The 57,671-nt window shown below is 73.2% G+C and carries 45 protein-coding genes (1 of these 45 running past the window's edge); 18 read left to right on the top strand and 27 right to left on the bottom strand.

The annotated features are described in order from the left end of the window. Window positions 1-1,504 (top strand): PQQ-binding-like beta-propeller repeat protein (locus C3486_RS18935; protein ID WP_181138603.1); only part of this gene is annotated, 1,504 nt, incomplete at its 5' end. Window positions 1,505-1,600: 96 nt separating this feature from the next. Here C3486_RS18935 and C3486_RS38570 read toward each other — a convergent pair. Next, window positions 1,601-2,524: a hypothetical protein gene (locus C3486_RS38570; RefSeq protein WP_308461255.1), complete on the bottom strand. Its 924-nt coding sequence runs from the start codon at window positions 2,522-2,524 to the stop codon at window positions 1,601-1,603. Between the two features lie 91 nt (window positions 2,525-2,615). On the opposite strand from C3486_RS38570, the gene C3486_RS18945 reads away from it, so the two are divergent. Further along, entirely contained in the window at window positions 2,616-3,131 is a 516-nt protein-coding gene (locus C3486_RS18945; RefSeq protein WP_103833914.1) for a hypothetical protein, read from the top strand. A 73-nt stretch (window positions 3,132-3,204) separates the two neighbouring features. Here C3486_RS18945 and C3486_RS18950 read toward each other — a convergent pair whose 3' ends face one another. The 3 genes from C3486_RS18950 to C3486_RS18960 all read right to left on the bottom strand — a co-directional run bounded on the left by C3486_RS18950 (window position 3,205) and on the right by C3486_RS18960 (window position 5,693). Then, window positions 3,205-3,981, bottom strand: coding sequence for an enoyl-CoA hydratase/isomerase family protein (locus tag C3486_RS18950; RefSeq protein ID WP_103833915.1), 777 nt, complete (start codon window positions 3,979-3,981; stop codon window positions 3,205-3,207). Beyond that, the gene (locus C3486_RS18955; protein ID WP_103833954.1) at window positions 3,978-4,457 is read right to left on the bottom strand and encodes a Zn-ribbon domain-containing OB-fold protein; all 480 of its coding nucleotides are present in this window, start codon (window positions 4,455-4,457) and stop codon (window positions 3,978-3,980) included. The genes C3486_RS18950 and C3486_RS18955 overlap by 4 nt, the downstream gene beginning before the upstream one ends. 84 nt (window positions 4,458-4,541) lie before the next feature. Beyond that, window positions 4,542-5,693, bottom strand: a complete 1,152-nt coding sequence (locus C3486_RS18960) for a lipid-transfer protein (RefSeq protein WP_103833916.1) — start codon at window positions 5,691-5,693, stop codon at window positions 4,542-4,544. 456 nt (window positions 5,694-6,149) lie between these two features. Here C3486_RS18960 and C3486_RS18965 point away from each other — a divergent pair, with 456 nt between their 5' ends. Next, on the top strand, window positions 6,150-7,721 hold the full coding sequence (locus C3486_RS18965; RefSeq protein WP_374936894.1) for a FadD3 family acyl-CoA ligase: 1,572 nt from the start codon (window positions 6,150-6,152) through the stop codon (window positions 7,719-7,721). A gap of 167 nt (window positions 7,722-7,888) precedes the next feature. Here C3486_RS18965 and C3486_RS18970 read toward each other — a convergent pair whose 3' ends face one another. The 9 genes from C3486_RS18970 to C3486_RS19010 all read right to left on the bottom strand — a co-directional run bounded on the left by C3486_RS18970 (window position 7,889) and on the right by C3486_RS19010 (window position 18,925). After that, on the bottom strand, window positions 7,889-9,112 hold the full coding sequence (locus C3486_RS18970) for a cytochrome P450 (RefSeq protein WP_103833918.1): 1,224 nt from the start codon (window positions 9,110-9,112) through the stop codon (window positions 7,889-7,891). After that, a complete protein-coding gene (locus C3486_RS18975) occupies window positions 9,037-10,536 on the bottom strand; it encodes a cytochrome P450 (RefSeq protein WP_103833919.1) in 1,500 nt (499 codons plus the stop codon). Before C3486_RS18975 ends, C3486_RS18970 begins: the two co-directional genes overlap by 76 nt. Then, the gene (locus tag C3486_RS18980) at window positions 10,533-11,105 is read right to left on the bottom strand and encodes an ATP/GTP-binding protein (protein WP_103833920.1); all 573 of its coding nucleotides are present in this window, start codon (window positions 11,103-11,105) and stop codon (window positions 10,533-10,535) included. The genes C3486_RS18975 and C3486_RS18980 overlap by 4 nt, the downstream gene beginning before the upstream one ends. 49 nt (window positions 11,106-11,154) lie before the next feature. Further along, window positions 11,155-11,514 carry a DUF742 domain-containing protein gene (locus tag C3486_RS18985; RefSeq protein WP_103833921.1) on the bottom strand — a complete coding sequence of 120 codons (360 nt, stop codon included), beginning with the start codon at window positions 11,512-11,514 and terminating at the stop codon, window positions 11,155-11,157. After that, the gene (locus tag C3486_RS18990; protein ID WP_103833922.1) at window positions 11,511-11,939 is read right to left on the bottom strand and encodes a roadblock/LC7 domain-containing protein; all 429 of its coding nucleotides are present in this window, start codon (window positions 11,937-11,939) and stop codon (window positions 11,511-11,513) included. The genes C3486_RS18985 and C3486_RS18990 overlap by 4 nt, the downstream gene beginning before the upstream one ends. After that, the gene (locus tag C3486_RS18995; RefSeq protein ID WP_181138604.1) at window positions 11,936-13,582 is read right to left on the bottom strand and encodes an ATP-binding protein; all 1,647 of its coding nucleotides are present in this window, start codon (window positions 13,580-13,582) and stop codon (window positions 11,936-11,938) included. Before C3486_RS18995 ends, C3486_RS18990 begins: the two co-directional genes overlap by 4 nt. A 167-nt stretch (window positions 13,583-13,749) precedes the next feature. Then, window positions 13,750-15,342, bottom strand: a complete 1,593-nt coding sequence (locus C3486_RS19000) for a class I adenylate-forming enzyme family protein (RefSeq protein ID WP_103833923.1) — start codon at window positions 15,340-15,342, stop codon at window positions 13,750-13,752. A gap of 185 nt (window positions 15,343-15,527) precedes the next feature. Next, window positions 15,528-15,764: a laminin G gene (locus C3486_RS19005; RefSeq protein ID WP_103833924.1), complete on the bottom strand. Its 237-nt coding sequence runs from the start codon at window positions 15,762-15,764 to the stop codon at window positions 15,528-15,530. A gap of 221 nt (window positions 15,765-15,985) precedes the next feature. Then, a complete protein-coding gene (locus C3486_RS19010; RefSeq protein WP_103833925.1) occupies window positions 15,986-18,925 on the bottom strand; it encodes a BTAD domain-containing putative transcriptional regulator in 2,940 nt (979 codons plus the stop codon). A 237-nt stretch (window positions 18,926-19,162) separates the two neighbouring features. Here C3486_RS19010 and C3486_RS19015 point away from each other — a divergent pair, with 237 nt between their 5' ends. From C3486_RS19015 to C3486_RS19040, 6 genes are all read left to right on the top strand, one after another. Next, on the top strand, window positions 19,163-20,413 hold the full coding sequence (locus C3486_RS19015) for an amidohydrolase family protein (RefSeq protein ID WP_103833926.1): 1,251 nt from the start codon (window positions 19,163-19,165) through the stop codon (window positions 20,411-20,413). A 65-nt stretch (window positions 20,414-20,478) separates the two neighbouring features. Beyond that, window positions 20,479-21,390, top strand: coding sequence for an LLM class F420-dependent oxidoreductase (locus C3486_RS19020; protein WP_103833955.1), 912 nt, complete (start codon window positions 20,479-20,481; stop codon window positions 21,388-21,390). Between the two features lie 163 nt (window positions 21,391-21,553). Next, a complete protein-coding gene (locus C3486_RS19025) occupies window positions 21,554-22,678 on the top strand; it encodes an LLM class flavin-dependent oxidoreductase (RefSeq protein ID WP_103833927.1) in 1,125 nt (374 codons plus the stop codon). A gap of 30 nt (window positions 22,679-22,708) precedes the next feature. Beyond that, window positions 22,709-24,448 (top strand): amidohydrolase family protein, encoded by a 1,740-nt coding sequence (locus C3486_RS19030; RefSeq protein ID WP_103833928.1) that lies wholly within the window; start codon window positions 22,709-22,711, stop codon window positions 24,446-24,448. Between the two features lie 56 nt (window positions 24,449-24,504). Next, window positions 24,505-26,001: an aldehyde dehydrogenase family protein gene (locus C3486_RS19035; RefSeq protein ID WP_374936895.1), complete on the top strand. Its 1,497-nt coding sequence runs from the start codon at window positions 24,505-24,507 to the stop codon at window positions 25,999-26,001. Window positions 26,002-26,324: 323 nt separating this feature from the next. Next, window positions 26,325-27,893, top strand: a complete 1,569-nt coding sequence (locus C3486_RS19040) for an APC family permease (protein ID WP_103833929.1) — start codon at window positions 26,325-26,327, stop codon at window positions 27,891-27,893. Between the two features lie 337 nt (window positions 27,894-28,230). Here C3486_RS19040 and C3486_RS19045 read toward each other — a convergent pair whose 3' ends face one another. Beyond that, on the bottom strand, window positions 28,231-29,754 hold the full coding sequence (locus C3486_RS19045) for a CehA/McbA family metallohydrolase (RefSeq protein WP_181138605.1): 1,524 nt from the start codon (window positions 29,752-29,754) through the stop codon (window positions 28,231-28,233). A gap of 163 nt (window positions 29,755-29,917) precedes the next feature. Here C3486_RS19045 and C3486_RS19050 point away from each other — a divergent pair, with 163 nt between their 5' ends. Further along, complete coding sequence (locus C3486_RS19050; protein ID WP_103833931.1) at window positions 29,918-30,742, top strand: LLM class F420-dependent oxidoreductase; 825 nt, start codon at window positions 29,918-29,920, stop codon at window positions 30,740-30,742. Between the two features lie 141 nt (window positions 30,743-30,883). Beyond that, on the top strand, window positions 30,884-33,523 hold the full coding sequence (locus tag C3486_RS19055) for a bifunctional FO biosynthesis protein CofGH (RefSeq protein ID WP_103833932.1): 2,640 nt from the start codon (window positions 30,884-30,886) through the stop codon (window positions 33,521-33,523). Between the two features lie 90 nt (window positions 33,524-33,613). Here the strand turns inward: C3486_RS19055 and C3486_RS19060 are convergent, their stop codons facing one another. Continuing rightward, window positions 33,614-33,871: a hypothetical protein gene (locus C3486_RS19060; protein WP_103833933.1), complete on the bottom strand. Its 258-nt coding sequence runs from the start codon at window positions 33,869-33,871 to the stop codon at window positions 33,614-33,616. Between the two features lie 233 nt (window positions 33,872-34,104). Between C3486_RS19060 and C3486_RS19065 the strand changes: the two genes are divergently transcribed. Next, window positions 34,105-35,214, top strand: a complete 1,110-nt coding sequence (locus C3486_RS19065) for an ADP-ribosylglycohydrolase family protein (protein WP_103833934.1) — start codon at window positions 34,105-34,107, stop codon at window positions 35,212-35,214. Window positions 35,215-35,266: 52 nt separating this feature from the next. Here the strand turns inward: C3486_RS19065 and C3486_RS19070 are convergent, their stop codons facing one another. The 3 genes from C3486_RS19070 to C3486_RS19080 form a co-directional block, all read right to left on the bottom strand. Further along, window positions 35,267-36,823 (bottom strand): sodium:solute symporter family protein, encoded by a 1,557-nt coding sequence (locus tag C3486_RS19070; protein WP_103833935.1) that lies wholly within the window; start codon window positions 36,821-36,823, stop codon window positions 35,267-35,269. A gap of 361 nt (window positions 36,824-37,184) precedes the next feature. Further along, window positions 37,185-37,970, bottom strand: a complete 786-nt coding sequence (locus C3486_RS19075) for an SDR family oxidoreductase (protein WP_103833936.1) — start codon at window positions 37,968-37,970, stop codon at window positions 37,185-37,187. A 165-nt stretch (window positions 37,971-38,135) separates the two neighbouring features. Continuing rightward, on the bottom strand, window positions 38,136-39,350 hold the full coding sequence (locus C3486_RS19080; protein WP_103833937.1) for a PLP-dependent aminotransferase family protein: 1,215 nt from the start codon (window positions 39,348-39,350) through the stop codon (window positions 38,136-38,138). 194 nt (window positions 39,351-39,544) lie between these two features. Between C3486_RS19080 and C3486_RS19085 the strand changes: the two genes are divergently transcribed. Further along, complete coding sequence (locus C3486_RS19085; protein WP_103833938.1) at window positions 39,545-40,384, top strand: hypothetical protein; 840 nt, start codon at window positions 39,545-39,547, stop codon at window positions 40,382-40,384. Window positions 40,385-40,629: 245 nt separating this feature from the next. On the opposite strand, the gene C3486_RS19090 is transcribed toward C3486_RS19085, so the two are convergent. From C3486_RS19090 to C3486_RS19100, 3 genes are all read right to left on the bottom strand, one after another. Beyond that, the gene (locus tag C3486_RS19090; protein ID WP_103833957.1) at window positions 40,630-40,839 is read right to left on the bottom strand and encodes a DUF397 domain-containing protein; all 210 of its coding nucleotides are present in this window, start codon (window positions 40,837-40,839) and stop codon (window positions 40,630-40,632) included. 292 nt (window positions 40,840-41,131) lie between these two features. Next, a complete protein-coding gene (locus tag C3486_RS19095) occupies window positions 41,132-41,998 on the bottom strand; it encodes a helix-turn-helix transcriptional regulator (RefSeq protein ID WP_103833939.1) in 867 nt (288 codons plus the stop codon). Between the two features lie 811 nt (window positions 41,999-42,809). Further along, complete coding sequence (locus C3486_RS19100) at window positions 42,810-43,574, bottom strand: GPP34 family phosphoprotein (RefSeq protein ID WP_103833940.1); 765 nt, start codon at window positions 43,572-43,574, stop codon at window positions 42,810-42,812. A gap of 240 nt (window positions 43,575-43,814) precedes the next feature. Here C3486_RS19100 and C3486_RS19105 point away from each other — a divergent pair, with 240 nt between their 5' ends. Together C3486_RS19105 and C3486_RS38070 are read left to right on the top strand one after the other, a co-directional pair. After that, window positions 43,815-46,748 (top strand): D-alanyl-D-alanine carboxypeptidase family protein, encoded by a 2,934-nt coding sequence (locus C3486_RS19105; RefSeq protein WP_103833941.1) that lies wholly within the window; start codon window positions 43,815-43,817, stop codon window positions 46,746-46,748. A 216-nt stretch (window positions 46,749-46,964) separates the two neighbouring features. Next, window positions 46,965-48,644, top strand: coding sequence for a glycosyltransferase family 39 protein (locus C3486_RS38070; protein WP_374936893.1), 1,680 nt, complete (start codon window positions 46,965-46,967; stop codon window positions 48,642-48,644). A gap of 149 nt (window positions 48,645-48,793) precedes the next feature. Here the strand turns inward: C3486_RS38070 and recQ are convergent, their stop codons facing one another. The 4 genes from recQ to C3486_RS19130 form a co-directional block, all read right to left on the bottom strand. After that, window positions 48,794-50,917: a DNA helicase RecQ gene (recQ, locus tag C3486_RS19115; protein WP_103833942.1), complete on the bottom strand. Its 2,124-nt coding sequence runs from the start codon at window positions 50,915-50,917 to the stop codon at window positions 48,794-48,796. Window positions 50,918-51,071: 154 nt separating this feature from the next. Further along, window positions 51,072-51,650 (bottom strand): excalibur calcium-binding domain-containing protein, encoded by a 579-nt coding sequence (locus tag C3486_RS19120; protein WP_258052860.1) that lies wholly within the window; start codon window positions 51,648-51,650, stop codon window positions 51,072-51,074. A 361-nt stretch (window positions 51,651-52,011) separates the two neighbouring features. Continuing rightward, on the bottom strand, window positions 52,012-52,836 hold the full coding sequence (locus C3486_RS19125) for a VC0807 family protein (RefSeq protein WP_146075013.1): 825 nt from the start codon (window positions 52,834-52,836) through the stop codon (window positions 52,012-52,014). Beyond that, window positions 52,833-54,329 carry a carotenoid oxygenase family protein gene (locus tag C3486_RS19130; RefSeq protein ID WP_103833944.1) on the bottom strand — a complete coding sequence of 499 codons (1,497 nt, stop codon included), beginning with the start codon at window positions 54,327-54,329 and terminating at the stop codon, window positions 52,833-52,835. Before C3486_RS19130 ends, C3486_RS19125 begins: the two co-directional genes overlap by 4 nt. 193 nt (window positions 54,330-54,522) lie before the next feature. On the opposite strand from C3486_RS19130, the gene C3486_RS19135 reads away from it, so the two are divergent. Both C3486_RS19135 and C3486_RS19140 read left to right on the top strand, forming a co-directional pair. After that, window positions 54,523-55,116 carry a PadR family transcriptional regulator gene (locus C3486_RS19135; RefSeq protein ID WP_103833945.1) on the top strand — a complete coding sequence of 198 codons (594 nt, stop codon included), beginning with the start codon at window positions 54,523-54,525 and terminating at the stop codon, window positions 55,114-55,116. Between the two features lie 143 nt (window positions 55,117-55,259). Next, the gene (locus tag C3486_RS19140; RefSeq protein WP_146075014.1) at window positions 55,260-56,345 is read left to right on the top strand and encodes a terpene synthase family protein; all 1,086 of its coding nucleotides are present in this window, start codon (window positions 55,260-55,262) and stop codon (window positions 56,343-56,345) included. A 13-nt stretch (window positions 56,346-56,358) separates the two neighbouring features. Here the strand turns inward: C3486_RS19140 and C3486_RS19145 are convergent, their stop codons facing one another. Continuing rightward, entirely contained in the window at window positions 56,359-56,940 is a 582-nt protein-coding gene (locus C3486_RS19145; protein WP_103833947.1) for a CAP domain-containing protein, read from the bottom strand. A gap of 283 nt (window positions 56,941-57,223) precedes the next feature. Here C3486_RS19145 and C3486_RS19150 point away from each other — a divergent pair, with 283 nt between their 5' ends. Continuing rightward, window positions 57,224-57,448: a hypothetical protein gene (locus tag C3486_RS19150; RefSeq protein ID WP_103833948.1), complete on the top strand. Its 225-nt coding sequence runs from the start codon at window positions 57,224-57,226 to the stop codon at window positions 57,446-57,448. Window positions 57,449-57,520: 72 nt separating this feature from the next. On the opposite strand, the gene C3486_RS19155 is transcribed toward C3486_RS19150, so the two are convergent. Continuing rightward, window positions 57,521-57,671 carry the final stretch of an ABC transporter permease gene (locus C3486_RS19155; RefSeq protein ID WP_103833949.1) on the bottom strand. The gene runs 614 nt beyond the window's last position, so 151 of the gene's 765 nt are visible here — the last part of the coding sequence; the start codon falls outside the window, past its right edge; the stop codon is at window positions 57,521-57,523.

Below are 57,671 nucleotides of genomic sequence, written 5' to 3' on the forward strand. Positions count from 1 at the left end.
GGGTGACCCCGGCTGGGCCGCCTCAGCGGCGGTCGGCCCGGGCGCACGCCGGATGGGCGACCCGCGCGGCGGCGCGGCGCTCGCGCAGGGGGCGCCCACCGGCCCGGTCGCGCCTGCCCCGCCGCGGCCCCCGGAGGCGGAGGGCCCGGACGGCTCCGTACGGCTCGGCGGCTCCGTCGCCCCGATAGGGCCCGGCCCCCGGGCCGACGGACAGGGCCCACAGGCACAGCCCGGCCAGGCCACCAACTGGGTACGGCCGCCCGCCGGCGTCCAGGCCCCGCCCGCCCCGGCGGGACCGCCGCCCGCCGTGCCCCCGCAATCCGCGGCGGGCCCCCAGGCCGGGCATGGCGCGCCCGCTGCGCAGGGCGGCCCCGGCCGCTGGCGTCCCTGGCGGTTCCGCATGTCGAACGACGTGTGGGGCACCCCCGTGGTCTCCGGCGATCTGCTGTACGTCACCTCCTTCGAGGTGCACGCGCTGGACGTGGCCAGCGGGCGCCGCCAGTTCAAGACCCGCGAGGTCGCCTGGGCCATGGGCGTCTCCAATGGCCGCATCCACGCCTCGGACGGCCCGAGCCTGTACGCGCTGGACGCCACCGACGGCTCCGAGCTGTGGCGGCTGAACACCGAGGGCTGGGTCTACAGCCTGGGCGTCGACCGCGGCACGGTCGTCACCGGCACCCGGGGCGGCGGCGTGCAGGCATGGGAGGCAGCCAATGGCGAGCTGCTGTGGGAGATCGGCGGCGCGCAGACCGACTTCGAGACCGCCGAGTCCGGCCCTGTCGTGCACGAGGGCACGGTCTACGTGTGGGCCGACGCGCGGCTGAAGGCGCTGGAGGCCCGTACGGGCGCCGAACGCTGGTCGTACCCGGTGGGGGACGCGGCGTCCTGCGGCGGGGTCCCGGTGCGGCTGCTGACCGCCCCGGACGGCGTCGCGTACATCGCGGCGGGCACCCGCGTCCTGGCCGTCGACATCAACCGCGGCGACGTCCGCTGGCACTTCGAGGCGCCCGCGGTCTTCCTGTCCCCGCCCGCGTACGCGCCCGGGCCCGCCGTCACCGGCGGCGGGATCTACCTCGCCGACTACCTGGGCACGGTCTACGCGCTGGACGCGAACGACGGCCGGGACCGCTGGCGGATCGCCACCGAGGCGCGCCAGTCGACCGAGCCGGTGCTGGTCGCCGACGGCGCGGTGCACCTGGGCAGCGGCAACGCCCTGTACACCCTGGACGCGGTGTCGGGCACGCCCCGCTGGCGCTTCCAGGCGGGCGGCGAGGTCATCGGCGCGCCGGTGGCCGCCGACGGCCGGGTGCACTTCGGCTCCGCCGACCACTGCCTCTACACGCTGGACGCGATGGGCGGCCAGCTGCGCTGGAAGCTGGCCACGGGCGGCGAGATCACCGGCACCCCGGTGGCCGCCGCCGGCGTCGTCTACGCCTGCAGCAAGGACCGCTGCGTGTACGCGCTGGACGCGGCCAAGGGGACGGGCCAGGCGCGGCGCTCCTAGGGCGCGCTGGTTCCGCGGCCTGGAGGTGCTGCGCTTGCGCTGCCTTGGAGGCGCGGCGGCTCGGCGGCCGTCTGGGCTGCCCGTGGGCGGTGCGCCTCAGCGGTCCTCGGGCGGGCGGCCCCGGTCCCGCGGGCGGTCGTCCCGGACGGGCGGCAGGGGCTGTGTGGGATCGGCGGGCTCGGCCCGCGGCTCACCGCCGTACGGGTGGTCCCGGGAAGCGCCGTGCGGGTGGTCCTGGGGCGCGACCGTCGGCGTGCCGGCCGGCGGGGTCGTGCCGTCGTGCGTCGGGCCGTCCTGCGTCGGCGGCCACGGCTCGCGTGAGGAGCCGCCGAGCGGCCCCGCGCCCCCGTAGGGGACGTCCGGATGGCCCGTGTGCGGGCCCGGGCCCGGCTCCTCGCCGTAGGCGTAGGGACCGCCCCGGGGCTCGCCTTCGTACGGGTAGGGGGCCTCGCCTCCGTAGCCGTACCGCCCGTCGCCCTCGTAGGCGTACCGGCCGTCGGGCCCGCCTTCGTAGAACGCCGGGTCGTACTCCCGCTCCTGCTCCCTGCGGCGCTTACGGGCGCGCACGCCCCGGCGGCCGCTCATCAGCACGGCGCCCAGCAACAGCAGGACGCCGCCGCCCAGTGCCCCCGCGACCCCGACGCCCAGGCCCCGGCCGCCGCTGCCCGTGGTGAGGCTGCCGGCCGCCTGGCCCTGCCGCACCATCCACAGCACGGTGAAGCCCAGCACGACCAGCCCGGCGAGGGTGACCAGGAGACGGGAACGCAGCAGGACGCCGATCAGGGTGAGCACGGCGCCGGCCAGCATGGGCAGCAGGAGCGAGCGCATGACGTCGGCACCGCTGCCGGTGATCCCGTTGAAGAGGTCAGCGACGCGGATGTCCGCGCCGTGACGGCCGTCGTACCAAGGACGGAAGGGGCTCCATACGGCGGCCGCCGCTCCGATGAGGGCGATCAGGGAGCCGATGACGTTGCGCACCACCAGCATCGCCTCGTTTCGCTCGGGCCTGACGTCCTCCACAGCCGACGCTACGCCGTGCCGCCGGGCCCCGCCACGGCAATCGCGGTCCCTGTAGGGTGACGTGCACTCGTCAACGAATCGGGGGATTCTCATGGCTCGCCGTCATCTGCGGCTCACGGCCGTCGTGGCCGTCGTACTGGTCTCGCTCACCGGCTTCCGGCCGCACGGCCACGGGAGTCACAGCAGTGGCGGTGGCGGGGGCTGCAGCGCGCACTCCAGCAGCAGCGGCTACCACGGCGGCAGCCACCACTACGACGATGACGACGACTACGACGATGACGGCTCCTCGGGCAGCGGCTCGGACAGCACCCCCAGCCCGAGTACGCCGCCCCGGGGCACCGTCGTGGAGTGCGTCTCGGCGCACCCGAAGGCGGCCAGTCCGGGCGCGAAGGTCCGGCTCTCGGGCGACGACCTCTACGACGAGGTGACCATCACCGTCGAGTTCCGTGGCGCGGACGGGTCCGTGGTGGACACCGGCGCCCGGAAGGTCGACCCCGTCCTGGACGGCGAGGACGACGCTTACGGGGACCCCGTCTTCCGTGTCCCGATGGCCCACCCCGACCGGGCCGCCGAGGTCACGCGCTGCGCGGTCCGCAGCGTGCGCTGACCCTGCGGGCACGGCCGGACGAGTCACCGCACCCGAAGGACGACACTGCCCGCATGCCCGCGGCCGACGACGGTCACCGCACCCGAGGGGCCGCTCCCGTCCGCCGTTCCTCGAAGAGGCCCGCCTGCCGCTTCGGGGGCAGGTTGCCGAGCGCTATCAGGTGCGGGGCGTGCGCCAGGGCCTGGGCGCGGGTCGCCTCCTTGGCCGCCCACAGCGCCCGTACGGTGCCCTGCACGGCCTCGGTGGGCTGCGCGGCGACGGTCTCGGCCACGCGCAGGGCGGCCGGCACCGCCTCGCCCGCCGGGGTCAGCTCCGACACCAGGCCCACCTCGTGGGCGCGGCGTGCGCCGAGCCGTTCGGCGGTGCCCGTCAGCGCGAGCCGGGCGATCTCCCCGTACGGCATCCGCTGCGCCATGAGCATCGTTTCGTACGCGCTGACCATGCCGTACGTCGTGTGCGGGTCGAAGAACGCCGCGGTCTCGGACGCCACGACGAACTCGCACTCGCCCAGCAGGTAGAAGGCGCCGCCGCAGGCCATCCCCTCGACCGCGGCGATCACCGGCTTCCACAGGTCGGCGGCCTTCGGGCCGATGCGCAGCAGCGGGTCGTCGAGGGAGTAGGGGGAGGCGGGCTGCGGTACCCGTACGGAGCGGTCGATGCCCGTGCAGAAGGCCCGGCCGCCGGCGCCGGTCACGACCGCGGCGTGCACGCTGTCGTCGGAGCGGAAGGCGCACCAGACGGCGGCCAGTTCGTCGGCGGTCTCGAGATCGATGGCGTTGTGGCGGTCGGGCCGGTCGAGGGTGACCAGGGCGACGCCCGCGCCGGCCCGGGTGTCGACGCGGAGGGTCATGGCCGCTCCAGCAGCCAGCGCGGCACGGTCACGCCGTCCGCCATCTCGTGGAAGGCGACCTTCACCGCGGCGCCGATGCGCAGCCGGTCGGCGGGTACGGAGTCCAGCGCGGCGTCGGGGGCGCTGACGAGGTTGCCGACCAGCCGGATGCGGGGCGCCTCGGCCAGCTCGACGACGATCGCGTTGTAGGGCGCGAGCGCCGCGTACGCGGGCAGCAGGGGTGGGTGCGGCCGGACGTAGGACCAGATCCGGCCGCGGCCGCTCATCCGCCGCCACTCGCTCGCGAAGGACTGGCAGTGCGGGCAGCAGGGGCGGGGCGGGAAGCGCAGTTCACCGCAGTCGGCGCAGGTCTGGACGCGGAGTTCGCCGCGGGCCGCGTACGCCCAGAACGGCGCCCCGTCCTCGTCGGGAACCGGCAGCAGGAAGCCGTCGGCGCTGGTCGGCGGCTGGTCGGGCGCGGGCGGGGCGGGTTGCACAGGGAGGTTGTCCACAGGCCCGGCGGGGTCGGTGCGGCTGTCGGTGCCGCCTGTCACACTCGGTTTTATGAACGTCACAGCAGGTCAACTCCTCAGCAGGAGAGCGGAAGTCGGGACGCAGTCGCCCGCGGTGACCAGGCAGGTCGCGGCGTCGGGCACCTGCGCGGTGCTGGTGCCGCGGAGTTGCTTGACCCCCTCGGTGATCAGGTTGAAGCCGTGGACGTACGCCTCGGAGAGGCCGCCGCCGCCGGTGTTCAGCGGGAGCCGGCCGCCGGTCTCCAGGGCGCCGCCCTCGGTGAAGGCCGCGCCCTCGCCGCGCTCGCAGAAGCCGTAGCCCTCCAGGGAGAGGGGGACGAGCGGGGTGAAGGCGTCGTAGATCTGCGCGACGTCGACGTCCTGCGGGCCGAAGTCGGCCGACTTCCACAGATGGCGCGCGGCGGTCCAGGAGGGCCCGGTGAGCGGGTCGTCGGTCCAGTAGTTGACCATGCCGTGGTGCTGGGCGGGCAGGCCCTGGGCGGCGGCGTGGACGTAGACGGGCGGGCGGCGGCAGTCGCGGGCGCGCTCGGCGGAGACCAGGACGCAGGCCAGTGCGCCGTCGGTCTCCAGGCAGTTGTCGAAGAGGCAGAGCGGTTCGCTGATCCAGCGCGCCGTCATGTACATCTCGCGGGTCAGCGGGCGGTCGTACATGACCGCGGCGGGGTTCTGGTTGGCGCGGTTGCGGCAGGCCAGCGCGATGTTGAAGAGGTGGTCGCGGGTGGCGCCGTACTGGTGCATGTAGCGACGGGCGAGCATGCCGACCTCGTCGGCCGGGCGGAGGAGGCCGAAGGGGCGGGTCCATTGAGCGGGGGTGGGGAGTTGAGCGGAGGTGTTCTTCCAGGGGCGGGGCCCGGAGCCGCGCTTGCGCGCGCGCCAGGCGACGCCGACGGTGGCCTGGCCGGTGGCGATGGCGGCCGCCAGGTGGGCCACGGTGGCGCAGGAACCACCGCCGCCGTAGCCGGTCTTGGCGAAGAAGGTGACGTCACCGGCGCCGATGGCCTTGGCGACCTCGACCTCGTCGGTCTCCTCCATCGTGTACGAGGCGAAGGCGTCGACCTCGGAGGGGGCGATGCCGGCGTCGGCGAGGGCGGCGGTGATGGCCCGGCAGGCCAGCGTCTTCTCGGACTCGGGGAGACGTCTGGCGAAGGGTGTCTGGCCGATGCCGACGATCGCCGTAGCGTCCTTGAGGGCCGTCCCCATCGCCACCTCCGTGGTCGGGCGTCCGTACTGACAGCCGAGGAGGCTACCGCTAACCTGACGGGTAGTCAGCTAACTGGCACAGGGTTCTCCCGGCCGGTACGCGCCGCACGGCCCCCGGACGGGCTCCCGGGCACCCCGTACGGCCCGCGCAGGCACCGGGGGAGAAAGGCAGGCGCGATGCCCGGCGACGCAAACCGGCCCGGCGACGAGGGGAGCGCCGGGGCCCAGGCAAGGAGCGGTGCGCCAGCAGGCCTTCCGCAGAGGCGCGGTGCACTCACCGGGGCCCGGGAGGAGGCCGCGAGATCCGGCGGGGCCTATGGGGCCGGCGGGGCCGGTGCGGTGGACGAGGCCGACGCGGGCGACGCCGGAGCCGGCGCGGGCGCCAGGACCGGCAGACCGGACGCCAAGGCCGGGGAGGGGAGTGGCGATCCGCGGGCGGACCTGGCGTACGGGACGGTGCCGCGGCTGGTGCGGGCGGCGGCCGGGCGGTACGGCGCGCGGGAGGCCGTCGCCGACGGACGGACCCGGCTGTCGTACGCGGAGCTGGGCGAGCGGATCGAGCGGGCGGCGGCGGCCTGCGTCGCCGCCGGGGTCGCGCTCGGCGACCGGGTGGCGGTCTGGGCGCCGAACACCACGGAGTGGATCGTCTCCGCGCTCGGCGCCGTCTCGGCGGGCGCCGTCCTCGTACCGGTCAACACCCGCTTCAAGGGCGCCGAGACCGCGTACGTGCTGCGCCGCACCCGCGCCCGGCTGCTCTTCGTCACCGGCACCTTCCTCGGCACCTCGTACGTCGCCTCGCTGCGCCGGGCCACCGCCGAGGGCCCGGGGAGCGGGCCGCTGCCCGGCCTGCCGGACCTGCGGGACGTGGTGGTGCTGGCCGAGGACGCGCCCGTCGGCTTCCGCACCTGGCGGGAGTTCCTGGCCGGCGGCGACCGGGTGCCCGCGGCGGCCGTGCGGGAGCGCGCGGAGGCCGTGCGGCCCGACGCACCCTCGGACATCGTCTTCACCTCGGGCACCACGGGCCGCCCCAAGGGAGCGGTGATCACCCACGCCCAGACGCTGCGCGCGTACGGCGTCTGGAGCGAGCTGGCGGGCCTGCGTACGGAGGACCGCTACCTCATCGTCAACCCGTTCTTCCACACCTTCGGCTACAAGGCGGGCATCATCGCGTGCCTGCTGCGCGGCGCGACGATGGTCCCGCAGCCGGTGTTCAGCGCCGACACCGCGCTCGCCAACATCGCCGCCGAGCGCATCACCGTCCTGCCCGGCCCGCCCTCCCTCCACCAGCAGCTGCTGGACCACCCGGCCCGGGTGCGGCACGACCTCTCGACGCTGCGGCTGGTGGTCACCGGCGCCGCGGTGGTGCCGCTGCGGCTGATCGAGCGGCTGCGCGGTGAGCTGGGCATCGCCACGGTCCTCACCGCGTACGGTCTGTCGGAGAGTTCGGGGGTGGTCACGATGTGCCGGCGCGGCGATGCGCCGGAGACCGTCGCCCACACGTCGGGCCGGGCGATACCGGGTACCGAGGTCGCGGTGGTGGACGCCGGCGGGCGTCCGGTGGCGCCGGGCCGGCCCGGCGAGGTACGGGTGCGCGGATACCACGTCATGACGGGCTACTTCGAGGACCCCGAGGGCACGGCGCGTGCGGTCACGCCCGATGGCTGGCTGTGCACGGGCGACGTGGGGGTGCTGGACGAGGACGGCAATCTGCGGATCACCGACCGGATCAAGGACATGTTCATCGTCGGCGGGTTCAACGCCTATCCGGCCGAGATCGAGCAACTGCTGCTCCGGCACCCGGACATCGCCGACGCCGCCGTGGTCGGGATACCCGACGCCCGGCTGGGCGAGGTCGGCCGGGCGTACGTGGTGCGGCGCCCCGGCGCGACCGTGACCGGGGACGAGCTGATCGTCTGGTCGCGCCGGGAGATGGCCAACTACAAGGTGCCGAGGGAGGTGCGCTTCCTGCCCGAACTCCCGCGCAACGCGGCCGGCAAGATCCTCAAACACCGCCTGCGCGCCGCCTGACCGGGCCCCGGCGGGACCGCGGCGAGCCCGGCTGCCCCGCCCGGCCGGCCGAGGGCCGGGCGCTCACACCCTGCCCCCGGCCGCCGGGCCGTCAGCCGCCGGACCGTCAGCAGGCGGACCGGCGGGCCACCGGCCCCTCGGCCACCGCACCCTCGCCCGGCGGCCCCTCAGCGCCCGTCCAGCAGCACCGGCAGGGACTGCAGGCCGTTGCCGATGAAGGAGCCGGTGGGCTGCAGGTCGGACGCCGGTACGGCCAGTTCCAGGCGGGGGAAGCGGTCGAAGAGGGCGGGGAGGGCGGTGCGGGCCTCCATACGGGCCAGCGGGGCGCCCAGGCAGTAGTGCACCCCGTGGCCGAAGGCGAGGTGCTCGCGGTCGGCGCGGCTCAGCTCGAAGGAGTCGGCGTCCGGGCCGTGCCGCTCGGGGTCGCGCCCGGCCCCGGCGTACGCGGCGAGGATCGGGTCGCCCTGCCGGATGACCGCGCCGTCCGGCAGCGGGATGTCCTCGACGGCGTACCGCAGCGGCAGGTTGGCGATGCTGGGCGCCCAGCGCAGCGTCTCCTCGATGACGTCGTCCCAGCCGGCCTGTCCGGAGGCCAGCAGGGCGCGCTGCTCGGGGTGGGTGAGCAGGGCGTGGACGGCGTTGCCGATGAGGTTGACGGTGGTCTCGTAGCCGGCGCCGATCACCAGCAGCAGGGTGTCGAGCAGTTCCCGCTCCTCCAGCCGGGAGCCGTCGTCGTCCCGGGTGGAGACCAGCACGCTGGTCATGTCGTCGCCGGGCTCGCGCCGCTTCAGGGCGATCAGCTCGCCCAGCACGGTGGCGATCTTCGCGGCGGTGGCGGAGGCCTGCTCGGGGGTGGCGGAGGTGTCCATGACCTCGTCGATGACCGCCCCGACCTCCTCGCGGGACTCCTCGGGGATGCCGAAGAGTTCGCAGATCATCCGCATGGGGAGGGGCAGCGCGTACGAGGAGATCAGATCGACCGGTTCACCGGCGGGCGCGGCCTCCAGACCGGCCAGCAGCTCCTTGGTGATCCGTTCGACGCGGGGAGCCATGGCCTCGGTGCGCCGCCCGGTGAAGGCGGGCGCCACGAGCTTGCGCAGCCTGCGGTGGTCGGTGCCGTAGGCGGTGAACATGTTGGTGACGCCGACCCAGGACTGCAGCCAGCTGTCGTGGTGTTCGCCGTTGCGCCAGGCCGGCCAGTGCTGCCGCGGGTCCTTGCTGACCCGGTCGTCGGCGAGCAGCCGCTTGAGCAGGTCGTGCCCGCCCACCGACCAGGCTCGTATGCCGCCGGGCAGTTCGACGAGCGCAGCGGGGCCTATCGCGCGGAGGCGGGCGGCCTCGCCGGGGAGGTCGGTGCCGGCCGGGTCGATGGCGACGGGCTGCTGTCCCATGGGGTAGCTCCTGCCTGATCGGGAGTGAGGGGGGTGAAGCGGGCCGGCAGCGCGGCCAGCGCGCGGTGGAAGGCGCCGACCCGCCATTCCAGCTGCTCGAAGGGCACGGTGAGTTCGATGTCGGAGAGCCACGCGGTGAGCCGCTCGATGGCCGTGGTCGCGATGAGCAGCGCGGTGTTGCGCACCGGGCAGGCGTGCGGCCCGGCGGCCCAGGACAGGTGCGCGCCGCCGCCCGCGCGGGGCTGTTCGAGCGGGGTGGTGCCGAACTGCGCGTTGGCAGCCGCGTACGAGACCATCGTGAGCTGGCCCGCGCGGATCCAGGTGCCGTGGAAGAAGACGTCCCGGCGGGGGAAGTGCGCCGAGTAGTTGCCGAGCGGCGGGTCGTTCCACAGCACGTCGTTGATGGCGTCGCGGGCGGTCAGCGCGCCGCCGGACAGGGTGCTGTAGTACCGGTCGTCGGAGAGCATCCGGGCGAGCGCGTTACCGATGAGGTTGGTGGTCGGCTCGTGCCCGGCGCCCATGGTGATGACGATCTGGTGGATCAGTTCCTCGTCGCTGAGCCCGGCGGGGTGGTCCATGAACCAGGAGGTGAGGTCGGGCCCGCGGCGCTCCTTCTTCGCGGCGACCAGCTCCATGATGTAGCCCGTGAAGTTCTCGTTGGCCTTCGCGGCCTGCTCGGGGGTGGCGCCCTCCAGCATGTCGGCGAGGGCGGAGATCAGCCGGTCGCTGTAGGAGTCGGGGAGCCCGAAGACCCGGTTGAAGATCATCAGTGGCAGGACGCGGGCGTACTGGGAGATCAGGTCCACCCGGCCCTCGGCACCGAACCGGCTGATCAGCCGGTCGGCCGCGCCGTGCACGTACGTGCGCAGCTCGTGCGGCTCGATCAGCGCGAAGCTGTCGGTGATCACCTGGCGGTAGCGGTCGTGCGCCTCGCCGTCGCTGAAGAACACGTTGGGGCGCCAGGCCAGCATGGGCATGACCGGCGAGTCGGCCGGGACGGTCGGCATCCAGGGCCGGGAGTCCTTGGACCAGGTCGCGTCGTCCTGCAGCAGTTCCAGCGCGGCGCGGTAGTCGGTGACCAGCATCGCGGTCACGCCGGGCGCGATCTCGACCTGCGCGACCGGTCCCTGCCGGCGCAGCACCTGGTAGATGCCGTGCGGATCGGCCGCGAAGTCCGGGCCGTAGAGGCGTACGACGTCCTGGGTGGGGTCGTAGGGCGCGGCGTGCGAGCCCGGCGGGAACGGGGCGCCCGTGCCGCCCTCGTGCGCGGGGCAGCCCGGGGGCGGCGAGGCCGCGTCCGGCGCGGCGGCGGGACGGGGCGGGCGTGTGCCCGGCGCATGCGCGGGGGCCTGGGGCGGCAGCGCGCCGGGCCCGGCTGCGGGGTTCTCGGGCGGCAGCGCCCCGTACTCGTGGGGGGTGGTCATGCGGTGTCTCCGGGCGTGTGGTCCAGGACGTGTCCGACCAGGGCGATCAGCGCGTCGAGCGACTGGTCGCGGTCGCGCGCGTCGCAGACCACCAGCGGGGTGTCCTCGTGCAGGTCGAGATGGTCGCGCAGGGTCTCGACGGGGTGGGCGGGGGCGTCGGGGAAGGCGTTGACCGCCACCGCGTACCGCAGCCCGGCCTCCTCGATGATGTCCATGACCTCGAAGGAGTCGGCCAGCCGCCGGGTGTCGGCCAGGACCAGCGCGCCGACGGCGCCGCGCGCGATGTCCTGCCACAGCGGCCGGAACCGCTTCTGGCCCGGTGTGCCGAAGAGGTACAGCACCAGGTCGCCGGCGAGCGTGATCCGCCCGAAGTCGATGGCGACGGTGGTCGTGGTCTTGTCGCGGACCCCGGCCAGGTTGTCGACGAACGCGCCGGTCTGCGTCATCACCTCTTCGGTGTGCAGCGGCGGGGTCTCCGACAGGGCCCGGATGAAGGTGGTCTTGCCGACCCCGAAGGGGCCGGCGACCAGCAGCTTCACCAGGGTCTGGTCGCTGCCGGACAGGTACATGGCGCCGTGCTCGGCGCCCTCGGCGGCGGTGTCGGCGCCGCCCGCTGCGCTAGGACTTGAGAGTGCGGAGTCCATCGAGGACCCTCTCCAGAATCTGCCGGTCGATCTGTTCGGCTTCGGGGATGGGGGAACGGGCGTGCAGATGGCCGGCGTCGACGAGGTCGGCGACCAGGACCTTGACGACGCTGACCGGCAGCCGCAGGTGCGAGGCGGTCTCGGCCAGCGTCAGCGCGCCCGGCCGCAGCAGCGCGAGGAGGCGGAGCGCCTCGGGCCGCAGCCCGGCGGGCGCGGTGACGGTCGCGCCGTACAGCACGGTGAGCCGGTCCAGGGTGTTGCGGCTGGGCCGGGCGCGGCCGCCGGTCGCCAGATAGGCCGGTACGAGACGCCGGTTGCTCTGGCGGGGCGTCATGCGCGCGGTCCCGTTTCCCGGGGCGGCGAGCTCATCGCCTTGGCGCCGAGCGTGGCGACCTGCACCTGCATCTGGTGCGAGACCACGCCCATGTTGACGTCGGGGCCGGCGAAGACCGCGAGGCAGGTGTTCTCACCGGCCGGGATGGCGAGCACCCAGCCGTCCTCGGACTCCACGACGGTCTGCCGCAGCCGGGCGTCGTCCTGGCCGGTGAACGCGGCGGTCACGGCGCGGCCCGCGCCCTGGAGCGCCGACATCATGGCGGCCACGCCCTCGGCCGCCTCCCGGGCGAGGCCGGGCGAGGAGCCTTCGATGAAGCCGTCGCCGGAGATGACGGCCGCGTGCAGGACGTGCGGCAGTTCCAGCAGCGGCGCCAGCACCCAGGACTGGTCCTGCGTGACGCGGCGGCGGACGGGGGTGCTCATGCTCGGTCGTTCCCTTCGGGGCGCTGAATTCGGTTGTCGGCTTCGGCCCGCCCGGAGAGGGTGCCGCGCTGCAGTGCGGCCCAGCGGGTGGCGGACTCCTGCGGGCTGCGCTCGGCGACGGGTTCGGTGCGCGGGAGGGCGGGTTCGGGCTCGGCGGTGGGCCGGCGGCGCCGGCGGCGCGGCAGCTCCGTCGCGGCGTCGGGCGCGGGCGCCGGGGCGGATTCCTGGGCGGGCGCCTGCGCGTGTGCGGGCTCGTGCTCGGGCGTACGAGCGGGCGCGGCCTCCGGCGTACGGGCAGCCGGGGGCTCCGGCGTACGCTGCGGCTCGGTCTCGGGCGCGCGGGTGGGCGTGCGCTCCATGGGGCCCTCCGGGGCGCGGGCGGACATGTGCTCCGTCGAAGCCGCCGAAGCCGCCGGTGCGGCACTCGATGCCGGACCGGCACCCGCCGCCCCGGCACCGGCCACCGGCGTGGCGCCCGGCACGGGGGCCGGCAGCGGCGGGGCCTGCGGCGGCACCAGCGGCGTGGAGTGGGCCCGCATCATCTGCGGCGGCAGCGGCGCCATCACCGACATCGGCTGGGTGTGCTCGTCCATCAGCGTCAGCAGCGGGTCGCCCGGGATGTACACGACGGCCCGGACGCCGCCGTACGGCGAGGACTCGACGTGCACCGTGAAGCCGTACTGCCGCACCAGCTGGCCCACGGCCGCGAAGCCGGAGCGCGGCGGGTCGCCCAGCTCGGTGAGGAGCAGCCGCTCCTCGCCGCTCAGCAGGCGCGTCGCGTGGGCGATCTCGTCGGCGTGCATGCCGATGCCGTAGTCGTCGACGATGACCGAGGCACCGCGGTTGCCCTGCTGGAGCGTGACGACGACGGGCAGTTCGTGGTGGGAGTGGTGCAGCGCGTTGGCCAGCAGCTCGGTGAGGGCGATGGCGACCGGCTCCACGGCGCGGGCGACGACGCCCACCGGGTCCCGCAGCAGGTTGCTGACCTGGACGCGCTCGTAGCCGCGCAGCCGGGACATCGAGCCGACCACGAGGTCGGCGAGGTGCGAGTCGTCGCGGGTCAGGCCGGGCCAGGCGCCGCAGACGACGCCGGTGGTCTGCACCCGGCGCAGCGCCTGCTCGTTGAGGAAGTCCGCCTGCAGCAGGTCCTGGGCGACGGCCTGGTCGTCGTAGCGGTGCTGCATCTCCTGGAGCAGCGTCTGCAGCCGGTACAGCAGCGCCTGGATGGTGGTGGTGGCACCGCGCATCGCGGCCTGCGCCGCCTCGTCCACCCGGGCCCGCTCCTTGGTGACCGCCTGGGTGAGCTGGTCCATGGCCGCGGTCAGCGAGCGGTCCACGTCGGTGCCCGTGAAGCGCGGGTCCTGCAGGCCGCGCACGGTGACGTGCGGGTGCGCGAGCGAGGTGGCGAGATCGGGCAGCCGGGCCTCGGCGAGGTGACGTATCTCCGCTTCGGTGGCGCGGAGTTGGGCGGCCAGCTCGGTGTGGCCGCGCTCGGCGGCGGAGGCGCGGGCCTCGGCCGTGGCCAGGTGCCGGCGCAGGGCCTGGCCGCGCTGCCGGCCGCGGACCAGGAAGAAGATCATCACCACCGCGGCGGCCGTACCTGCTGTCAGGCACCACAACAGTGTCGCCGGTATGGAAGTCATCGGGGTCCTCGTGTGGGGGGTGGCTTGGCGACGGCGGACGAACACCTGATCGCCGCCGAGATGTTACCCACCGAGTGACCTTTCGCACGGCGAAGTGGGAAAGCGGCATTCCGTGTGGACAAGATCACTCCGTTTTACCGGCGGTCACGTCGGAAACACCCGGAATGTCAACTGCCACTTGTGAACTCGCGCCAGCCGGCGGCGGGTTCCCCCGCGTACCGCTCCCGCAGCACGTCCTTGCGTACCTTGCCCAGCGGACCGCCGCGCGGCAAGACCGCCGCGATCTCCAGTTGCTCGGGGAGCTTCTGCGTCATCAGCCCCGCCCGGCGCAGATGGCCCGTCAGATCCTGGAGCGTGAGCGCCGGTCCGTCCGGATCGGCGAGCGTGACCACGGCGCACACCCGCTCCCCGCGCTCCCGGTCCGGCAGCCCGATGACCGCCGCCTCCGCGACCGCCGGATGGCCGTGCAGCAGGTCCTCGATCTCCTGGGCCGAGATGTTCTCGCCCTTGCGGATGATGATGTCCTTCAGCCGCCCGGTCAGTACGAGGTGCCCGTCGGCGCGCAGGAACCCCAGGTCACCGGTGTGGAACCAGCCGTCGGCGTCGAACGCCGCAGCCGTCAGCGCCGGATCGGTGTACCCCTGGCAGACCACCGGCCCCCTGAGCGTCACCTCGCCGGTCTCCCCGGCCGGCAGCGCGCGCCCGTCCGGCGCGGCGATCCGCACCTCGGCACCGGGCACCGGCCGCCCCGCCGTCCGCGCGAGCTGCTCGTCGCTGTCGTGCGGCGACCCCATCGTGATCATCGGGCACTCGGTCATCCCGTACCCGTGCAGCACCGCGCACCGCAGCTCCCGCCGCACCGCGAAGTACAGCTCCGGCGGCAGCGGCGCGCCCCCGCCCGAGAGCACCCGCAGCGACGGGATCAGCTTCGCGTCCCCGTCGCGCCGCCGCGACTCGTCCAGGAACGCCTGGTAGAAGGCGGTGCTGCCGCCCGCCATGGTGACGCCGAGGCGGGCGTACGCGTCGGCCGCCGCGCCCGGCGCGAACGTCTCCAGCACCACCGCGGGGAAGCCCCCGATCAGCATGGCGATGACGTAGTCGGGCCCCGCGATGTGCGCGTACGGGAAGGCGATCGACCCGATGTCCGCCGCCGACATCTCCAGCGCGGCGGCCAGGCCCGCACCGCCCGCGATCAGCGAGGCGTCCGTGTGCCGCACGCCCTTCGGGGCGGCCGTCGTCCCGGAGGTGTAGTAGATCCACGAGGTGCGGCCGTCCCCGCCCCTCTCTTCCGGGCGGAAGTCCGGCAGGCCGGCCGGGTCGCCGTCGGGCAGCTCCGTCGCCGTGTCGAGGTCGACGGTCCGCGTGCCCGCCGGTGCCGCCCGGCCGGCCATCGCCGCGTAGTCGAAACCCCGCCACACCCCCGGCACCAGCAGGAACTCCGCGGCGGAGTCGGCGAGTACGGCCCCGACCTCGCGCTCCCGGTGCAGGTGGAGGACGGGGATCTGGACGGCCCCCAGCCGGGCCAGCGCGAGCGAGGCGAGCACCGTGCTCACACGGGTCGGCAGCTGCCACGCCACCCGCGTACCGGAGCCGATGCCCAGCTCGCGGAAGCCTGCCGCCGCGCGCAGCGCCCGGTCGCGCGCCTGCCCGAAGGTCACGGCCCGCCCGTCCGCCTCGTAGAGCATCACCGCGTCCGGCGAGGCGGCGGCCCGCCGTTCGACCAGTTCCCAGAGCGTACGTATCCGAGCGGACTCCAGCACGGCGCGCCTCCCGGCAGTGGGCGGGACGGGATGTGGCGCGACTGTAGCACCGACACCTGACGGGGCGTCAGGTGTCGGCCGGTGCGGACATGCCGCAGGGACCGGCATCGACGGCATCCCCTCCTTGCCGTCGAGGCCGGCCCCTGCGATCCCCCGGGTTGTGCGTCAGCGGGCCGTACGCGAGATCAGTGCTCCAGCTTCGGCTCGGCGATCGGCCGGTGGCTGTCCTGCGGCGCCATCGTGCCGTCGGCAGCGGCCGCGACCGGGCGCTTGCCCTCCTGCGCGACCGGCACCTCGTCACCGATGATCGGCCGGTGGCTGTCCATCGCCACGACCTCTTCGCCGATGATGGGGCGGTGGCTGTCGAGCGGCTTGATGACGTCCTTGTCGCCGGTTCGCGGAGCCTTCTTCTCGGTGCTCACAGTGATCAACTCCTGTGTGTGGGCGCTTTCGGCCCACCGGCCCGGCGACTCCCCCGTGGGTCGCCGGACGGGTGGACCAGGGCCGGACACCATACGGTGGGGCCTCGTCACCGAGCCGCTTGCCCCCCGAGGCGGCGGTTCGGTACGAAGAAGCGTGACGCGCCGCGATGAACGATCGATAAACGGCCGCGACAACGTCGCTGACCTGCGGTGATGCGAGGTCAGGCGACGGCGGCCGGGGAGAGCAGCTGCTGCACCTGGACGCTCTCCGCCGCGCCCAGCCGCTCATAGACGGCCAGCGCCTCCTGCCAGCACACCCGGGCCCGCCCGGTGTGCCCGACCTGGCTCAGCGCCCGCCCCAGCGTGGTCAGCGCGGTGGCCCGCCACAGCTCCCCGCCGACGCCGCGCAGCGCGGTCAGAGCCTGCTCGGCGTAGTTGGCGGCGCGCGCGGGACGCTGCGCCGCGAGGTCCACCTCCGCCAGCCGGAAGTACGTCATGCCCTCCCAGAACGGCTGCCGGCTGTCCTGGAAGATGGTCAGCGCCGCGTTCAGCTGCTGGGCCGCGTCGTCCAGGCGCCCGGCGGCGGTGAAGGCGAGCGCCAGCGCGTACATGCCGTTGGCCAGCCGCCGGGTGGCACCGATTCTGCGGTAGATCGCCACGCCGTCCTCGGCCAGCCCGATGGCGCTGTCCACCCGGCCGGTGTCCAGGTGGACCCGGGAGAGGTTGCACAGCGCGCTGGCCTCGGACTGCTGGTTGCGGTCGTCGCGGAAGGCGACCAGCGCCTGGCTGAGGTAGGCCTCGGCGTCGTCGTGCCGGCCCTGGGCGCCCGCGATGATGCCGCGGTCGTTGGGCGCGTACGACGAGGAGATCGGGTCCTCGATCGCGAGCCCGAGCAGCATTGCCGACCTGGCGTGGTCGTCCGCGTCGTCCAGCCGCCCGGCCAGGGTGCGGATGTAGGCGAGCGAGGTGTGGATGCGGGCCTCGGCGTGCCGGTCGCCCAGCTCCCTGGCGGCCGCGAGGACGGTCATGTTGGCCTGGTCGTGCTGGCGCGCGTCGGCACCGGACTCGGCCAGGTCCTTGGTGAGCAGCAGCAGGTCGGCGGCGCGCCGCACCGTGTCGGCGCCGGTGGACTGCTGCGCGCAGGCCAGCAGGCAGCGGGCCTCGCTGAACAGCCACTCCAGTGCCACCGCGCGGTCCTCGAAGGCCAGCCCGGGGTAGTGGGTGGCCTCCATGTGGTCCACCAGCCGGTCGCCGGGGCGCTCCAGCGCGTACATGCGGGCCGCCGAGGCCAGGTAGAAGTCCAGCAGGCGGGAGAGGGCGGCGGCCCGCTCGGAGGGCGGGTGCTCGTCGCGCTCGGCGCAGGCACGCGCGTAGAGCCGGACCAGGTCGTGGAAGCGGTAGCGGCCCGGGGCCGCCGATTCGAGGAGCGAGGCGTCGACCAGGGACTCGATCAGGTCTTCCGCTGCGTCGACGTCCATGTCCAGCAGCGCGGCGGCCGCCGCGAGCGAGATGTCGGGTCCGTCGGCCAGGCCCAGCAGCCGGAATGCGCGGGCCTGCACCGGTTCCAGCTGCCCGTACCCCAGCTCGAAGGTGGCCTTGACGGCCAGGTCACCGGCGCGCAGCTCGTCCAGCCGGCGCCGCTCGTCGGCGAGCTTGCGGGCCAGTACGGACACGGTCCACGTGCGGCGCGCGGCGAGCCGGGACGCGGCGATGCGGATGGCCAGCGGCAGGAAGCCGCAGGCGCCCACGACGTCCATGGCGGCCTTGCGCTCGGCGGCGACCCGCTCCTCGCCGACGATGCGCGTGAAGAGCGTCAGCGCCTCCTCAGGACTCATCACATCGAGGTCGATGAGGTGCGCGCCGGGCAGGTCGATCATGCGGGCGCGGCTGGTGATCAGCGCGGCGCAGCCCTCCGTACCGGGCAGCAGCGGCCGTACCTGGGCGGCGTCCCGCGCGTTGTCCAGCAGCGCCAGCACCCGGCGCCCGGCGAGCAGGGAGCGGTACAGCGCGGACCGCTCCTCGGTGCCGTCGGGGATGGAGGAGTCCGGCGTGCCGAGGGCGCGGAGGAACGCGCCGAGCACGGCCTCCGGTTCGGCGGGGGTGTGCCCTGCGCCCTGGAGGTCGACGTAGAGCTGGCCGTCGGGGAAGTGCTCGCGGGCCGCGTGCGCGACGTGCACGGCCAGCGTGGTCTTGCCGACGCCGCCGATGCCGGTGAGCGCGGAGACGGCCATGATGCTGCCCTCGGCGGTGGCGAGCTGTTCGCTCAGCTCCGCGACGAAGGAGGCGCGCCCGGTGAAGTCCGCGACGGACGCCGGGAGCTGCTGGGGGCGCAGCACGGCGGGGCCGGTGCCGGTCTGTTCCTCCGGCGGCGGGCTGGGCGCCTCCAGGGCGGCGTCGGCGCGCAGGATGCGCTGGTGCAGCTCGGCGAGCGAGGCGCACGGGTCGACGCCCAGCTCGGTGTCGAGCAGACGGCGGGTATCGGCATAGACGGCCAGCGCCTCGGCCTGCCGTCCAGAGCGGTACAGCGCCAGCATGAGGAGCTCGCGGAGCCGTTCGCGCAGCGGGTGGGCGGCCGTGAGCGCGGTCAGCTCGGAGACCGCCTCGGCGTGGTTGCCGAGCTCCAGGTCGAGGTCGAGGCGGGCCTCGGTGAGGGAGAGCCGCCACTCCTCCAGGCGGGTGCGCTGGTTCTCCGCGTACGGGCCGGGAACGCTCGCGAGCGGTTCGCCGTTCCACAGGGAGAGTGCGGAGTCCAGCAGGTCGCGGGCGCGGCAGCGGTCGCCGCTCGCACGGGCCTTCTCGGCCTCGGCCGCGTAGCCCTCGGCGCGGGTGAGGTCGAGGTCGAGTGCGCCGGGCCGGCCGGGCTGCAGCGCGTAGCCGCCGGACTCGCTGACCAGTGCGTCGGCGTCAGCGCCGAGCGCCTTGCGCAGCCGGGAGGCGTAGGTCCGCAGGGCCGCGAGCGCGGCGTGCGGGGGCGTCTCGCCCCAGATGGCGTCGACCAGTTCGGCCGCGGTGGCGGTGCGCCCGCCGCGCAGCAGCAGGGCGGCGAGCAGCGCGCGCTGCTGCGGGGTGCCGGCCGCGAGCGGCGTGCCGCCCCGCCAGGCCCGTACGGGACCGAGCACGGTGAAGCGGAGCTGCTGCCCCTGCCCCGGACTCTCGTCCATGGTCTCCCCCTGCCTGTGCATCTCGTTCGCATCGGCCAGTCTGCCTTGTCGGCGGCCCCTGCGTCAGTAGGGGTCAGGTCTGTGCACAATCCCTCCTCTTGTGATCCACCGGGCCGGGAACGGCCGGGCGGCGCCCCGGCGACGGGCGCCTGCGGAATCCCCGCCGCCGGCTCCGGAGGCCATTCGTCCGCTTCCCAGTAGCTGACGGTTCGTCAGATCGGCGCTACCGTGAGGCACATGGCGACGCACACGGAGACCTCGGAGACCTTCCCCCGGATCATCTCGGTGGACGACCACACGGTGGAGCCGCCGCACGTCTGGCGGGACCGGCTGCCCGCGAAGTACCACGACACCGGCCCCCGCGTCGTGCGCGCACCCTTGAAGGAGATGACCTTCGTGGGTGGGAAATTCACCCCGAAGATGGGCGCACCGGGCGACGACGGACCCCTCGCGGACTGGTGGGTGTACGAGGACCTGCACCGCCCCCTCACCCGCCTGGACACCGCGGTCGGCTACTCACGGGACGAGATCAGGCTGGAGGGGATCACGTACGAACAGATGCGCCCCGGTTCGTACAGCGTCCCCGAACGGCTGGCGGACATGGACGTCAACCACGTCCAGACGGCGCTCTGCTTCCCCACCTTCCCGCGGTTCTGCGGCCAGACGTTCACCGAGGCCAAGGACCGTGAGCTGGGGCTCCTCGGGGTGCGCGCGTACAACGACTGGATGGTGGAGGAGTGGTGCGGCCCCGAAGCGCGGGGCCGGCTCGTGCCGCTGACCCTCATACCCCTGTGGGACGCGGAGCTCGCCGCCGAGGAGGTGCGGCGCAACGCGGCCCGCGGCGTGCGCGCCGTCTGCTTCAGCGAGATCCCGCCCCACCTGGGCCTGCCCAGCATCCACACCGACTACTGGGACCCCTTCCTGCGGGCCTGCGACGAGACCGGCACGGTCATCGCCATGCACATCGGCTCGTCCTCGAAGATGCCCTCCACCTCGGCGGACGCGCCGGCCGCCGTCGGCTCCACGATCACCTTCGCCAACTGCTGCTTCTCGATGACCGACTGGCTCATGAGCGGCAAGTTCGACCGCTTCCCGAACCTGCGGATCATGTACGCCGAGGGGCAGATCGGGTGGATCCCCTACATCCTGGAGCGCGCCGACGTGGTCTGGGAGGAGAACCGGGCCTGGGGCGGCGTCGCCGACAAGGTGCACCGCCCGCCCTCCGAGCTCTTCGCCGAGCACGTCCACGGCTGCTTCTTCGACGACGCCTTCGGCCTGCGCAACCTCGACGCCATCGGGGCCGGCAACGTCCTGTACGAGACGGACTACCCGCACTCCGACTCCACCTGGCCCAGGTCCCGGCAGGTCGGCGAGGACCAGATGGGCCACCTGGCCCCGGACGTCGTCGAGCGCATCGTCCGCGGCAACGCCATCGAGCTGCTGGGCCTGACCGCGGACGGCCTGTGGCCGGGGCCGGGCGCCCGGTGACCGGCCCGGCGGACGGGGACAGCGGCGGCGTGTGGCGGCCGCCCGACGGGCGGCTGGCGTACGGCATGCAGCTGCCCGTGCAGTCGCAGAGCACGCTGTACACGGAGGCGTGGGAGACCGGAGCCGGGCCCGCGGACCTGGTGGGGATCGCCCGGACCGCCGACCGGCACGGCTTCGCCTACCTCGCCTGCTGCGAGCACGTGGCCGTCCCGCAGCGGCTCGCCGCCGCCATGAGCACCGTGTGGTACGACCCGGTGGCCACGCTCGCGCACCTCGCCGCCGTCACCGAGCGGGTACGCCTGCTGAGCCACGTGGCGGTGGTCGGGCTGCGGCACCCGCTGCTCACGGCGAAGAGCTACGCCACGCTCGACCGGCTCTCCGGCGGACGGCTGATCCTCGGGGTCGGCGCCGGGCACGTACGGGAGGAGTTCGAGGCGCTCGGGGTGGACTTCGAGGGGCGCGGGCCGCTGCTGGACGAGACGGTCGACGCCTTGAAAACGGCCCTGGGCCCCGAGGAGTTCCCGGCGTTCGCGGGGGAGCGGTTCGCTTTCGAGGGGCTCGGACAGGCGCCGCGGCCGGTCCAGACGCCGCGCCCGCCGCTGTGGGTCGGCGGCTCCTCGCCCGCCGCGCTCCGCCGGGCCGCGGAGCGCGGCGACGGCTGGCTGCCGCAGGGCGACCGCCGGGACCGGCTGCCGCGGCAGATCGCGCGGCTGACCGCGCTCCGCGAGCGGGCCGGAGTGACCGATCCGGTGGTGATCGGGGCCATCGCCGAGCCGCTGTACGTGGGGGAGCCGGGCTGGGACACCGGCCCCGGCGCGCTGACCGGCCCGCCGGAACGTATCGCCGCCTCGCTGCGGGAGTACGCGGCGCTCGGCGTGCACCAGATCCAGCTCCGCTTCCGCAGCCGCGGCCGTACGGAACTCACCGACCAGATGGCGGCGTTCGGCACGGACGTGGCGCCCCTGCTCAACGACTGAACCGCGTGCCGCACGACGGAACGGCCCGCCGCCCGGCGGCCGTTCCGGTCCGCCGCGGCAACGCACCTGACGGAACATCAGCTCTTGACCCGGCCGGACCCCGGTGGAACAGTCGACGCATTCGATCTGACGGTACGTCAGAAAATCGAGGAGGGCGGACCCCTTGGAATTCGGGCTCTTTGTACAGGGATACGTACCGGCGGCGCGCGCCCAGGCCGACCCGGAAGCCGAGCACAAGGCGCTGATCGAGGAGACCGAGTACGTCATCCAGGCGGACCGGTCCGGCTTCAAGTACGCCTGGGCCTCCGAGCACCACTTCCTGGAGGAGTACTCCCACCTCTCCGCCAACGACGTCTTCCTCGGCTACCTCGCGCACGCCACCGAACGCATCCACCTCGGCTCCGGCATCTTCAACCCCCTCGCCCCCGTCAACCACCCCGTCAAGGTCGCCGAGAAGGTCGCCATGCTCGACCACCTGTCCGGCGGCCGCTTCGAATTCGGCTCGGGTCGCGGCGCGGGCAGCCACGAGATCCTCGGCTTCCTGCCGGGCGTCACCGACATGAACCACACCAAGGAGATCTGGGAAGAGACCATCGCGGAGTTCCCCAAGATGTGGCTCCAGGACGAGTACGTCGGCTTCAAGGGCAAGCACTGGGAACTCCCGCCCCGCAAGGTCCTCCCCAAGCCGTACGGCACCGGCCACCCCGCCATGTGGTACGCCGCCGGCTCGCCGCCCTCCTACGCCATGGCCGCCAAGAAGGGCCTCGGCGTCCTCGGCTTCAGCGTGCAGAAGGTCTCCGACATGGAATGGGTCCTGGAGTCCTACAAGTCGGCCATCCAGGAGGCCGAACCGGTCGGCGCCTTCGTCAACGACAACGTCATGGTCACCTCCACCGCGATCTGCGCCGAGACCCACAAGAAGGCCGTCGAGATCGCCGTCAGCGGCGGCCTGAACTACCTCCAGTCGCTGCTCTTCCGCTACCACGACACCTTCCCCCGGCCCGACGGCATCCCGCGGTGGCCCGAACTCCTCCCCGACTACACCGAGGAGATCATCGAGCTGCTGATCGCCGAGGAACTGATGATCTGCGGCGACCCGGACGAGGTGCTGCAGCAGTGCAAGCGCTGGGAACAGGCCGGCGCCGACCAGCTCTCCTTCGGCCTGCCCGTCGGCATCTCCCGGGAGGACACCCTCACCACCATCAAGCTGCTCGGCGAACACGTCATCCCCAAGATCGACACGGACCCCGTGCACCGCACCACGCGCTTCCGCCGGGCGGCCGGCTGACACCCCGCGTCCGAGAGGAGGACCGGCACCATGCTCGACCACCTGATCAAGGGCGCCACCGTCGTCGACGGCACCGGCGCACCCTCGTACGCCGCGGACGTCGGCATCCGGGACGGCCGGATCGCCGTGATCGCCGAACCCGGCACCGTCGCCGAACCGGCCCGCACGGCCGAGGACGCCGAAGGACTCGTCCTCGCACCCGGTTTCATCGACCCCCACACCCACTACGACGCGCAGCTCTTCTGGGACCCGTACGCCACCCCGTCCATGCACCACGGCGTGACGACGGTCGTCGGCGGCAACTGCGGCTTCACCCTCGCCCCGCTCAACCCCGGCCGCCCCGAGGACGCCGACTACACCCGCCGCATGATGAGCAAGGTCGAAGGCATGTCCTTGGTCGCGCTGGAAGAGGGCGCGCCCTGGAACTGGCACACCTTCGCCGACTACCTCGGCGCGCTGGACGGGCGGACCGCCGTCAACGCCGGCTTCATGGTCGGCCACTGCGCACTCCGCCGCCACGTCATGGGTCCTGACGCCATCGGCGGACAGCCCACAGCCGGGCAACTCCGGGAAATGCTGCGGCTCTTCCACGAGGCGATGGACGCCGGCGCCTGGGGCCTGTCCACTACCCAGTCCAGCTCCCACTCCGACGGCGACGGCGCACCCGTCGCCTCCCGGCATGCGGGCCCCGACGAACTGCTCGCCCTCTCCCGCGTCGTCGCCGACCACGAAGGCACCCAGCTGGAAGCCATCGTCGCCGGTTGCCTCGACCAGTTCTCCGACGCCGAGATCGACCTCTTCGTCGCCATGTCAGTGGCCGCCGGACGACCGCTGAACTGGAACGTCCTCACCATCGACGCCGCCGTACCGGAACGGGTCCCGCGCCAGCTCCTCGCCAGCGAACGGGCACGCAAGGAAGGCGGCCGCATCGTCGCCCTCACCATGCCCATCCTCACGCCCATGAACATGTCCCTCGACACCTTCTGCGCCCTCAACCTCATCCCCGGCTGGGGCGACGTCCTCGGCCTCCCCGTACCCGAACGCATCGCGAGACTCCGCGACCCCGCCGTACGCGACGGCATGCTCCGCCGCGCGGAGAGCAAGGAGGCGGGCGTCTTCCGGCGGCTGACCGACTTCGCCCGGTACGTCATCGGCGACACCTACTCGGTGGAGAACGAGGGCCTCACCGGCCGCGTCGTCCGCGACATCGCCGCCGAACGCGGCCAGGACCCCTTCACCTGCCTCGTCGAGATCTGCGCCGCCGACGACCTCCGTACCGTCCTGTGGCCCATGCCCACCGACAACGACCCCGCCAGCTGGGAACTCCGCCGCGAGACCTGGGAGCACGAGGACGTGCTGCTCGGCGGCTCCGACGCGGGCGCCCACCTGGACCGGATGTGCGGCGCCCCCTACACCACCCGCTTCCTCGGCGACTGCCTGCGCGGCCGCAAGCTCGTCGGCCTGGAACGCGCCGTGAAGATGCTCACCGACGACCCCGCCCGCCTCTTCGGCCTCCGCGACCGCGGCCGGATCGCCGAGGGGTACCACGCCGACCTCGTCCTCTTCGACCCCGAACGCATCGACGCGGGGCCCGCCACCCTCGTCCACGACCTGCCCGGCGACAGCCCCCGGCTGGACTCGCGCGCTCTCGGCGTGGTGAGCGTGCGCGTCAACGGCGTGGAGACGCTGCGCGACGACGCGCTGACCGGAGCCGTACCGGGCACGGTGCTGCGCTCCGGCCGGGACACGGAGACGGTGAGCACCCGGTGACGCGCGATGGGGAGGGGGAGCGCACGGTGACGTCCGGCGTCGGGGGTGAGGGGCCGGTGACGCGTGACGGCGCGGGTGAGCGCCTGGTGGTTCGGGACGAGGGGCCGGAGCGGCTGTTCATCGGGGGCCGGTGGGTGGCCCCCGAGCTGGGTCACTACGAGGTGATCGACCCGGCCACCGAAGAGGTCGTCGGCCTCGCCCCCGAGGCAAGCAGGGAACAGGTGTACGCGGCCGCCGCCGCGGCCCGCGAGGCATTCGACGGCTGGTCGCGCACCGCCCCCGAGGAACGCGCCCGCATCCTCGCCCGCACCGCCGACATCATCCGGGACCGGGCCGGACCGTACGCGGAACTCGCCCGCGCGGAATCCGGCGCCACCACCGCCACCGCACGCGGCATGCAGGTCGCGGTCGGCGCCGCCCGCTTCGACCGGTACGCGCGCGGCGCCCTCGAACCCGTCGAGGAACCCCTCCCGCCACAGATCAGCCAGGCCGGACCCATGGGGAAGGCCGGCGTCCTCGGCGCGCTCGCCGTCCGCCGGCCCGTCGGCGTCGTCACCTGCATCACCTCCTACAACAACCCCTGGGCCAACCCGGCCGGCAAGATTGCCCCCGCCCTCGCCATGGGCAACACCGTCGTGGTCAAGCCCGCGCCGCAGGACCCGCTCTCCGTCTTCCGGCTGGCGGAGGCGCTGGCGGCCGCCGGGGTGCCGCCGGGCGTGGTGAACGTGGTGACCGGCTCGCGCCCCGACGTCGGCGAGGCAGCGGTCGACGCACCGGACGTGGACATGGTCAGCTTCACCGGCAGCACGGCCGTCGGCCGGGCCATCGCCGAGACGTGCGGCCGCGGCATGAAACGCCAGCTGATGGAGCTCGGCGGCAAGGGCGCAGCGCTCGTCTTCGACGACGCCGACCTGCCCGCCGCCGTGGCCGGCATCGGCACCACCTTCTCCTTCTACAGCGGCCAGATCTGCACCGCGCCCACCCGCGTCCTCGCCCAGCGGGGCGTGTACGAGCGGCTGGTCGACGGGCTCGCTACGTACGCCGCCGCCCTGAAGGTGGGCGACCCGCGCGACCGCGCCACGGTCGTCGGCCCGGTCATCTCCGCCGCCCACCGCGACCGGATCGAGACGTACGTCGAACTCGGCCGCAAGGAGGGCGCCCGGCTGGTCACCGGCGGCGAACGCCCGGCCCTGGACAGCGGCTGGTACGTCGCCCCCACCCTCTTCGCCGACTGCACCTCCGGCATGCGGATCGTCCGCGAGGAGATCTTCGGCCCGGTCGTCGCCGTCCTCCCCTTCGACGACGAGGAGGAGGCCGTCGCCCTCGCCGCCGACAGCGACTACGGCCTGATCGACTACGTCTGGTCCGGCGACGTGGCACGCGCCTTCCGGGTCGCGGGCCGGCTGCGCGCGGGCGGGGTCGGCATCAACACCGTCGGCCGCAACATGGAGGCCCCGTTCGGCGGCTTCAAACAGAGCGGCGTGGGCCGCGACGTCGGCTCGTACGCCCTGCACGCGTACAGCGAACTCCAGTCACTGGTCTGGCCGGGCTGAGGCCGCGGCGCCGGCGGGCGCCGTGGTGCGGGGTGCCGGGCGCCGCGACGTCGGGCGCCGTGGTGCGGGCGCTCGCCGTTCGGCGCGACCGGGAGTCCGAATAACGGACACCGACGGGAAAATTTTGAACCTACCCAAAGCGGACATGGCTGCGGTTTACGTAATCCCATTCTCAACTATTGGACCTTGGGGAGTGGTGGTGCTTTAGGGGTTTCACCTCATGAAGGCGGGGTTGAATCGCCAACTTGGCTTCATTCGCAAGGCGTATGGTCGTGGAGTTCGACCCTCCGGATGCGAATACAGCAGGACTTAACGTCCTGTTCATGGTTCAGGTAGACCCCCGGCCCCCGGCCGGAGACACGGTAACGAGCGTCAATGGCGACGCATCGGGCGAAACCCGCAGCAAGGGCCTCAGCGGCAACTCCGTCGGCCTGCTCGGCAGTGCCGTGATCGGGCTGTCCACCGTCGGCCCCGTCTACTGCCTGACCTCCACGCTCGGCCCCACCGTGGGCGAGGTCGGCCTCCAGATGCCCGCGGTGTTCCTCGCGGGCTTCCTGCCGATGCTGCTGGTCGCGTTCGCGTACCGCGAGCTGAACAACGCCGTCCCCGACTGCGGCACCTCCTTCACCTGGACGGTAAAGGCGTTCGGTCCCCGCATCGGCTGGATGTGCGGCTGGGGCCTCGTGATCGCGACGATCATCGTGCTGTCGAACCTCGCCGGCGTCGCCACCTCCTTCTTCTACCTCCTCCTCGGACAGCTCACCGGCAGCGACTCCATCGCGGCGCTGGACGGCAACAAACCCGTACACGTCCTGACCTGCCTCGCCTTCGTCGCCATCGCCACCGCGATCAGCTACCGCGGCGTGACCACGACCAAGGGCCTGCAGTACGCGCTCGTCGGCCTGCAGCTCGTCGTCCTCGTGGTCTTCGTCGGCATGGCGATCGGCAAGGCCCGGGCCGGTGACTTCGCCGGCTCCATCGACTTCCACTGGTCCTGGCTGAACCCCTTCGAGGTGAAGTCCTTCGCGTCCTTCACCGCCGGACTCTCCCTCTCGATCTTCATGTTCTGGGGCTGGGACACCTGCCTCACCGTGAACGAGGAGACCGCCGGCAGCGAGAAGACCCCGGGGCGTGCCGCGATGCTCGCCATGGTCGTCCTCATCGGCTCCTACCTGACCACCGCGGTGGCCGCGCAGATGTTCTCCGGCGTCGGCACCAAGGGCCTGGGCCTGGGCAACCCCGCCACCTCGGACAACGTCTTCGCGGCCCTCGCCGGGCCGGTCATGGGCCCGGCGCTCGGCGTGCTGCTCTTCGTCGCCGTCCTCGCCTCGGCCGCGGCCTCCCTGCAGACCACGTTCATCCCGGTGGCCCGCACGGTCCTGGCGATGTCCACGTACGAGGCGCTGCCCGCCTCCTTCGCGCGCATCCACCCGCGCTTCCAGTCCCCGGGGCGGGCCACCGTCGCGGCCGGCGTCGCCACCGGCGTCTTCTACGCCGTGATGACCTTCCTCAGCGAGAACGTCCTCGTCGACACGATCTACGCGCTCGGCCTGATGATCTGCTTCTACTACGCGATCACGGCCTTCGCCTGCGCCTGGTACTTCCGCTCCGACCTGCGGAACTCCGCCCGCGACATGATCTTCAAGGGCGTCTTCCCGGTACTCGGCGGACTGCTGCTGACCGGCGTCTTCGTGAAGACGCTCATCGACATCTGGGACCCGGCCTACGGGACCGGCAGCTCCGTCTTCGGCATCGGCTCGGTCTTCGTCATCGGCGTCGGCCTCCTCGTCCTCGGCCTGGTCATCATGCTGTTCATGCAACGCCGCAGCCCCGCCTTCTTCCGCGGTGAAGTCCTGACCCGCAGCACGCCTGCGCTGGTCGTGGAGGACTGAGGGGGCGCAGACGGCCCCCTTCCCCCGGCGGGTGCCCCCGACCCGTTAACCCGTCCCGTCCCGTCCCGCCGCTCCTGCCGCCTCACGAGGTCCGAGGGCCCGGGGTGGGGCGCCGCCCTCACGCTTGCCTCCCGGGACTCAGGCTCCGGGGCGGGGCGGGGCGGGGCAGGCGCGGTGCGGGGGCTGGGGTGCCGGGGCTGGGGGCGGCTTTCGGGGCAGGGGGCCGACGTCGCCTCCGCTTTTCTCTTCCCCGGGGGGCCTCCCCCCGCCCCCGCCCCCGCCCCACCCCTCCTCCTCCGCCGCCGCCTCTCGTTTTCAGCTTGCTTCCGCCCTCAGTTCACTCCCGTCCCAGGAACACAGGGTTGGTCAGCGCCGCCATCGGGCCCGGGAGGGCCGGTGTCGTCGCGGGGTGGCGGACCTCGGCGCGTATGTACGCGGCGTTGTCCGGTGTGGTCCGCCAGCTGACCGTGCCCGAGCCGGAGTCCGGCAGCGGCTCGGAGTACCGCAGGCCCTGGTCGGTGACGAAGGAGACCGTGCAGCCGGGCGCGCCGCTCACCTCCAGCCGGGCCGTCACCGAGGACGTACGGCCCACCCGCAGCCGTTCGCCGATGCCGGCGTGCTCCCCGCGCTCGCCGGTCACGGAGAACGCGAGACTGACCTTCGCGGACTCGGCGATCCATACGCGGCCCGCCCGTATGCCCTCCTGGATCGCCTGCCGGGAGAGGTCGTCGGCGAGGACGACGGTCTGCGGCAGGCCCACCACGTCCGGGTCGCGGTGCGCGTCGCTGTGGCCGACCGCCGGGAGCCAGGCGCCGCGGCCCTGGGCGTGCGCGACCAGGGTGTTGTCCCACTCCGCGAGGGTGACCTCGTCGTCCGGGGTGTACGGGCCGTTCCACACCTCCACCGCGTCCGCCTCGTTCAGCCCGAACTTCCAGTTGCAGCCGATGCACGTCGCGTGCGGGTGCGCGGGGATGACCAGGCCGCCGGCCCGGCGGACGGCGCGGGCGAACTTCCCGAAGGCGTTGTCCCGGGCGCGGTACCGCCAGTCCACGAACACGCCGGGGTCGGTGCCCATGGCGACCACGTGGCCGTTGCGCGTGGTGATCTCCTCGCCGGTGAGGATCAGCAGGTCGTCGCCCCACAGGCCCTCCCACGCGGCGTGCGAGGAGGTGGTGTTGTGCTCGGTGGTGGTGAGGAAGTCCAGCCCGGCCGCCCGCGCGAGCGCGGCGATCTCCGCGGGGGTGCGTCTGCCGTCGGAGTGGACGCTGTGCAGGTGGTTGTCGCCGCGGTACCACGCCCGGCCGCGGCCCTTGGCGCGCTGCGGCGGGTACACCGGCTTGGGCGTCTCGCCCGCCGCGCCGTACCGCAGGGTGATGGCGACCTTGTAGTCCATGCCCTGGGGCGCGACGGTGTACGGGCCGAGGGCGATGTGCCAGGTGCCGGGCCTGATGGGGCCCGGGAGGTAGCCGGGCGTCGCGGCGTCGGCGCGGAGGAAGAACTCCGTGCGGGCTCCGCCGGACCAGCCGCGGAAGCCGGCGCCGCCCAGCTCCGTGCCGCGCTCGTCGAAGATGCCGATGTCGCAGGCGTTGCCGTTGGTGCCGGCCGGGACGGACGGCTTGTCGTAGGTGTAGGAGACGGCGATCTCGCGCACGCCGCGCGGGACTTCCACCGGGACGTACACGAAGTCGGGTGCGCCGGTCGGGAGGTGCCCTGTGACGGTCCGGGTCTCGTCCGCCGGCCCGCCGGAGCCGCCGGGTCCGTCCGCGCGCCCCTCGGCGCCTGCGAAGCTCACAGGGGCGAGCGTAAGGGCTCCCGTCGCGCCCGCGACGGCGCCGAGTCTCAAGATGTCGCGCCGGTCCATCTCCGCCCCTCCGCCGGTTCTGCCAGGTATCTGCCGCGTCATGTGAAAACTGTTGTACGCGCGTGTGACACGGACCGGAAGGCCTGTGGATAACTCGGGGAAGGTGCGGCAACATGCGCTCACCACCCCCTTTGCACAGGACGGCCGACGCGGAGGCGACGCCATGCGGATCGCGACCACGATCTTCCTGACCGACGAGACGATCCGGCCGGTGCGGCTGGCGTCCGAGCTGGAGCAGCGCGGGTTCGCCGGGCTGTACCTGCCCGAGCACACCCACATCCCCGCGTCCCGCGACACCCCCGCGCCGATGGGCGAACCGCTGCCGCGCGAGTACGGCCGGACCCTCGACCCGTTCGTCGCGCTCGGCCAGGCGGCGGCCGTGACCGAGCGGCTGGCGCTGGGCACGGGCATCACGCTGGTGGCCCAGCACGACCCGATCGACCTGGCGAAGCAGGTGGCGACGCTGGACTTCCTCTCCGGCGGCCGGTTCACGCTGGGGGTGGGCTTCGGCTGGAACGTGGAGGAGGCCGCCGATCACGGGGTGGAGTGGTCGTCGCGGCGGGCGCTGGCCAAGGACCGGATCGCGCTGATGCGGGCGCTGTGGGCGGACGAACCGACGGCGTACGAGGGGGCTTTCGGGTCGGTGCGGGCCAGTCACGCGTACCCGAAGCCGGTGAAGGGCGCGCCGCGCATCCTGGTCGGCGGCGGGGCGGGGCCGAAGCTGTTCGCGCACATCGCGGAGTACGCGGACGGCTGGCTGCCGATCGGCGGGCGGGGGCTGTCCGAGGCGCTGCCGGAGCTGCGCCGGGTGTGGGCCGAGGCGGGCCGTGAGGGGGAGCCGGTGGTGGTGCCGTACGCGGTGCGTCCCTCGGCCGGAAAGCTGGCGCACTATCAGGAGCTGGGCGTGGACGAGGTGGTCGTGCAGCTGCCGGCGGCGGGGGAGGGCGAGGTACTGCGGGCGCTCGACGCGTACGCGGACCATTTGTGAGGCGCGCGTGGCACGGCAGGTGCGGCGGGGAGTGTGCCCGGAAGACAGCCGGAGGGAACCTCCGGCTGGGGTGATCATCGGCACACGAAACGGGCTCCGCGGCCCGTCGGCCGCCCCGCCGCCCGCTCGTATCCTCGGAGGATGACTTCCAGCCCGCAGGGATCCGAGCAGCCACCGCAGGGGCCCGACCAGCCTCCGCAGGGAAACCGGCGCCCCGCGCCGACCGCCAACGCCATGCGCCGGGCGCTGAGGCGCGCGCGGGACGGCGTGGCACTGGACGCGGCCGAGGCGGCCGTGCTTCTGCAGGCGCGCGGCGAGGACCTGGACGACCTGTGCGCCTCCGCCTCCCGGGTACGGGACGCGGGGCTCGAGGCCGCCGGCCGCCCCGGCGTCATCACCTACTCCAAGAGCGTCTTCATCCCGCTCACCCGGTTGTGCCGGGACAAGTGCCACTACTGCACGTTCGCCACCGTGCCGGGGAAGCTGCGCCGTGAGGGCCACGGCATGTTCATGTCCCCGGACGAGGTCCTGGACATCGCCCGCCGCGGCGCCGAAATGGGCTGCAAGGAAGCCCTCATCACCCTCGGGGACAAGCCCGAGGGCCGCTGGCCCGAAGCGCGCGAGTGGCTCGAGGCCGAAGGGTACGACGACACGCTCGCCTACGTGCGGGCGATGGCGATCCGCATCCTGGAGGAGACCGGGCTCCTGCCGCACCTGAACCCGGGGGTGATGTCCTGGACGGACTTCCAGCGGCTCAAGCCGGTCGCGCCCTCGATGGGCATGATGCTGGAGACCACCTCCGAGCGGCTGTGGAGCGAGCCCGGCAACCCGCACTACGGCTCGCCCGACAAGGAGCCCGCCGTCCGGCTGCGCGTCCTGGAGGACGCCGGGCGCAGCTCCGTGCCCTTCACCAGCGGCCTGCTGATCGGCATCGGGGAGACGTACGAGGAGCGCGCGGACTCGCTGTTCGCGTTGCGCCGCGTCTCCCGCGCGTACCACGGCATCCAGGAACTGATCATCCAGAACTTCCGCGCCAAGCCGGACACGGCGATGCGCGGCATGCCGGACGCGGAGCTGGACGACCTGGTCGCCACCGTGGCCGTCGCGCGGCACATCCTGGGCCCGTCCGCGTGCCTCCAGGCGCCGCCCAACCTGGTGGACGCGGAGTACGGGCGGCTCATCGGGGCCGGCATCGACGACTGGGGCGGCGTCTCGCCGCTCACCCCGGACCACGTCAACCCCGAGCGCCCCTGGCCGCAGATCGAGGAGCTGGCCGCCCGTTCCGCCGAGAGCGGCTTCCGGCTGCGGGAACGGCTCGCGGTCTACCCGGAGTTCGTGCTGCGCGGCGAGCCCTGGCTGGACCCGCGGCTGCTGCCGCACGTACGGGCGCTGGCGGACCCCGAGACGGGGCTGGCGCGCGAGGACGCGGTGGTCGAGGGGCGGCCCTGGCAGGAGCCGGACGAGGAGTTCTCGCTGCACGGCTCGGGCCGGACGGACCTGCACCGCACCATCGACACCGAGGGCCGCACCGGTGACCGCAGGAACGACTTCGACGAGGTCTACGGCGACTGGGAGGCGCTGCGCGAGGCGGCGGCACCCGGGATGGTGCCGCAGCGCATCGACACGGACGTACGCGCCGCCCTGAAGCAGGCGGCGGACGACCCCACGAAGCTGAGCGACGACGAGGCGCTCGCCCTCTTGCACGCCGACGGGCCGGCCCTCGATGCGCTGTGCGGCATCGCCGACGACCTGCGCCGGGAGGCGGTCGGCGACGACGTCACGTACATCGTCACGCGCAACATCAACTTCACCAACGTCTGCTACACCGGCTGCCGGTTCTGCGCCTTCGCGCAGCGCCGTACGGACGCCGACGCCTACACCCTGTCGCTGGACCAGGTCGCCGACCGTGCCCAGCAGGCGTGGGAGGTGGGCGCGACCGAGGTGTGCATGCAGGGCGGCATCCACCCCGACCTGCCCGGCACGGCGTACTTCGACATCGCGCGTGCGGTGAAGGAGCGCGTCCCGGGGATGCACGTCCACGCGTACTCGCCCATGGAGGTCGTCAACGGCGCGACCCGTACGGGCATGTCCATCCGGGAGTGGCTGACGGCCGCCAAGGAGGCGGGGCTCGACACGATTCCCGGTACGGCCGCGGAGATCCTCGACGACGAGGTGCGCTGGGTGCTCACCAAGGGCAAGCTGCCCACGGCCACCTGGGTCGAGGTCGTCAAGACCGCGCACGAGCTGGGCATCAGGTCGTCCTCGACGATGATGTACGGGCACGTGGACCAGCCGCGGCACTGGCTGGGCCATCTGCGGCTGCTGGCGGAGATCCAGCAGGAGACGGGCGGCTTCACGGAGTTCGTGACCCTGCCGTTCATCCACACGAACGCGCCGGTCTACCTGGCGGGCATCGCCCGTCCGGGGCCCTCCTCGCGCGACAACCGTGCGGTGACCGCGATGGCACGGGTGCTGCTGCATCCGCACATCCCCAACATCCAGACCAGCTGGGTGAAGCTCGGCACCCAGGGCGCGGCGGAGATGCTGCGCTCGGGCGCCAACGACCTCGGCGGCACGCTGATGGAGGAGACCATCTCCCGGATGGCCGGGTCCAGCTACGGCTCGTACCGGTCGGTGCGGGACCTGGTCGCGATCGCCGAGGAGGCCGGGCGTCCGGCCCGTGCCCGTACGACGACGTACGGTCCGGTGCCCGAGGAGCGGCAGGAGGCGGCGCGGCGCTCCGACGGCCATCTGCCGGAGCTGCTGCCGGTACTGGAGTAGCGGTGTGCGGGGCCGTCCGGCGACCGGCGGCCCCGCACACCCCGTCCCCACCGCAGGGCGGCCACGCGCCGCCGGGCGGCCCCGCGCCCGTCAGCCCTCGCCGCCGTGCTCCGTCTCGTGCTGGAGGATGCACTGCTGCCAGCGGGCGAGGGCCTCGGCCCGGTCGCCGCCGGCGTCCTCGGCCGCGGTGATGAGCGCGTCGGCGGCCATCGCCGCGAGCCGGACGGCGATGTGGCAGGTGTCGCGCTGGGGGAGCGGCCGCAGCAGCTCCACCGCCCCCTCGCTGTCCCCGGCCAGCGCGCACGCGACGACGGCCATGGTCGTGCGGTCCCACTCGTACTCGGACATGGACGGAGCATGCCCACGGCGGGGGCGGAGGATGACTCCTGTGCCCATATTGCCCAGCTGAACGGAAAGTTCCGTTACCGATCAAAAGCCGCTCGATGGTCGCCTCTTCGCATTCCCTTCCTGCCCACTGATGGCTGAATCTTTGTCTATTACAGTGCCCTCCGTCAGACGGGCGTCACGAGGCGTCGGGAGCGGGAGCACGGCCGGGAGGGCGCAGTGCCGGGAGGGACACAGTGAGCGCGAACGCCATCTGGGGCCGCGCCGAGCAGCAGGACTTCCGCAGCCGGGTGCGCGGCTGCCTCCTGGGCGGGGCGATCGGCGACGCCCTCGGGGCGGGCGCGGCCGACGCCTCCCTGGACGCCCTCCGCCAGGCACACGGCGCCGAGGGGCTCACCGACTACGTGCCCGTCTTCGGACGGCGCGGCGCCATCACGGACGCCACCCAGCTCACCCTGTTCTCCGTCGACGGGCTCATACGGGCCCAGGTGCGCCGCGACACCGGTGCCTGGCACCCGCCCACCGACCTGTACCGCGCCTACCGCCGCTGGGCCGTCACCCAGCACGACTGGGGCCCGGACGAGCGCCGCGCCGAGGACGGCTGGCTGGCCCGCGAGGAGTGGCTGTACGCCCGCCGCGCGCCGGCCCGCGACTGCCTCACCGGCCTCGGCGACCAGGTCATGGGCACCCTGGAGGCGCCCCGCAACCCGCAGGCCGACGGCGGCGGCGCGGTGATGCGCTCGGCGCCCTTCGGGCTGCTGGTCGGCTGGGAACCCCAGCTGGTCTTCCAGCTCGCCGTGGAGTGCGCGGCGCAGACCCACGGCCACCCGACCGGCTACCTCGCGGCCGGCGCGTTCGCCGTCGTCGTCCACTCCCTCGCGCGCGGTGAGGACCTCGACAGCGCCGTCCAGAAGGCCCTGGCCCACCTGGCGACCCGCCCCGGCCACGAGGACACCACGGACGCGCTCAAGCGCGCCCTGGGCGCCGTACGGCAGGGCATGCCCACCGCCGCCCGGGTCGAGGCGCTGGGGGAGGCCGGGGACGCCGCCGGCGCCCTCGCCGTCGCCGTGTACTGCGCGCTGGTCGCCGAGGACATCCGGCACGGGCTGCTGCTCGCCGTCAACCACGGCGGGCCCTCCGACGTCACCGGCGCGCTCTGCGGCAACCTGCTCGGCACGCTGCACGGCGAGACGGCGCTGCCGCCGGTCTGGCTGGTGGAGCTGGAGGGACGTGCCACCGTCCTCCAGCTCGCCGACGACTTCGCCATGGAGATGACCCAGGGGCCCGCACTGCACGGGCCCGGCAACTCGGCACCGGGCTGGCTGGCGCGCTACCCGAGGGCGTAGCACCCGCAGCCCCTCAGGGCGCGCAGTACCCGCAGCCTCTCTCAGGGCGCCGCTACACGGGCTTCTCCTGGCCCTGCGGAGCTGCCTGCCCGGGTACGGTCAGTGCCGCCGCGCCTCCGGAGCCGTCGTCGTCGCCGTCCGAGTTGATGCGCGCCAGCACCGCGTCCCGCTCCGGCGTGGCCTCCGGCTTCACCAGCCCGATCAGTACGAACAGCACCAGCGAGACGGCGACCGGCGAGACGATCTGGATCTGCAGCGACAGGCCCGCGATGCCGTAGTTCGTCAGCCAGAAGGCGAACAGTCCGGCCGCCCAGGAACCCAGCGCCGCCACCGGGCCGGAGCGGCGGAACACCGGCAGCATCCCCAGCAGGAACGGGATCGAGATCGGCCCGACCAGCCCGGCCACCCACTTGATCACGACCGAGATGATGCCGGCGAAGGCCGGCGAGTCCACCTGCGTCGCGATCGCCATCGACAGGCCGAGGAAGGCGAGCGTCGACAGCCGCGCCGCCACCAGTCCGGCGCGGTGCGTCCAGCCGCGGGCCTTCGCCGAGACGGCCGGCGCGATGTCCCGGGTGAAGACCGCCGAGATGGCGTTGGCGTCCGAGGAGCACATCGCCATCGTGTGCGAGAAGAAGCCCACGATGACCAGCCCCAGCAGGCCGTGCGGCAGCAGCCGCTCGGTCAGCAGCGCGTACGAGTCCGACGCGTCCGGCTTCTCCGCCTTGACCAGCAGCGGCGCGACCCACATCGGGAAGAACAGCACCAGCGGCCAGACGAACCACAGCACCGCCGACAGCCGGGCCGAGCGCTGCGCCTCCCGGGCGCTGCCCGTGGCCATGTAGCGCTGCGCCTGGTTCCACATGCCGCCGCTGTACTCGAAGGTCTTGATGAACAGGTAGGCCAGCAGGAAGGTCAGCGTGTACGGGCCGACGGTCGGCTGCGTGTGGGTGTCCGGCAGGTCGCCCCACACGGTCCACAGGGCGCTGACGCCGCCCAGCTCGGCCAGCACGGTCACCAGCATCGCCAGGCCCGCCAGCAGCTGGATCACGAACTGCCCCAGCTCGGTGAGGGCGTCCGCCCAGAGCCCGCCGACCGTGCAGTACACGGCCGTGACCACGCCCGTGATCAGGATGCCCTGGTTGATCGACACCCCGGTGAACACGGACAGCAGGGTCGCGATCGCGGCCCACTTGGCGCCCACGTCCACGATCTTCAGCAGCACGCCGGACCAGGCGAGCGCCTGCTGGGTGGGCAGGTTGTAGCGCGCCTTGAGGTATTCGAGGGGGGACGCGACGTGCAGCCGGGAGCGCAGCCGGTTCAGCCGGCCCGCGAAGAGTCTGGCCCCGATGGCGATGCCGATCGCGATGGGGAAGGACCAGGTGACGTACGAGGTGATGCCGTACTGGTAGGCGATGCCCGCGTACCCGGTGAACATCACGGCGCTGTATCCGGACATGTGGTGCGAGATGCCGGACAGCCACCACGGCATCCGGCCGCCCGCCGTGAAGAAGTCGCTCACGTCGTCGACGCGTTTGTGCGACCAGACGCCGATGCCGACCATGACGCCGAAGTAACCGATGAGCACAGCCCAGTCGAGACCGTTCATGCCCCCTCCAAGGGGTCCGCCTTGTGAACGTGCAAGAACGCAAACGCACTTCGCCTCGGCGGCGCCCCCGTGCGGGAGTGGGGACTTCGGGGATTGAACCGTTGGCGCGGAGCCCGGTCAAGGGGGTTCGTAGGTCATGGATATGAACATCAGTCACCTAACCGAACGATTTTACCGTCTCTTGACTCCACGCCTCGTTGTCGTGCCCACGGCGGCGACCGCACCATGAGCGGACACTTCGCCAGGCTCCGCGCACGCGTCGGCACCCCACGGGAGCGGGATCCCGTGCGGTGCGGAGAGGAGGTCGTTCGCAGGCGGGTGCCGTGGGGCGCCCGGTCGGTACGGCGCGCCCCGATACGCATCAGCGCATCAGCTCACCCGCGTTCACCAGCAGCGACTGACCCGTGATCGCCCGCGCCCGGTCGGACGCGAGGAACACCGCGGCCTCCGCCACGTCACCGTCCGTGGCCGGCTCCGGCAGTGCCATGCGTTCCGCCAGCCGGTCCCGCACCGCCTGCTCCGGTACGCCCTCGGACTCCGCCGTCATCCGTACGTACGCCTCGACCTGCGGGCCCCACATCCAGCCCGGCTGGACGGTGTTCACCCGTATCCGGTCCGGGCCCAGCTCGCGCGCCAGCGAGTACATCGCGGACACCAGTGCCCCCTTGGACGCCGCGTACGCCGCCTGCCGCACCTGTGACGGCGCGGCCACCGACGACTGGGTGCCGATCATCACGACCGAGCCGCCGCCGCGCGCCCGCATCGAGGGCAGGCAGGCCCGCGTCATGCGCAGCGTTCCGAAGAGGTTGACGTCCACCACCCGCTGCCAGGCGGCGAAGTCCGCGTCCGCCAGCCCGCCGAAGTACGCGTCCAGCGCGGCCACGTGGACCACCGCGTCCACCCCGCCGAACCGCTCCTCGGCGAGTCCGGCCAGCGCCGCGCACTGCGCCTCGTCCGCGATGTCGGTCGCCCGCCAGGCCGTCCAGCCGCCCGCCGGGTCGATGCGCTCGGCGCACGCGGCGAGCCGGGCCTCCGTGCGCGCGCCCAGGACGACGAACGCCCCGTCCCGCACGCACGCCTCCGCGACGCGGAACCCGAGCCCCGGCCCGACGCCCGACACGATGACGGTCTTGCCCTGCAGGAGCATGCGATCCCCTCCGGCCACGGCTGACGGGCCGTCAGCGTAGGCGCGGAGGGGAGCGGTGCGGAAGGGTTCCTGCGAGTACGGGGCGCGGCGTCCGGGCGCGGCGGCCCGACCGAGGGTCTCGTGGGCCGGGTGCCCGGCCGCCGCCGCGGGCCGGTGCCGGGTGCCTCAGCGGAGGGCGGCCCCCAGGCGGCGCAGGCCCTCCTGGATCTCCTCCGGCGAGTGCGTCACGAACGACAGCCGCATGGCCCCCGGGTCGGCCTGACCGGCGAAGAACGGCGCGCCCGGCACGTACGCCACGTCGTGCTCGGCCACCGACGGCAGCAGCTCCGTCGCGTCGTACCCGGCCGGCAGCTGCGCCCAGACGAACATCCCGCCCGTGGGACGGTTCCAGCGCGACCCCGCGGGCAGCGCCTCCGCCAGCCCGGCCAGCAGCGCGTCCCGCCGGTCGCGGTAGGCGCCGGTCACCCGCTCCAGATGCCCGGCCAGGTCGGCGTGCGCCAGGTAGTACGCCGTCGCCGCCTGGTCGACCGTCGAGGTGTGCAGGTCGGCGGCCTGCTTGGCGATCACGCAGGCGCGGCGCAGTTCTGCCGGCGCGCGCAGCCAGCCCAGCCGCAGCCCCGGCGCCAGGATCTTGGAGAACGAGCCGAGCAGCGCCGTACGGTCCTCGGCCCCCGGGAAGGTGGCCAGCCACGGCACCGCCTCGCCCTCGAAGCGCAGCTCGCCGTACGGGTCGTCCTCCACGATCCACATGCCCCGGCGCGCGGCGACCGCACCGATCGCGGCCCGGCGCTCGGCAGGCAGCGTGCGCCCCGTCGGATTCTGGAACGTCGGCACCGTGTACAGCAGCTTCGGCCGCTCCCGGGCCACGATCTCGTCCAGCGCCTCGGGGATCAGCCCGTCGTCGTCGCACGGCACCGGCACGACCCGCGCACCGGCGAACGAGAAGATCTGCAGGGCCGCGAGGTAACAGGGGTCCTCCACGACCACCGTGTCGCCCGGCTCCAGCAGCGCGGTCGTCAGCAGCGTGAGCCCCTGCTGCGAGCCGGTGGTGATCAGCACGTCGTCGGCGCCCGTGGCCAGCCCGCGCCCGGTGGCCCGCTCGGCGACGATCCCGCGCAGCGCCGGGTCGCCCTCGGTCGTCGAGTACTGCAACGCCTGCTGCGGCCGGTCGGCCAGCACCCGCCCGAAGGCGTCGGCTATCCCCGCCGTGTCGAACAGCTCCGGCGCCGGCAGCCCGCCGGCGAACGAGATCACCTCGGGCCGCGCGGTCAGCGCCAGGATCTCCCGTACGGGCGAGGCCCCCGTCCGCGACGCCCGCCCGGCAAGCCCGGGAACGGGCGCCGTGGTGGCGACGGTGGGTGCGGTGGCGGTTTCCGGCATGGCGGCTGACTCCCATCACTCGTGCCGCGCCAACGCCGTTAACCAGCGTTAGCTGCAGTAGTCATGGAGCTTATGCCGGTAAACGTCCGGCGTGCATGACTTTCCACATCCTGGGCCGCCAAAGACACACCTCTCGCCATGGAAGCGGTCGCGACCCTCCTCATCTGATGCCCTGTCAGCTACACCTGGCTGCCATGACCGAAGACACCAGGAGCGAGACGTACGGGGAGCTGGCCGCCGTCGGGCCGTACGGCGTGCGCCCGGGGCACGCGCTGATCACCATGGTCGAGCCGCACCCCGGCCAGGAGCGCGCCTACAACCGCTGGTACGAGGACGACCATTTCATCGCCGGCGCGATGGCCATGCCGTGGATCTTCGCGGGGCGCCGCTGGGTCGCCACCCGCGACCTGCAGCTCCTCCGCTATCCCGACCCGTCGGCGGTGGCCGACCCGGTCACGGCCGGCTGCTACCTGACGACGTACTGGCTCACCGAGGGCCGCTACGACGACCACATGCGCTGGACGGTGGCGATCAACCGGCGCCTCAACCGCGACGGCCGGGTCCACCAGGGCCGCACCCACGTCTTCACGGCCTTCCAGGACCACGAGGCGACCGTGTACCGGGACGGCGCGGCGGGCCCGCGGGATTTCCACGCGCTGGACCATCCGTATGCGGGCCTGGTTCTCCAGGTGATCGACGCCGAGGGGCCGCAGCAGCGCGCTGAACTGCTGGAGTGGCTGAGTACCCGGCACCTGCCGGACCGGCTCGCCGGTTCGCGTGCCGCGCTGGTCACGGTCTTCCGGCCGACGCCGCTGCCCGCGGACCGGATGGCGTACGTCCAGCAGGTGGCCGGCGTGGACACGCGGCTGACGCTGCTGTGGTTCCTGGAGGCCGACCCGCGCGCGTGCTGGGCGAACACCTTCGAGGGGCTGGACGCCGAGGTGGCGGCTTCCGGACTGGGGCGGGTGGAGCTGGTCGCGCCCTTCCTGCCGACCGTGCCCGGAACGGACGGCTACGTCGACCAACTCCGCTGACGGGGAGGAGATCAGCGGACGGGCAGGGAGCGGCTGGACCGGGGGCGTGTGAGCCGAGCCCCCTCGGCCGGGACGGCGATCCAGTCGAGAGGGCTCTGTGCGGTGGGTAATGCAGTGGTGCGATGGAATTGTTGTGCGGTGGTGCCGATATGGAGTTATGAGACCGCGGGGTGAATTGGGCAGGTGCTGAGGGGTGGCCCGCGCCAGGAGGACGCGGACGTCTGAGGGCTGGTACGAGAGCCCGCTCAGGCCAGGTCGTACGTGCCGGCGCCGACCTCGGCCACGAACGTGCTCCAGGCCGCGGTGTCGAACGTCAGGCGGGGGCCGTCGGGGTCCTTGGAGTCGCGCACCGCGATGGCCTCGGTGGTGGGTACGGCGACCTCGACGCAGGCTCCGTTGCCACCGGAGTACGAGGACTTCTTCCAGGAAAATGCGGAATTGGGCTTGATGGCCATGTTCACTCCGACTCACTCTGGGTTGCCGCGACTTGGCGCGGATTCGGTATGCATGACGCTACGCGCCAACATCACCGACGCCAGAGGGGTGTCACCCATCCGTATGGCATATTTCTTGATCTCTTTCCAAGAGAACTTGAGCGGGTGTACCTTGCCCCGCTCGCCATTCCGGAATGGTTCTTCCAGTGGCCGGGCAGGCGCTTTCCCGCCAGGTCACAGGGCTGGCGGGACATTGCGGCGACCTGCGGGCGGTGGCGCTCAGTGATCCGGGGCGCCGGATCGGCCGGCCGGCTCAGCCGGTGCTGTCGGCGTGCTGCTTCGCCGCCTCGGCGATGAATTCCCGGCTCTGGTCGGCATTGAGCGCCTGGGCGCGCAAGTGCTCGTACATGATCGTGTACTTGTGCACGTCGTTGGTCTTCTCCAGGTACAGGTCGCTCGTGACGCCCTCGATGTACACCACGCTGGAGTCGGCCGCGTCGTCGAACTCCAGGATCGAGAACGTGCCGGACATGCCGGCGTGCGCCCCGGTGTCGTACGGCAGTACCTGCACCGTCACGTGCGGCAGCTTGCTGATCTCCACGAGGTGTTCCAGCTGCTCGCGCATGATGAGGTGGCTGCCGACGACGCGGCGCAGCGCGCTCTCGTCCAGCACGACCCAGAGGCGCAGCGGGTTCTGCGGGTCGCTGACCCGCTCCTGGCGCCGCATCCGCACCTGGATGCGCTTCTCCAGCTGGTCCGGGGCCAGCTCCGGCACGGTGCCGGGGATCACGGCCTCCGCGTAGCCGGGCGTCTGCAGCAGGCCGGGCACGAGCAGCGACTCGTACACCCGCAGCGAGGCCGCCTCCGTCTCGAGGCCGATGTAGACGCTGTACGGGATGTCGCCGAAGGCGTGCCACCAGCCCTGCTGGCGGGAGTCCTTCGCCATCTGCATCAGCGAATCGACGATGCGGTGGTCGTCGACCTCGTACACGCCGCAGAGATCGCGGACGTCGCGCTGGCTGATGCTGCGACGGCCGTTCTCCAGCCTGCTGATCTTCGACTGCGAGACCAGCAGGCGCTCCGCGACCTCCTCCGCGGTCATGCCCTTGAGCTCCCGGAGCCTGCGCAGCTCCTGGCCCAACCGGCGTCGCCTGACGGTGGGATTCACATTGGACGCCACGGGACGTGCACCTCCGGCTCCGGACTGCTGTTTTTTCCTGTTCAGCAGACTGCCACCACCGGTCGGTACCGCGCTGGGAAATGGCCGGACAAGGTGGGTGCGGGGACCAGAGCCGCTACGGGATGCGGCGGGCCGGGACGCGCCGCTGGGACGTACGGGCGGATACCGGGAGCGCGTACGGATGCCCGGCGCTTCCCGGAACCGGTACGCCGGCTCGGGAGACGGGGAGCGTGCGCGGGCGTGTGGCCCGTTCAAGCGCGGGCGTACGGGCCGTTGCGGCCCGGTCGCCAGGTGGACGGACCGAGACGGCCCGGCCGGCGTGCGGGGCCGGTACGCGGGCGCACGCGCCGTTCGGGCGGGCGCCTGGCGCGCGGGCAGGCGTGCGGACAAGCGGCGCGGGCGAGCGTGCGCGGACAAGCGCGCGGGGTGGCGGGTCTGCCGTCGTCCAGAACGGCAGGCCCGCCACCCCGCGCTTGGTGCGGCTCCCGGACGGGACCTGGGGGCGGTGCTGTCGGTACCGCGGTGTGTCGCCGGGTGCCGCGTCGCCGGCTGTTCCGCCGCCGGGTGCTCCGTGTTGGCGGGCGGTTCGTCGCCGGGCGCTACGTTGTCGGTGTCGTCGGTCGATGATGTCGATGATGACTGGCCGGTCGTGTTCTTGCTGGGACTGCGGTGCTGCGTGGGGGGTTGGTGCCGCGGACGGGGACTCCGGCGGGCGGCCGTCGCGCGCTGCTGCCGCGCGAACACCGCACGTGCCGGTACCGCCAGGGATCGGCGGCGTCCTGCTGCTGTCCGTCCGCTCCTGCTCGTCCGGCTAACGGGCGCCGACGCGGGCCATGCTGCCCCGCCGCGGCTGCACCGGAACGCCGCCAGGCGTCCCGTCCGTCGCCCGGGCGGCCGGCTGCCGGCCCGCACCGGGGCCCGGCCCCGCCGCCGAAGTGCGCCTCGGCTGCGCCGCGACGCCGTTCTGCACGTCCATGACGGCGTGCGCGACCAGCCCGCCCATGGGGTCGTGCCGGATCAGGTCCCGGAGGCGGGAGCGCGAGGAGCGCCCCTCGTTACCGGGGTAGAGGTGCTTGCCGAGACCGACCGCGTGGGCCAGTGCGGCGAGCGCCGCGGTCCGCGGGTCCGGGGGTACGCCGGTGCGGATCGCGTTGTCCAGCCGGGCCCTGATTTCCCGGCTGATGGCCGTGTCCGTCGCTTGGTAGCGAGTCGTCGGCAGCACCCCGCACATCTGGCCCGCCACGGCATGCACCATGCCGCACCGCTCCAGGTGCGTGAGGTAGGTCTGGCGCAGCCCCAGCCGGGGCCCGCCGATCCAGTGGACCGCGCGCACCGGGCTGCCGCGGCGTCGCAGCAACTCGAGTGCCGAGTCCAGCGTCGGATCTCCAGTCGGCCGTGGCAGTACCACGGCGATACGATCCCCGTCAGGGGCTATCCGTCCCGCCAGCGCCAGCTCCACTAGCTGGGCCCCGGCCAGACCGAGGTCGAGCGACTGCGGCTGCGCTGTGGTTCCCGTGGCCGGGTCCAAAGCGAGCAGCAGAAGCTCCTCCGGAATTGTTCTGCGGCTCCTGCCCATCCATGCCTCCCCGCGTGGATGAATGACAGGGTGACCCCTCTCACATTCATCTGTCGAGAGTGCGTGGGTGATTCGGTAGGGAACCGGTAGGTATGTCGTTCTCGTCTACTGCATGGGCGACAGCCTCCGAGGGCGGGACGAGGGGCCTCGGACCGCGCGGCGGTGGAGCCGCGCTTCTCGCACACAGGACACTTGGCAACACTGGGCACAGCAGCAGCGCGACATACGAAGGAGACACCGGTGGCGGGCGAGTCCCCCGACAGGTCGGAGCAGAAGCAGTCGTCGGGGGAGACGGCGGGGAGCGAACGCGATCCGCGGCTCGCGGTCTTCCGCGAAGCACCGACGGATACGGAGACGCCGGCGGAGCCGGATGCGGTTGCAGCGGACGCGCGGCGGGATGGTGCGGGGTCCGGCGAGGCGGGGTCGAACGGCGCGAAGTCGGACGGCGCGAAGGCGGCCGGCTCGGGGGTCGATGGGGACGCGGCGGGCTCGGCGGAGCCGGGCGCCGCGGATGCTGAGGACGACGGCTCCGGGGAGGTCGTGAGCGGTTCCGGGAAGGCCGGGGCCGGCGAGAAGGGCGATGCCCGGCTCAAGGCGGCGGTGGCCGCCTGGGTGGCGGGCAAGGACGCCCCGGAGGACGGGCCGGAGGGCGCCCAGGGGGACGCTGCCGGGGCCGAGAAGGCGGAGAAGGCGGAGGCTCGCGAAGGGGCCTCTGAGCGCCCCTCCAGCGCCGCGAAGGCCCCCGAGGGCGGCGCGGACGGCGACGGGGTGGCGAAGGGCGGTGGCGTGGCGAAGGACGCCGACGCCGAGCCCGCGCTGCCCGTACGGAAGCCCGCCGCGAAGGGCAAGAAGAGCGCCGGCCAGGTCGACCAGCCGACCGCGGTCTTCGGGACGGCTGCCCCGAAGCCGGCACCGGCCGATGACGCCACACGAGTGTTTGCGGCCGTGAAGCCGAAGGGCAAGAAGGGGGCCGGCGGCGACGCCGGTACGGAGTCCGGTGCGGACGCCGGTGCGGACGCGGGGAAGGCATCCGCCGAGGGCGCCGCGAAGGGCTCGAAGGCCGCCGAGGGGGCGGGTGCCGGAAAGGGCGCCAAGGCGGAGGCCGAGGCCCGTAAGGCCACGGCCGCGGCCATCCCGAAGCGCTCCGAGACCGCGAAGAAGGCCGACGCCGCGGCCAAGGGCAAGGACGCGGGCGAGGGCAAGGACGCCGAGCCTGCTGCCGGTGCCGCCCAGGACGTCCCCGGCGCCAAGGCCGACAGCAAGGCCGAGGCCGCGACCGATGGCAAGAAGGCCGCGGGCGCCGAGGCGACCGACGCCAAGAAGCCTGTCGATGCCAAGGAGCCTGCCGGCGCCAAGCCTGCGGCCAAGAAGGCCGCGGACGAGAAGCCCGAGGTCAAGAAGGCCACGGACGAGAAGGCGGAGGAGAAGTCCGACGCCAAGGTCGCCGACACCGCCGCCGACGCCAAGACGGCCGGCGCCAAGACGCCCGACGCCAAGGCCGCCGGCGCCAAGACGCCCGACGCCAAGACGCCCGAGGCCAAGGACGCCAAGGACACCAAGGACACAAAGGACGACAAGACCGCCGAGGACGACAAGAAGGCCGCCGAGCGGGACGCGGAGCGGACCAGTCAGTTCGTCGCGCTGAAGTCGGCGGACGAGCGTCCGGTCAAGCCGCCGAAGCCCGTCGGCAAGGCGGTCGGCAAGCCCTTCGCGAAGATCGGCGACGCCTCGGACGCCATCAAGGCCCCGGGCGACCCGGCCGCGACGGCCGCGCTCCCCACCGCCGTTCCGCCGGCCGGCCCGCAGCCGCCGGCCGCCCAGCCGTCGGCCGCCGCCCCCGCGGCGGAGCCCGGCGCGCTGCCCGAGTCCGAGCGTACGAAGCAGCAGCCGCTGCCCCCGCTCGACCTGCTCGCGCAGCTCACCAACACCCCGCCGCCGCCCGAGACCCCGCTGCGTACGGTCGTACGGCGGTTCAAGATCTGGACCCCGCTGGTCCTGCTGCTCCTGCTGATCTTCGTGATCGTGCAGGCCGTGCGCCCGCTCCCGGACCCGACGCTCGCGCTGGCCTCGGACGCCACGTACTCCTTCGACGGCAGCAAGCCGTCGCTGCCCTGGCCGTCCGAGGGCCAGGCGTACGTCGAGGTCTCCGGGCTCGGCCCCATCGGCTCGTACGGCGCCCAGAAGCCGGTGCCGATCGGCAGCGTCGCCAAGACGATGACCGCGTACATCATCATGCGCGACCACCCGCTGAAGCCGGGCAAGCCGGGGCCGCAGATCCGGATCGACAAGCAGGCCGAGGAGGACGGCAAGAAGGGCGCCGGCCACGGTGACGAGTCGGTCCTCGACACCGTCAAGGAAGGCGACCACATCTCGCAGAAGGACGCGCTGTCCGCGGTCATGATCCCCTCCGCGAACAACATCGCCCGGCTGCTGGCCCGTTGGGACGCCGGTTCCCAGGAGGCGTTCGTCAAGAAGATGAACGCCACCGCCAAGGAACTGGGCATGAAGAACACCACCTACACCGACCCCAGCGGTCTGATCGAGACCACCGTCAGTACCGCCGAGGACCAGGTGAAGCTGGGCAAGAAGGCGATGGAGATGCCCGCGCTGGTGGACATCACCAAGCTGCCGTCGTGGACCGACCCCTCCGGCAAGCAGTGGCGGAACTACAACACCCTGCCGCCGTACAACAACGCGATCGGCCTCAAGACCGGGTCCACCTCGAAGGCGGGCGGCAACCTGCTCTTCGCGGGCCGGCAGCAGGTCGGCGGCACGACGCAGCTGATCGTCGGTGCGGTGCTCGGCCAGCACCGGACGCCGATCATCGACACGGCCAACGCCGTCAGCAAGGGCCTGCTCACCACGACGCAGAGTGCGCTGGAGGACCGTACGGTCGTGAAGAAGGGTGACGTCGTCGGCGTGGTGGACGACGGGCTCGGCGGTACCACGCCGGTCGTGGCCACGAAGAACCTCAAGGCGGTCGGCTGGGACGGCCTGACCGTGAAGCTGGGGCTGTCGGGCAACGGCAAGGTCATCCCGCACGAGGCGAAGGCCGGCACGAAGGTCGGCGTGCTGACGGCGGGCAGCGGGCCCGGCCAGGTGAAGGTCCCGGTGGCGCTCCAGAAGGACCTGACCGAACCGACCTTCGGCGCCAAGCTCACGCGCGTGGGCTGACACTCGCGTCGGTCGTGAAGGGGCCGCTCGCACTCGGTGCGGGCGGCCCTTCCGCGTTCGGGGAACGGGCGGTTCGTCCCCGTCACCTGTCCCGGCAAGTCCGGGCACGGCTACCGGTAATGTGAAGCGGTGCCACTGGGCCGCAGGGGGCGAGTTGCGACCGTTCCCGCCGTTCAGGAGTCCGTCATCGCTCAGGAGACCGCCATCGGTACCGCGTTGAACGCCCGGCCGGCCGTGGGCCTCGCCCGTGCCGAACCGGTGCCCTGGACCAGGGTCGTCCCGGCACCGGTGGCGCTGACGCTCGTCCTGTGCCTGTGGGGCATCCGCCGCGACGGCAGCATCTGGCGCGACGAGGTCGTCACCTACGACATGGCCCACCGCAGCCTGCCCGACCTGTGGGCCGCGCTGCAGCAGGCCGACGCCGTCCACGGCCTCTACTACCTCTTCATGCACGGCCTCTTCGCCGTCTTCGGCGGCGGCGTGACGACCCTCCGGCTGCCGTCCGCGCTGGCCATGACCCTGGCCGCCGCCGGGGTCGCGCTCCTCGGGGCGCGGGTGGCCGGGCGCCGCGCGGGCGTCGCGGCGGGCCTGGTCTTCCCGCTCGTGCCGCTGGTGCAGGAGTACGGGCAGGAAGGCCGGTCGTACGCGCTCGTCTGCGCGCTGGTCACCTGGTCCACGTACTTCCTGGTCCGCGCGCTCTGCGCCAGCGCCACCGGGCACGCGGAACCGGCCGGGGCAGTCGGGGAGACGGCGGCCGGGGCCACCGGAGAGGCGGCGGGTGGGGCCAAGGGAGAGGCGGCGGCCGGGTCCGCCGGGCCCGGGTTGTTCCGCGTGCCCGGGGCCGCGCGGCGCTGGTGGACGGGGTACGCGCTCGTCACCCTCGCCGCCTGTCTGCTGCACGAGTTCGCCGTCCTGGTGCTCACCGCGCACGGCATCACGGTGGTGCTGGCCGGCGTGCCGAGTGCCGTACGCGCAGCCGTCCGCCGGACCTGGCTCGTCGCGGTCGGCGTAGTGGCCGTCGGGCTGGCGCCGCTGGCGCTCTTCAGCTCGGGGCAGTCGGCCCAGCTGGGCTGGATCCTGTGGCCCGACCCCGTGCAGCTGGTGACCTTCGGGGTGCTGGCGGCGGTGGGCGTGGTCTGCGCCCGGGTGCCGGTACGGACGCGGGGGCCGGTCCGGCTGCGGCCCCTCGCCGTACCGCTGCTGATCGCGCCGCAGGCCACCCTGCTGCTGCTCTCGCAGCTCAAGCCGGTGTACGTCGACCGCTACGTCCTGTACTACGTCGTCGGCTTCGCCCTCCTGGCCGGTGCGGCGCTGGACCGGACGTTCCGGCCGCGCACGGACGACGGCCGGGGGAAGGACAGGGGGCGGGCCCCGGGGGAGGAGGGCCGGGGGGAAGCCGAGGAGCGCCGGGCGGTACGGGTGCGGCGGCGTACGGCCTGGGCGCTGGTGGCCGTACTGGCCGCGCTGGTGCCCGTCGCCGTCCACCTGCGTACCCCGGAGAGCCGCAAGGACGACGCCACCGCCGTCGTCCGGGCCGTGCGGGCGGTGGCGCGGCCCGGTGACGGGCTGCTGTTCATGCCGGCCAGGCGGCGGGTGTGGACGCTGTCCGAGCCCGCGGCGTTCCGCGGCCTGACCGACCTGGCGCTGTACCGTTCGCCCGCGGCCTCGGGCTCGCTGTACGGCACGGAAGTGTCCGCCGACCGCACGGCAGCCCGGATGCTCGCCGCCGAGCGCATCGTCGTGCTCGGCGATCCCCGCGACGAACCGGAGGACGAGACCTCCCGGGAGATCGTCAAGCGCACCGTCCTCCGCGACCACTTCGACCGCTGCAGCACGCAGGACGTCACCGGCGCCCGCATCACGCTCTACGCCCGCCCGGGCCACTGCCCCCGCTGACGCCCCCGGAGCCGGTAGGCAGGACCGCTGCGGCGCCCCGGCTCGCCCCAAGGCGCGTCCTCGTACGGGCTAATCCCAAGGCGCGCTCGTACGGGCTCACCCCAAGGCGTCCTGGTACCGGCTCATCCCGAGCCGCGCTCGGTACCGGCTCACCCAAAGGCGCCCTCCCAGTCGTCCTCCGGCGGCGGTTCTTCCATGGCCCAGTCCCAGTCACCGTCGGGCTCCGGCGCGGCGGGCTTCCCGGCGCCCCGGCCGCTCGCGGCGGAGCGACCCGGAGCGGCCTCGGCACTCGCTCCGCCGGGCGCCGGTCCCTCGCTCGCCGCTGCCCCGCCGGACGCCGTGCCGCCGGACGCCGGTCCGCCGCTCGCCGCTTCGCCGGACAGCACCTCCAGAATCGCGTCGCCGTACTTCGCGAGCTTGTTCTCGCCGACGCCGTTGACCGTGCCCAGTTCGGCGGTGGTGGCCGGCCGGGCCGTGGCGATCTCGCGGAGCGTGGCGTCGTGGAAGATCACGTACGCCGGGACGCCCTGCTCCTTCGCGGTCTGCCCGCGCCAGGTCCGCAGCGCCTCGAAGACCGGGGCCGCCTCCGCCGGCAGGTCCACCGGCGCCCGCTTGCCCTTCGCGGTCTTCGCCCTGGCCGCCCGGGCCGGCTTCTCCGGCTCGCGCCGCATCGGGACCTGGCGCTCCCCGCGCAGCACCTCGCCGCTCGTCTCGGTCAGCACCAGCGTGCCGTAGTCGCCCTCGACCGCCAGCAGCCGCTGCGCCAGCAACTGCCGTACGACGCCCCGCCAGTCGGCCTCCCGCAGGTCGGCGCCGATGCCGAAAACACTCAGCGCGTCATGGTCGAACTGGATGACCTTGGCGGTCTTCCGGCCCATCAGGATGTCGACGATCTGGCCCGTGCCGAACTTCTGCCCGCGCTCGCGCTGCAGCCGGACGACCGTCGAGAGCAGCTTCTGCGCCGGCACCGTGCCGTCCCAGGACTGTGGCGGCGCCAGGCACGTGTCGCAGTTGCCGCACGGCTTGCTCTCCTGGCCGAAGTACGCGAGCAGCCGCACGCGGCGGCACTCCACCGTCTCGCACAGCGCCAGCATCGCGTCCAGGTGTGCCGCGAGCCGCCGCCGGTGCGCCTCGTCGCCCTCCGAGCCGTCGATCATCTTCCGCTGCTGGACGACGTCCTGCAGGCCGTACGCCAGCCAGGCCGTGGAGGGCAGGCCGTCGCGCCCGGCGCGGCCGGTCTCCTGGTAGTACCCCTCCACCGACTTCGGCAGGTCCAGGTGCGCCACGAAGCGCACGTCGGGCTTGTCGATGCCCATGCCGAACGCGATCGTGGCGACGACCACCAGGCCGTCCTCGCGCAGGAAGCGCGCCTGGTGGTGCGCGCGGGTCCGCGCGTCCAGACCGGCGTGGTACGGCACGGCGTCGATGCCGTTCTGCACCAGGAACTGGGCGGTCTTCTCCACGGACGCGCGGGAGAGGCAGTACACGATGCCCGCGTCCCCGGCATGCTCGGTGCGCAGCAGGTCCAGCAGCTGCTTCTTCGGCTCGCTCTTGGCCGCGATGCGGTACTGGATGTTCGGCCGGTCGAAGCTGGCCACGAAGTGCCGGGCCTGCTCCATCCGCAGCCGTGAGGTGATCTCGGCGTGGGTGGCCTCGGTGGCCGTGGCGGTGAGCGCGATGCGGGGCACCTCGGGCCAGCGCTCGTGCAGCATCGACAGGGCGAGGTAGTCGGGGCGGAAGTCGTGGCCCCACTGGGCGACGCAGTGCGCCTCGTCGATGGCGAAGAGGGAGATCTTGCCCCGGTCGAGGAGCCCCAGGGTCTGCTCCACGCGCAGCCGCTCCGGCGCGAGGTAGAGCAGGTCCAGCTCGCCGGCCAGGAACTCCGCCTCGACCAGGCGGCGCTCCTCCAGGTCCTGCGTGGAGTTCAGGAAGCCCGCGCGCACGCCGACCGCGCGCAGCGCGTCGACCTGGTCCTGCATCAGCGCGATCAGCGGGGAGATGACGACGCCCGTGCCGGGCCGCACGAGCGAGGGGATCTGGTAGCAGAGCGACTTGCCGCCGCCGGTCGGCATGAGCACGACGGCGTCGCCGCCGCCGATGACGTGCTCGACGATCTCCTGCTGACTGCCGCGGAACGCGTCGTAGCCGAAGACGCGGTGCAGGACCTCCAGCGCCTCACCGCCCGGCCCGCCTCCGGCCCGTGCGTCCTCGCCTGCGCCCGGGCTGCCAGCGCCGCCCGGGACCTCGTCCGGCCCACCGTCCACGTCGTTCATGTCTGGCAGCTTACGAGCCATGAGCCGTCCGCCGCTGAGCCTGTGGACAACTCCCGCCGGACGGGGCGGGCGTTGTCCGGCGGGTGGTGAGCGAGGTCATAGCCGGGCCGCCGCCGGCACCCGCCGCGGCGCCGTTGTCCGCGATCAGGTCTGGTTACGGAACGCCCTCGTACGGCTCGCACGCGATGCCGTCCCGGTCGCTGTCCAGGTGCTCCGCGTACCCGGGCTCACCGCTGTGGATCGGTGCCGCGCCGGCATCCCGGGCGTCCGAGCAGTACTGGTAGGACGGCGACGAGCCAGGCTCCCCGGGCTCCGACGGCGTCGACGGCTCGGCTTCCCCGACCGCCCTGATCGCCGCGCCGGTGATCACGCCGCCGCTGACGGTGTACGTGCCGGCGAAGTGGCGCGTGGTCCCGTCCGTCTGCAGCGCGTCCAGCCGCACCGTGACCGAGCCGCCGTGGACGTCGATGACCCGGACCGTGTCCTGCTCCGTGGTGGCGAACCCCTCGACGAAGGCGTCGTAGGACCCGCCGAGGTTCTTGCCGCCCAGCTCCCACGCCTGCCGGTGGTCGCCCGCGTTGATCGCCGCGAAGTACGCCTCGACGGTGGCGGCGGCGTCCCGCGTGGCCTCCGGCGCCGCCTCCCGGGAGTCCTGCGAAGGAGGCCGGGAAGCGGAGGGCGACGCGGCCGGTTCCTCCGGCCCGCCGCCGGAGGAGGACGGTGGCGCCGTCACGGTGGCCGTGACCGTCCTGCCGTCCTCCGGCGCGCCACCCGATTCGGACGTGCAGCCGCCGACCGTGAGGACCGTCGCCGCCGCGCCGGCCAGAACGGCCGCGGGGCCGACGGCGCGCAGGCGACGGGCACGAGGAGGGAGAGTGCGTCCCGCAGGAATCATGCGGTTCATCAGGATCACCCGCACCGGGCAGGAGGGCACTACGTGCTCGGACCCGCTCGGCGCACCCACACGCCGCTCCGGTGCCCTCGTTCCTCATTCTGCGCCGCACGTCCCGGTGGCGCTGCCCGTGACGCATGCACGAAGGGCGGCGCGGTACGGCCCCCCGCGCCGTACCCCGCCGCCCCTGTGTCCCGCGGCGTCAGCGCCGCAGGTGGCGGGTGGCCCACTTGCGGTGCACCACCGTGTAGACCGTGAGGAGACCGAAGGTCGCCAGCTGCATCAGGCCCGAGAGGCCGGTGGCCGCGTCGACCGGAAGCAGGTAGATCATCGGGAGCCTGAGGACGGCCTCGGCCGTCATGCCGACACCCCAGACGCAGGTCATGACCGTGAGCGTGCGCCGGAAGGCGGGTTCGGCGGCCCAGCGCCGTTCCAGCTCGGCGAGCGCCCGCGGCGTGCGTCCCTGGGTGCGCCGCACGACCGCGTAGATCATCGGCCGCCCGGCCACCGCCGTACCGAGGAAGATCAGCCCGGCCAGGCCGGTCGGCACCGAGTCCTTGGCCAGCACGAACCGCGCGTCGCCGCTCACGAAGGACAGCAGCAGACCTACGCCCCACACGGAGAGCATGAACGCCGCGAAGACGTCGAAGCGGCGGGGGAGGACCGCCACGTACACCACGCGGAGCGCGGCGGCGGCCGTGGCGCCGAGCATCGAGGGGTACACGCCGACACCGCACGCCCGCAGGACGTAGTAGACGGCGATCGACAGACCGATGTCCCAGAAGAGCGTCGAGAACATCTCCCCGAGGCCGGTGTACCAGCGCTCGCCCCCACGCGCTGCGACCGTCGTCTCCTCCGTGTGCGCATCCGTCGCCGCCTCCGTGGAGGTGACTCCCGCCGCGCCCGTGGCCGGCTGCTCGCCGGGCCCCTCGGGCCGCTCCGCCGCCGTGTCCGGCTCCATGGTCATCGCCCCCGTGTGCACGGTGTCTGCTCCCTGATGTGCGCCGTCGTAAGTGGATGCGTTCATCGCCCGGTTCCGTTCCCGGCCCCGCCCTCGGCCTCGGCGTCGTCCGGTAGCCACGAGCCGTGGAAGCCCGCGGGGACCGCGCGCGGCAGCCGTACCGAGGCGACCGGGGCCCCGGCGGGGTCGGTGGCGTCCAGGACGAGCAGGTCCGAGCCGGCGCCCGAGCGGTCCGTGACGATCGTCAGCAGCCAGCCCTCGTCCTCGGCGCGGGCGTCCCGCGCCGGCACGAACACGGCCTCGCCGACGGCCCGGTCCGGGCCGGCGTCGTGCACGCGCCGCTCGCCGGTGGTCACGTCGTACCGCACCACCGCGCCGCTCGGCTGCTCCGCGGCCAGGTACAGGTACCGGTTGTCCCGGCCCACCCGTCCGGCGTGCAGCGTGGGGAACTCGACCGCGAGGTCGTCCAGCGGCGTCTCGCCGACGGCGCCGGTCACCAGGTCGAGCGTCCACCGGTACAGCACCGGCCCGGGAGCCGCCGGGGACGCCGCCCCCGAGGCGCCCGGTCCGGTCGGCAGGGCGGCAGCGGCTCCCGGGGCGGCGGCCGCCCGGCCCCCGATGGCCGTCCACATGCTGTTGAACGTCGCACGGTCGTACCGCACGGCATCCAGGACGAGCCGTCCCGCGGCGTCCTCGTGGGCGTTGCCGACGTGGAACACGTAGCAGGGCTCGATGTCGAACCACCGCACCGGACCCTCGCCGGACAGCGCCATCACGCCCAGCCGGGCGCCGTACGCGTCGTTCCAGCGCAGCGGCATGCCCGCGCCGCGCAGCGCCGCGTCGAACGTCACCGGAAGGTCGAGCCAGACCGCGTAGTGCTCGGTGATCGCGAAGTCGTGCATCATCGTCGGCCCCGGGACGTCGATCACGCGGCTGTGCTCCAGCTCCCCGGAGGCCGACATCCGGTGGTACGTGAGGTACGGGGGCGTCGGCGCGTAGCCGAAGAAGTGCAGCTCCCCGGTGGCCGGGTCCTCCTTCGGGTGCGCCGTCATCGCGGTGTGCAGCCGGCCGCCGAAGTCCTCCGGCCCCAGCGTGCCGAGCTCGGGCGTCATCCGGTACGGCAGGCCGCCCTCGCACAGGGCCAGCAGCCGGCCGCCGTGCTCGATGACGTGCGTGTTGGCCGAGTTGGCGGTCAGGTCGCGGGTGCCGTCGGGGCGTACGGCCGGGGCGCCGGCGAGGCGGGTGGTGCGCACCCAGCGGTTCCGGTACCACTCGGCGCGCCCGTCGGCGATCCGTATGCCGTGCAGCATGCCGTGCCCGAGGAACCAGTGCGCGCCGGCCCCCGAAGAGGGCAGCGGGTTCGGGCCGTTACGGAGGTAGCGGCCGCGCAGCTCCGGGGGAAGCGCGCCGCTGACCGGCAGGTCGCGTGCGTCGATCTCGTCCGGTACCGGTGCCAGGTGGCCCGAGAGGACCAGCGGGCGGGCGGCCGTGTCAGTGGGCGCGCTCTGCGCCTCGTGTCCGGCCGTGCCGGGTATCCGTGCCGTCGTCCTGTCGGTCATCGCGTCGTCCTTCCCCCGTGGCGGTCCCTCCGTACGCGTCACCTGTGGCCCCCTTCGGGGCGTGCGCCGCTCGGACGGTCTCCGCCTGCTCAACTTCGACACGTAGAAAGTGACACGTTGGCCCACACGTGTCAACTTCTACGTGTCGGTGGTTTAAGGTGATCGCAGCACAGGGAGAGGCGGGGAAGACGCGATGTCGCTGCGGTACGCGCTGCTGGGACTGCTGGCCGACGAGGCGGGCAGTGGATACGAGCTGACCAAGAAGTTCGAGCAGAGCCTGGATCGCTACGCCTGGCACGCCAAGCACAACCAGGTCTACCAAGAGCTCAACCGGCTGGCCGCCGACGGCCTCGCCGAGGTGGTCGAGGAAGGCGCGCGCGGCCGCAAGACGTACGCGATCACCGAGGCGGGCCGCGAGGACCTGCGGCAGTGGCTGCTGAACCCGCCGCGCACCCCTGTGGTCAGGAACGAGTTCGTGCTGCGGCTCTTCCTCCTCTTCGCGCTCGACCCGAAGGAGGCGCGCGGCGTGCTCGCGGAGTACGCGGCGTCCGTTCAGCGCGATCTCGACGCCCTCACCGCCCTCGTGGAGTCCGGTGACGTCGACCTGAAGGACGGCATGCTGCACGACCCGCTCGCCTTCGGGCACCTCGCCGCGGGCTTCGGCCTCCACATGCTCCCCGCCTCGCGCGACTGGGCCCAGTGGGCCATCGCCCAGATCGACGAGCGGACGGACGCGGGTGAGGGCCCGGAGAGCGGGGCCGGCGCGGGAGGTCAGGGGGACGAGTGATGATCGTCAACACCGGCGGGTGGCTCCTGCCCTGTTAGGGGGGAATGTCTGCCAGGTGCATGTAGGTCATGGTTGCCCGGTGTTGTCCGTTGCAGGATGAGGCTCGTTCGTGCCGTCGTCGACCAGGGCAAGAGGTGCCGTTCATGGCCGTGACCGTCAACGAGATCGATCTTCCGCTGATCTTCTGCCCGTTGGAGTCCGCCCGCCACCCCCGCGCCCACATCGTCGACGAACGGGCCAAGGAATGGATCCGGCGCAGCCCGATGTGCACCACCGAGGAGGAGCGGACCTGGACCATCGCCACCTGCAGCACCGACTTCTTCGCCCGGTTCGCGCCCGATGCCGCCACCGACGAGCGCCTGCTGTGGACCTCGCTGTGGGTCTACTGGGGCTTCGCCTTCGACGACAACCGGTGCGACAACGGCCCGTTCAGCACCCGGCCCGCCACGTTCAGCGCCCTCGCCGGCCGCGTGCAGCGTGCCCTGGAGGCGCCTACGGCCCGTGACGAGTCGGAGGGCTTCGTCGCGGCCCTGCAGGAGATCGGCGCCGCCTTCAGGTCCTTCGGCAGCCCGCTCCAGGTACGCCGCTTCATCGCCGCGCACCGGGCCTGGCTCTCCGGGGTGACCTGGCAGGTCGGCAACGCCGCGCTCGGCCGCATGCCGGACCTGGACGAGTACCTCGCGATGCGGCTGCTGTCCGCCGGTGGCGAGCCGCCGTTCGCCATGCTGGAGCTCGCCACCGGCCACGAGGTGCCCGCGCAGGACATGGAACGGCCGGCCGTCCGCGCGCTCACCGAGATGGCCATCATGGTCGCCGCACTGGACAACGACCGCCATTCCCTGCGCAAGGAACTGGCCCGGGGGCAGACCGACCAGAACGTGTACAGCGTGCTGATGCACCATCAGGGGCTGCCGCTCCAGGAGGCCGTGAGCGCCGCCACGCGCCTACGGGACCGCGTACTGCTGCGCTTCATGGAGGTGCACGACACGGTGCGTCCACGGGCGGGGCTGGAGCTGGCCACCTATCTGCAGGGCCTCCGGTACGGCATCCGGGGCAACGCCGAGTGGGGCCTCCGGGTGCCGCGTTACCTGAGCCTCGGGCGCGTACCGGACCCCATGGACGAGACGCCCCTGGAGTGGGCCGAGACCCCGGCGGACGACGACCGCTCGGCACCGCGCGGACTGCCCACGGTGGCGTGGTGGTGGGACGACGCGCTGCTGGGCGTGTGAGGGCCTGCGACGGCTACCGGCGGGTGGCGAGCAGCACCGTCCACCACGGACCCGCAGGGCCGCCGCTGACGCCCACGCCGGCGTGCTCGTACGCGCACGTGAGCAGCGTCCTGCGGTGCCCGGGGCTGCGCATCCAGTCCCGTACGACCGTGGCGGCGTCCGGCTGCCCCTGGGCGAGGTCCTCGCCGACGCGGCTCCAGCGGTATCCCGCGGCCGTGAGCCGGCCGCCGGGCCGTCCCTCGCCCGGACCGCTGTGCGCGAGGGACGCCGTGCGCGCCATGTGGGCGCTGTGCCGCCGCGCGGCCCGCGTCAGCGCGGAGTGCTCACGGACCGGGCGGCAGCCGGCCGCCGCGCGCCGCTCGTTGATCAGCCGCAGCACCGCATCGGGGGAACGGCCGCGCTCCGGCCGGGAATTGGCCCCGGCGGGAAATCCCTGAGCGGTCCGGGCGGCCCCGCCCGCCGCGTACGGCAATTCCAGGCCGCCGGCCGCCGTCGCGGTCATCGCCAGCAACAGGACCGCGAGTGGCAGGGCCGTCAGGGGCAGCGCCCTGCCGCGCCCGCGTGCATTTCCGTACTTCGCCGACCGCCCGGCCATTTCCGCTCCCGCTCTCGGTGTTCTTGTCGTATGCGTTCCAGGCCCTCTCCGTCATACTTTCGCCCGGCGGAGTGGACTTCGCCATGGGGTGCACGCGGGATGCGGAAAGCAGGCTCCGGCCGCTCTCACGAAAAGCGATTGTCGATTGTCGGGTCATCCCGACGGCGCGCGGTCCCCCTTTTGGGGAAGAAACGCGGAATGCGTGGGAAGCCGTCGAATGCCGCCGAGGCCGCCATTAAGGTTTTGGTGTCCGGCAGAAATCCCGCTCCACAAAGGAGAATCCATGTCGTTCCTGCGACGTGCCGCGGCCGCATCCGTGATCGCTGTCGCCCTCGCGACGTGCGGCGCCGCCCCGGCCGCGCTGGCCGCCTCGCCCGCGTCGTCGTCCGCCGACCCCTACGACGAGGGCCCCGGCGGCCGCCCGATCCAGATGGGGCCGTTCTCGTTCCCGGCCCAGGGCCAGGTCAGCGGCGGGTTCGGCTGGAACACCACCGGTGGCGGCTACTGAGGCACCGGTACCGGCACAACGCGGTGAGGTGGGCCCGGCGGCGATGCCGGGCCCACCTCACCGTCGTGTGTCTCACCGCTTGAGCGTCGCGGCGCTGGCCAGCAGGACGACGATCACGCACCCCAGGATCAGCAGCGCGTCCCGCACGAAGAGGCCGGTCACCCCCTCGTGATGGGCGGCCTCGCCAGCGGCCTGCACCGCGTACGTCATCGGCATCACCTTG

Origin of the sequence: Streptomyces sp. Ru73 (assembly GCF_002920575.1) — a bacterium.
Classification (GTDB): Bacteria; Actinomycetota; Actinomycetes; order Streptomycetales; family Streptomycetaceae; genus Streptomyces.

What these genes read in the sequence shown, in the direction of transcription:
- C3486_RS18945 (WP_103833914.1), top strand. Translation starts at nt 2,616, where the DNA reads ATGGCTCGCCGTCATCTGCGGCTCACGGCCGTCGTGGCCGTCGTACTG.
- C3486_RS18950 (WP_103833915.1), bottom strand. Translation starts at nt 3,981, where the DNA reads ATGACCCTCCGCGTCGACACCCGGGCCGGCGCGGGCGTCGCCCTGGTC.
- C3486_RS18960 (WP_103833916.1), bottom strand. Translation starts at nt 5,693, where the DNA reads ATGGGGACGGCCCTCAAGGACGCTACGGCGATCGTCGGCATCGGCCAG.
- C3486_RS18970 (WP_103833918.1), bottom strand. Translation starts at nt 9,112, where the DNA reads ATGGGACAGCAGCCCGTCGCCATCGACCCGGCCGGCACCGACCTCCCC.
- C3486_RS18975 (WP_103833919.1), bottom strand. Translation starts at nt 10,536, where the DNA reads ATGACCACCCCCCACGAGTACGGGGCGCTGCCGCCCGAGAACCCCGCA.
- C3486_RS18980 (WP_103833920.1), bottom strand. Translation starts at nt 11,105, where the DNA reads ATGTACCTGTCCGGCAGCGACCAGACCCTGGTGAAGCTGCTGGTCGCC.
- C3486_RS18985 (WP_103833921.1), bottom strand. Translation starts at nt 11,514, where the DNA reads ATGACGCCCCGCCAGAGCAACCGGCGTCTCGTACCGGCCTATCTGGCG.
- C3486_RS18990 (WP_103833922.1), bottom strand. Translation starts at nt 11,939, where the DNA reads ATGAGCACCCCCGTCCGCCGCCGCGTCACGCAGGACCAGTCCTGGGTG.
- C3486_RS18995 (WP_181138604.1), bottom strand. Translation starts at nt 13,582, where the DNA reads ATGACTTCCATACCGGCGACACTGTTGTGGTGCCTGACAGCAGGTACG.
- C3486_RS19010 (WP_103833925.1), bottom strand. Translation starts at nt 18,925, where the DNA reads ATGGACGAGAGTCCGGGGCAGGGGCAGCAGCTCCGCTTCACCGTGCTC.
- C3486_RS19015 (WP_103833926.1), top strand. Translation starts at nt 19,163, where the DNA reads ATGGCGACGCACACGGAGACCTCGGAGACCTTCCCCCGGATCATCTCG.
- C3486_RS19020 (WP_103833955.1), top strand. Translation starts at nt 20,479, where the DNA reads ATGCAGCTGCCCGTGCAGTCGCAGAGCACGCTGTACACGGAGGCGTGG.
- C3486_RS19030 (WP_103833928.1), top strand. Translation starts at nt 22,709, where the DNA reads ATGCTCGACCACCTGATCAAGGGCGCCACCGTCGTCGACGGCACCGGC.
- C3486_RS19040 (WP_103833929.1), top strand. Translation starts at nt 26,325, where the DNA reads ATGGTTCAGGTAGACCCCCGGCCCCCGGCCGGAGACACGGTAACGAGC.
- C3486_RS19045 (WP_181138605.1), bottom strand. Translation starts at nt 29,754, where the DNA reads ATGGACCGGCGCGACATCTTGAGACTCGGCGCCGTCGCGGGCGCGACG.
- C3486_RS19050 (WP_103833931.1), top strand. Translation starts at nt 29,918, where the DNA reads ATGCGGATCGCGACCACGATCTTCCTGACCGACGAGACGATCCGGCCG.
- C3486_RS19055 (WP_103833932.1), top strand. Translation starts at nt 30,884, where the DNA reads ATGACTTCCAGCCCGCAGGGATCCGAGCAGCCACCGCAGGGGCCCGAC.
- C3486_RS19060 (WP_103833933.1), bottom strand. Translation starts at nt 33,871, where the DNA reads ATGTCCGAGTACGAGTGGGACCGCACGACCATGGCCGTCGTCGCGTGC.
- C3486_RS19070 (WP_103833935.1), bottom strand. Translation starts at nt 36,823, where the DNA reads ATGAACGGTCTCGACTGGGCTGTGCTCATCGGTTACTTCGGCGTCATG.
- C3486_RS19075 (WP_103833936.1), bottom strand. Translation starts at nt 37,970, where the DNA reads ATGCTCCTGCAGGGCAAGACCGTCATCGTGTCGGGCGTCGGGCCGGGG.
- C3486_RS19080 (WP_103833937.1), bottom strand. Translation starts at nt 39,350, where the DNA reads ATGCCGGAAACCGCCACCGCACCCACCGTCGCCACCACGGCGCCCGTT.
- C3486_RS19085 (WP_103833938.1), top strand. Translation starts at nt 39,545, where the DNA reads ATGACCGAAGACACCAGGAGCGAGACGTACGGGGAGCTGGCCGCCGTC.
- C3486_RS19090 (WP_103833957.1), bottom strand. Translation starts at nt 40,839, where the DNA reads ATGGCCATCAAGCCCAATTCCGCATTTTCCTGGAAGAAGTCCTCGTAC.
- C3486_RS19100 (WP_103833940.1), bottom strand. Translation starts at nt 43,574, where the DNA reads ATGGGCAGGAGCCGCAGAACAATTCCGGAGGAGCTTCTGCTGCTCGCT.
- recQ (WP_103833942.1), bottom strand. Translation starts at nt 50,917, where the DNA reads ATGAACGACGTGGACGGTGGGCCGGACGAGGTCCCGGGCGGCGCTGGC.
- C3486_RS19125 (WP_146075013.1), bottom strand. Translation starts at nt 52,836, where the DNA reads ATGAACGCATCCACTTACGACGGCGCACATCAGGGAGCAGACACCGTG.
- C3486_RS19130 (WP_103833944.1), bottom strand. Translation starts at nt 54,329, where the DNA reads ATGACCGACAGGACGACGGCACGGATACCCGGCACGGCCGGACACGAG.
- C3486_RS19135 (WP_103833945.1), top strand. Translation starts at nt 54,523, where the DNA reads ATGTCGCTGCGGTACGCGCTGCTGGGACTGCTGGCCGACGAGGCGGGC.
- C3486_RS19140 (WP_146075014.1), top strand. Translation starts at nt 55,260, where the DNA reads ATGGCCGTGACCGTCAACGAGATCGATCTTCCGCTGATCTTCTGCCCG.
- C3486_RS19145 (WP_103833947.1), bottom strand. Translation starts at nt 56,940, where the DNA reads ATGGCCGGGCGGTCGGCGAAGTACGGAAATGCACGCGGGCGCGGCAGG.
- C3486_RS19150 (WP_103833948.1), top strand. Translation starts at nt 57,224, where the DNA reads ATGTCGTTCCTGCGACGTGCCGCGGCCGCATCCGTGATCGCTGTCGCC.